The following is a 57,671-nucleotide window of genomic DNA, read 5'->3' as shown; positions in this document are numbered from 1 at the left end:
AGAGTGTCCGGCCCGTGCGCGCGGGGAGCGACCCCCTCCACCCTCCTCCTGGACGCTGGGAGTACCTCCCCGGCGAGCAGCACGTCACTGTCGGCGCCCCGGCCGGCTTCCTCACCGCTGTCGAGCAGTGTCGCCGCCGCCGGCCTGATGCTCGACCATGATCATCCCAGCTCGCTGACCCGGGGTACGGCGCACCATCGCCTCCCGTCGGCGTCCCGCCCCCGCCCCCGCCCCCGCCAGCGGGGGCGGGACGCCGGTCGGCATCCGAATAGGCGTACACACGCAGCCGCCTGCACCGCGCCGTGGTGATGATGGCCCTTGTGACGCCGCCGACGTGCGGCTCCCAGCGAGCCGCCCCGGTCGAATCGGCCGTACGGGCCCTTCCCCCTCATCCCACGGAGGTCATCATGACCATGCTGCTGATCCAGGGCTCCTTCCAGGTGGTCGGCGCCCAGCCCGACGGCGAATCCATCCACTTCACGCCGGACGACCCCAACGACTGGAACCTGCTGCACGGCACCAACACCGTCCACCACAACGGCCAGGGCCGCACCCAGCTCCGGCTGGACGCCATCGACGTCACCGAGACCCACTACGGGCCCAACCGCGACCACCAGCCCCTCGTCCCCGGCCAACGCCGCCGCCGACGAATTGCTCACCTTCCTCGGCTTCAGCCAGTTCCAGCGCGACGCGAGCGAGACCATCACCACCGCCACGCCGGCCGTGACCCCGGCTTCATCCTGACCCGCGACGCCGACCAGTTCGGCCGCTGCATCGCCCTGGTCGGCAAGGGCCAGGGGCCGGCGGACAGCGGCACCGACGTGAACGTGGACGTCCCGCTGCTGCGCACCACCGCCAACCACCGCCTGGTGGCGACCGGCCTCGCCTACCCCACCTTCTACCGCAACCTGTTCCCCGACCTGCGCGACGAGCTCACCGCGGTCGCGGTCGCCGCCCGCGCCGCCGGGCTCGGCCTGTGGCCGCAGGACGCCACCATCACGGGCGTCAAGATCACCGGGCTGACCTCCGTCACCCAGGACGCCGGGATCCTGCCCAAGCTGTTCCGCCGTCTGATCGACTACTTCCAGCTCGGCAGCTTCAACCTCGACGGCTTCCCCGCCTACCTCGCCCAGCGGGCGGACAAGTACACCATCTTCTCCACCGGCCACTTCACCACCGGGCTGGACTTCGTCGTCAAGGTCACCAACGGCAACACCCTCGCGATGACCAATCCGCCCGAGGACCTCGTCTTCGACGAGGCGTGAGGGAGCCCGCCATGAGCGACGCCACCGACTTCCTGGCGCTGTCCGAGCTGCTGACCGGCGAGGCCTCCTTGGACGCCACGCGCTCCGACGAGTACCTCCAACGGCTCACCGCCGCCTTCCCGGCGGACGTGCCGCGCCTGCTCGACGCCTACCGCACCGCCGCCGGCCAGCCCGACCCGGCCACCGCCCTGGTCGACGCGGTCAACGCCGACCCCGCCCTCGCCCGGATCACCCGGGAGACCGTCACCGTCTGGTACCTCGCCCAGTTCAGCCGGCCGGACGGCAAGCCCGACGCCCCCACCACGGCCGCGCAGTACCAGGACGGCTTGCTCTGGCGGGTGATCAAGGCCAAGGCGCCGGGCACCACGCCCCAGCCGCCCAGCCCGGACGGCTACGGCTATTGGACCAAGCAACCGTGAGGCGAGGAGACCGTCCGTCATGAACCCCCAGTACGACGTCGTGATCGTCGGCGGCGGAGTGGCCGGAGCCCTCGCCGCCTGCCGGATCAAGACCACTAAGCCGAACACCCGGATCCTGATCATCGACGCCGGGAAGAACGGCGTGGCCGGGCCCGACCGGGACGCCTTCGTCGACGCCTACCGGACCGCCGGGAACAAGAACGTCCCTTCCCCCTACGCCAAGCTCGACAACAACCGGCTCGCCTACGCCCCCTCCTGTGACGGCGCCCCGGACCCGGTGGCGATGAACCGCTACTACGTCGAGACCGGCCCGGACCTGTACGAGAGCGGCTTCCAGCGGATGCTCGGCGGCAGCACCTGGGCCTGGCGCGGCAACACGCCCCGCTTCCTGCAGAACGACTTCAAACTCAATACCCTGTACAAGGTCGGCGTCGACTGGCCGATCACCTACGAGGACATCGAGCCGTACTACATCCAGGCCGAGCGGGAGCTCGGGGTCTCCGGGAACGATGCCGAGTGGACGGACCTCACCCCGCGCAGCGCCCCCTACCCGATGCCCGGCATGGCGCCCAGCTACGGCGACGAGCTGGTCCGTGCCGCCCTGTCGACCATCAGGCCGATCGACGACGTCCCGGTCACCGTGCTCACCACCCCGCAGGCCCGGCTCTCCCAGGACTACGACGGCCGTCCGGCCTGCCAGGGCAACAGCAGTTGCCTGCCCATCTGCCCCTCCGGGGCCAAGTACGACGGCGGGGTCCACATCGCCAAGGCCCTCGGCCTCGGGGTCGAGATCCGCACCGCCTGCGTCGTCACCCGGCTCGCCAAGCGGCCCGGCGACCTCGCACCGACAGTGGTCTTCAAGGACTGGAGCACCGCCGACAAGGCCGAGCAGCAGGTTGACGGCCAGCACGTCGTGCTGGCCGTCAACGGCATCGAGACGCCGAAGCTGTGGCTGCTGTCCAACCTCGACAACACGAGCGACCAGGTCGGCCGCAATCTGATGGACCACCTGGCCAATGAAGTCGTCGGTCTGTTCGGCCAGCCCCTCTACCCCTTCCGCGGCCCGCAGTCCGCCCTCGGCATCGACACCTTCCGCGACGGCAAGTTCCGCGGCAACAACGGCGCCTTCCGGATGACCATCGGCAACGACGGCTGGGGCCGCAGCGAGCCGGTGGGCCTCGCCCTCGACCACGCGCTGTGGGACTCCGACAACAAGAAGATCAAGAAGATCGGCCAGCCCCTTCAGCAGGCCGTCCAGGACCGCATCACCCACCAGTTGCGGTTCAGCTACTCCACCGAGCAGCTGCCGGACCCGGACAACCGCGTCACCCTCTCCGACGAGCGCGACGCGCTGGACGTCCCCCGCCCCAGGATCACCTACCGGATCGACGAGTACTCCAAGCGGGCCCTCGCCTATGGCCACAGCGTCGCCCGTCGGATGTGGCAGCACCTGCAGGACACCGCCCGTGCCACCGCGGTCGAGCCCCTGCAGGCCGACCTGCGCTTCCTCGGCGCCGGCCACCTCATGGGCACCATGCGCATGGGCACCGACAAGAGCACCTCGGTGGTGGACGCCAACGGCCGGTCCCACGACCACCCGGGCGTCTGGGTCGTCGGCTCCTCCGTCTTCCCGACGGCCGGGACCGCCAACCCCACCCTCACCCTCGCCGCCCTGACCCTCCGCACCGCGGACGCCCTCGCCAACACCCTGTGACCGGGAGGTACACATGTCCATGCTGCTCATCACCGGCACCTACCGGATCACCGGTGACTCCCCTGACGGCGACACCGTCCGCTTCTACCCGGACGACGCGGCGTTCTGGTGCGACGTCCCCGGCATGCACAAGGTCAAGCGGAACGAGCACGGAGGGGTCTCGATCCGGCTGGACGGGATCGACGCCCTCGAAACCCACTACCCGGGCGTCGGCGACTTCGTGCACCAGCCGCTCGGGCTCGGTGCGCACGCCGCCCGGAACGAACTGCTGACGTGGCTGGGCTTCACCGAGGTCGTGCGCGACGACAAGAAGGAGGAGGAACGAGTCGGCTCCTCGAAGCCCGGGGCCGTGCCGGGCTACATCCTCACCAGCGGCGCCGACGTCTACAACCGCTGCATCGCACTGGTCGGCCGGGGCGACGCGCCCAAGATCGGCACCGACCCGGATCCCGCGCGCAGCGGCACCCACCTCAACGTCACGGTCGACATGCTGCGCGCCACCGCCAACCACCACCTGCTCTCCCTCGGGCTGGTCTACCCGACCTTCTACAAGAACCTCCCCGCCGACCTGCGGATGGACATGACCGCCACCGCGCAGCAGGCCCGGAAGGACAAGGCCCCCGACAGCGTCTGGCTGAACGACAAGACCACCAGCGGCGAGAAGATCGAGAACCTCGAATCGCTCACCGACGACCTGGTCATGCTGCCCAAGCTCTTCCGCCACCTCGTCGACTACGTCCGTGTCTTCGGCCCGGACCTGGGCGGCGTACCCGCCTTCCTGGCGGGCAAAGCCGACGAGTACACCCTCCCCGAGGACCGCAACAAGAGGATCTTCGGCCTCCAGCACGTGGTCCAAGTGACCGACGGCACCCTCCGCATGACCCGCCCGATCGAGGACCTCATCTTCGCCGAGAAGTAGCACCAGCAAACACCCGGCGTCCGCGAGCCACCCTGGCCCGCGGACGCGCCGGCCGCCTCCGTGGCGGCGGTAGGGGGCACGGCGCGGGCTCGCGACTGCCGCCCCGCCGCCGCCCGCACGCGTCGGCCAGCGCGGCCCCGCTGCCGCGGCTGCTCCTGCCATCGGGGGAGCAGCGCGCTGACCACCGTGCGTCCGGTCACTTGATCCGCTGCCGGGTGCCCTCTCCGATGATCTTCCGGGCGATGCCCAGGAGCATCGCACGCACTCCGTTGACCAGGTTGCTCCCGAACCTCTTCAGCCCCGTGTACGACTGCTTCGGAAGATGATGTGGGGCGGCAGCCTGATCGGCCATCTCCGGGACGACGTGTCGGACGCGTGGCAGCCTCGCATCCCACCCACTCGACGCCACAGCGGACCTGAGAACCTGAACACTGGCTAGCGGACTACTTCAACGGCGGCGCCGGCTACGGCGGGTTCACCGCCGGCGACTTCGACTTCTACCCCAACGACTTCGACCTGAACTGATCACCACGGCAGCAGCGGACCTGAGGAGAGCTCGGGCAGGGGGCCTGCGAACAGGTTGCCGACCATCTGCCAGGTGAACTGGCGAAGGCCTCGCCGAGCCGGGACAAGGGCCCGCACGGCGCTTCCGCCTCCACTCCGCCTCCACTCCGCCTCCACTCCGCCACCCCGACCGCCTACAGAACTGATTCCGCAGGCCGGCGGTCAGACGGCCGTCGCGGAGGGCGCGGCGGGCTCCGTCTTCCACAAGTTGCGTGGTTGCGGCGCAGGGTCAGACGAGCTGGTGCTCGTATGCGTAGGCCGTTGCCGCGGCACGGGAGGTTACGGAGATCTTGAGGAAGATGTTGTTCAGGTGGCGGCCCACGGTTTTGTCACTCAGGAACAGGTCCGCCGCGATCTGCCGATTGCTCTTGCCCGCGGCCACCAGCCGCAGCACTTCGGCTTCCCGGCATGTCAGCCCGCCGGGGAGCTCCGTGCGCTTGGCTCTGCCGAGCAGCCGCTCGGCGTGCCGGCGGTCGGGCGTGGCGCCGATCCGGGCGAAGGTGTAGCGCGCGGCGTCGATCTCCAGGCGCGCGGTGTCCTCGTCGCCGAGGGCACGGCACGCCAAACCGATCCGCAGGCGTGTGCGCGCCGCCTCGTACGGCACGTCCAGCTCCTGCCACAGCTGCCACGCCCGGCGCAGGGAGGCAAGCGCACCGTTCGCGTTCGTCTCGGCCAACTGCACCAGCCCCTGCGAGTACTCCGCTGCCGCCCGTAGGGCCGGGCTGTAGTCGGATGCGATGGTCTGAAGCTCGTCGACCGCGGCGCGTGCCTCCTCAATCCGGTCGGCCGTTACAGCGATCTCGACCTGGGCGGGAAGGAGTGCCGCCCGGGCCGCACGGTCGCGGTGGGGTTCGGCCAGGGCCCGGCGGATCGCCGCCCCGGCCTCGTCCACCCGGCCTTGGGCCATCCGCAGGAGCGCCATACCCGCTTGCGGTTCCCGCCCCAGCCGGCTGGCCTGGACGTAGGCCTCCTCGGCCGCGTGGAGATCTCCGACCAGTCGGCGGATCTCGCCGACGTCGTACAGTGCCTCAGCAGCATCGATGGCGTCCAAACCATCCAGCTGTTCGGAGGCCAGCCGCGCCTCGCGCTCCGCCTCCGTCCACGCTCCCCGGAGCTGCATGATCTCGGCCCGGTGCAGGCGGCACGTGCCGGAGAACATCAGGGCATCCTCGCGGGCGCCCACCCATTGCCCATAGGCCGCGGTCCACTCCGTAGCACGGCGGAACTCCGACACGAGCCGGCACAGGGAAATCGAGCTGCAGTAGACCCAGCACACGTAGTAGGCGTCGAGGTCCCCGGCGAGCACGGCGATCATGGCCTCGTCCAGCAGCCTCATCCCCTCGGCCACCCCGCCGAGCCGGCACCGCGCGCGGCCCACCTGGTGCAGACCCAAGGTCGCCAAGTCGATATCCGAGAACCGGCTGCCGATCTCCGCCGCCCGGGACGCCCGAAGAAGCGACCCCTCCAGATCACCACCCCAGTAGAGCGCCTCCGCCTCTACCGCGAGGGCATAGCCCTGCTCAGCGCACTCCGGCTCCTCCGCCAGCAACCGCTGCGCGCGGGCCAACCAACCGCCACCAAGTGCCACCTCGCCTCTGAGCATGAAAACGACGCTCAGTTGGCAAGCGCACATCGCCGCGCCGCGCGGAGCGCCGGCGCGCAGGCGCTCCGTGTAGGAACGGTGGCCGACCTCCACACACACCTCGCCCCGACCGGTGAAATACGCGCACTTTGCGAGCAGGTCCAAGTCCTCCGCGCCGAGCGGCGAGGCCGTGTCAACGCTGCTGAGCAGCGTGAACGCCTCCTCCCAGAAGTGCCGCTCATACGCGGTGCGCCCCTGTTCGAGATCTTGGGACACCACACTCATGGCCGCTCCCTGTGCGCGAGATACCGGCGCGAGTCCCCATGCAGAGCTCCTTGTCTCAATCTAGTGGAGAGCCCCGGAACCCGGCAGGTCCGGCGGTCGCCCGTGGGCCGTTCGACCCATGCCGCCGCGCCGGGCGTCTTGAGCCATTCACCCGACGCAGCGTGCACACGCGCCCGGATAGGTTCGACAGCGTGATCCGGCAGAGGCGTAGGGCGATCCGCAAAGGATCCCGCCGCGTAGGACGCCGGTACCGCTAACCGCCCACAGCGACATGGGAGTCAATCATGTCCAGATCAGTCCTTCGCCCGCGGAGGCACAAGGGATCCAGAACCGGCCAGGGCAGGCCCTGCGGGCGCATGGGGCCGACATGCCTGGGGTGTGCTCGGACGGGATGGAGCGGGAAGTGGCGTGACGGGCTGGACCCTGAGGTGTGCACCCGATGTACCCCAGGCCCCCACCGGCGCACGCTGAACGGTCGAAGAGTTCCAGATGCGGAGCCTCGGAGTTCTTCACGAGGTTCACCGCACCAGAGAGCAGCTCATGAAGCGCAACGCTTGTCGACTTCTTGCACCACCTGTACTGGCTACCGTTCAGTAGTCACCAGCCCGGTTCGGTTCATTTCCATCCCTGCCGGATCCCCACGCGGGCGCGGCCTCGATGCGCCTACACGCCGACGGCCCCCTCTGCCCGGTCATTCTGATCTATAGCGAGGCAGATGATGAACATCACCATTGATGACTTCCTTCAGGGGCTCGCCAACGACGGCTACCCATTTGCCAGGAACGCGAGCAATCCCGAGTTTTGCATTCAGCACGGCTGGCACCACAGAGAGCATCGCTGCCCTGCGTGTCGCCGACGATTTCTCGCCCGACTCCGCGACACGAACAAGGCTTTAGACCGGCGGTGATCGCCCCGCGCGGGCGCGCTCGCCTACGTCAGGTCCACCTCCGCCCGAATGTCCAGAATTGGCTTTCGGGACTAACATCAGGAGTGCGCAATGGCTCATTCACTCCGCATCTTCTATAGCGGCGTTGAAGGTACTGTTAGGAGGAATCACAACTGGCCCTTCATCAGTCAAAAGTCCGCTGTGATCATCACTGCGGCAGAGTTCTTCTGGCCCGGCGGGTTCGGCGGCCTGGAGGATATTCGACCGAGCCTCGGGGCAGCGCCCATCTGGGTGTCGAACGTTGGCGCTCATGGCAACGGTTCCGAAGCCGGCGGCGTGGAGTTCCTGCTTCACGTCGACTGGGGAAGCCCGCTGAACGTCATGGTGACGATCACTGTCCTCGACGACATCCAGCAGTACGACAGGGTTGGTTAGATCTCGTTGCCATCCATCGCTATCGGCGTCGGCTGCCGGGCCGGCTCGGTGCCCGACCTGGACCTGGACGTCGTCTGGGCCGGCCGGGACGTCCTTGCAGCCCCGGCCGGCCCAGACGACGGCGAAACCCGGCCCGACACCCTGACCGTCACCAGCCCCTCGGGCGGAGCGCACCTGTACCTCCGCGTCCCGCCCGGCTGCGCCTTCGCGTCGGTCTCCGGCGGCCGGACCGGGCTCGGGCCGGGCACCGACGTCCGAGGCCCGGGCGGGGGCAACGGCGGCTACCCCGCCGACCCGGGCTTCGGACGTCAGTGGCATTCGTACGTTGTCGAACGGGACGGCCCGGTGGCCCCGCTGCCGGGATGGATCGAGGAGCGCCCAGGTGGCGATAGCCAGTTTGAGCCGCCGGAACGGAGCAGCCGTCTCAGATCGACATCTCCCGTCCGCCGCTGCCCGCCAGCAGCGAACCGCACGGGCCGCCGTCCCCTCCACCCGGTTGCGGGGCCGGGCAGGGGCCCGTGTCGTACCTCCGTGATACCCATTCCCTATGAACCAGTTCAGCGACTTCAACCTCAAGCTGCTCGTTATCGAGGAACTCATGTACGGCCCCGAGCCGCTCCTCCCGGTTTACGACGTGTCCGTGCGGCTGGCCGAGCGGGGGGTCGGCGACCCCGCGTCCTACGTCCTGGAAAACGGCCTGCACACGGAGGTGCTGGCGGAGTCCCGGGCCCATTTCGAGTCCCTGGAGATCCCGGCCGAACTGCTCGCCCGCGTTGAGGAGTTGTGCTTTGACGCGGGGGCGGACGTCTTTCGTCACTGTGCCCCTGCCTGGGACGGCGAGGACGACCTGTTCGATGTCCGCTCGCTCGACGATCTCGCCCTGCTGCCCAACCTGCGGGAGGTCACCTTTGTCGAGGACGGTGTCCTCGCAGTGCCGGACGCGGCGGAGATCTTTGCCGCGCGCGGCATCGAGACCGACTGAGCCTCGGCAGGGAACAGAGCCGGGGCCGTGGCAAGCGAGACAGCAGCCAATCGATCGGATGATCCGAAGGAAACCCTCTAACCGTGTGCGGCGGTCGGTGGCTCTGACCGAGACAGCCATCAGGTCATGTCTCGGTTCCCCAGAGCGCCGGCCCGCATCCTCGACCCCTGGCGCACCGGAGTCGACGGCGTTTCAGGAGCGTAGGACGACCGCGTCGGCGGACCGCCGCGCCGTTGGCCGCCGCGACCTACCGGCGGCGCTGAACGCACCCCGGCCCCGCCGGATACCGCAGCGCTCGCGACAGGACGGGGCTTTCGCCGGAACCGCCTGCCGGTGACCGTGGAACCGGGATACTCGCTCCTGTGGCGGCGAAGAGCCCGGCGGGCCTGGAGCTGCCCCGGATCCTGGAGACGGCGGGCGAGGTCATCGGCGAGATCGCCGCCGACCTCACCGCCGCCGTACAGGACACCGCGCCCCCGTCGTCCTCTACGCCCTCCCCGCCTGGGTCCTGCGGGCCCTGCTGGACGTCCTCGAGGCGCTGCGCGCCGCGGCCGGGGACGGGACGGAGTCGTCCCGGCTGCGGTCGACGCTGATGCTCCTGGGGGAGGGCCTGGACTACCCGAGGGGGCCGGACACCGGCCGAGATGGCGGCGGATCTGAAGCCGGTGGTGGCGGTCCTGGCCCTCGACAGCACGGCGGTACGGGCCGCGGCCACCGACCTTGTCCTGAACCGCCGGCAGGCCGGCACCGAGACGGCGCTCACCGAGGTCTTCGGACAGTGGGTCCACCTCGGGATCCAACTGTAGACGCAGCGGCGCCCGGCGCCGCGCCGGACGGTAGACCGCCCGACGGCTGAGCGGGCGGCAGGCGGCTCAGCCTCAGGTCGGCCACTCCTCGGCCACGAACCACAGGCCAGTCACCGCCGCCCCCACCGAGGCGGCTACGCGGCCGCGCCCTGCGCCGACTCGCCGATGTTCTTGAGGCGGCTGCGGGTGTGCGCCGACGAGGGCTTGGCCGCGTTCATAGCCCCGTCGGTGCGCGCAGAGAATAATTCGAGTTCGCGGTCGGTAGATTAAAATTTCGGAGGACCTGTAACTTCTACCCGAAAGGTTCCGGTCTGCAACCGGCAGTACCGTTTGCTGTATTGAAGGAGTGGTTTGTGAGTTCTCAGGTGAAGGAATTCGGGTTCGGCATGCCGTGGGAATCGCTGTACGGTTACAGCCAGGCCGTTCAGGTGGGTGAAACCGTATACGTGTCAGGTCAGTTGTCCCATGACCGGCATGGAGACTTCGTGGGTGCCGGCGACTTTGAACTGCAGGTTCGCACCACGCTGGAGAACCTTGACCTGGTACTGAGGCAGTTCGGGGCTGAACGGAGCCAGATCGTGGAAACCACGGTACTAGTGAGGAATCTGCGGGAGAACTTCGAAGCGGCAGCACGCCTCCACGCCGACTACTTCGGGGAGCACCGGCCGACCAGCACGGTCATGGGCATATCGGACTTGGCGCTGCCGGACCAGCTCGTGGAAATCGGTGCCCTTGTGCGTCTTGATGTGAAGCCCTAGGTGTACTGACCACGGAGGTTGGTGACAGGGTTCACGGCGTAGTGATCTTGAGATGAGTGAGGGCCTTCTGGCCAGGTGTGGATTGCGACATCTGCACCTACAGCCAGAAAGGCCCTCATGCCACACCGTAACGCACCGCTGACCGAGACCGGACGCCTGCGCCTGGCCCGCTGCGTGGTCGAGGAAGGCTGGCCGCTGCGGCGGGCCGCCGAACGCTTCCGGGTCTCACCGACCACGGCCAAGCGCTGGGCCGACCGCTACCGCGCCCTCGGCGAGGCCGGTATGAGCGACCGCTCCTCCTGACCCCACCGCAGCCCCCGGCGGACCCCGACCCGCACCGAGCGTCGGATCATCAAGGTCCGCGTGCTCCGCCGCTGGGGCCCGGCCCGCATCGCCTACCTCCTGCGGCTCAACCCAGCCACCGTCCACCGCGTCCTGACCCGCCACCGACTCGCCCGACTGGCCCATCTCGACCGCGCCACCGGCCGCTGCATACGACGCTACGAGCGTTCCGCCCCGGGCGAGTTGGTCCACGTCGACATCAAGAAGGTCGGCAACATCCCCGACGGCGGAGGCCACCAGGTCCTCGGCCGCCAGGCCGGCCGCAAGAACCGCTCCGGGGCCGGCTACAGCTACCTGCACAACGCCGTGGACGACCACTCCCGCCTGGCCTACAGCGAGATCCTTGCCGACGAGCGCAAGGAGACCGCCACCGCCTTCTGGGCCCGGGCGAACGAGTTCTTCGCCCGGGCCGGGATCACCGCCCAGTGCGTGCCGACCGACAACGGCTCCTGCTATCGCTCGCGGGTCTGGCGCGATGCCCTCGCAACCGAGGGCATCGCGCACAAGCGAACCCGGCCCTACCGGCCGCAGACCAATGGCAAGGTCGAACGCTTCAACCGCACCCTGCTCGACGAGTGGGCCTACGCCCGGCCCTACCGCACCGAACAGGAACGACGCGACGCCTACCCCGACTGGCTCCACACCTACAATCACCACCGCGGACACACCGCACTCGCAGGCAAGCCACCCGCCAGCCGCGTCCCCAACCTCACGAGTCAGAACACCTGGGCGACACCGAGCTGGCCGCCTGGCGCGGCGGCGGCCGCACCGTGTGGGCGCAACCGGAGTGGGGGACACCCCGTCCTGAGGCCGGGCGCGCACCGCTTCCCACCGATACGCCACGGTAAACCCGCACTATCGCCACGGGTGCCCCACATTCCACTTGAATAACAGCTTCGAGGTTTCTGGGAACTTCTTGAGCGTCCTTGTCCTGACAGAGCGTCATATTACCTATTTCTCCCCCGCATACGATCCGTGCGGTCCCATCGCACGGGCGGGATCATGACAAGGGAGATGATGTGCGCGATCGCATGTCAGGGCGCCGCGGGCGGTCGATGCCGCCGGGTGTCCGGGGGATGGGCGTCGCCGTGGCGATGGCCGTGTCGGTGTCGGTGCTGGCCGGGACGGAGACCGCGCTGGCCGCGCCCAGTCCGGGCACGTCCGGTGGACCGCAGGGCGGTCAAAGTGCGCAGTGGGCCACCACGGCGGCCGATGTGCCGTCGGCGCGGGTCGCGGCGCGGCTGTCCGGGCAGCGCGTGGAGGCGCTGTCCGAGCGCACCGAGACGTCGACGACGTGGGTCAACAAGGACGGTTCGCTGACCACCGAGCTGTTCGCCGGTCCGGTGCGTTTCCGGCGCGGTGGGGAGTGGACGGACGTCGATCTGACGCTCCAGCCGCAGACGGACGGTTCGGTGGCGCCGAAGGCGCACCCGGGCGGGCTGAAGCTGGCCGCGCCGGGCGGTTCGTGGGCGAAGTCGTTCGCGGATTCGCAGGCGGGCAAGGACGAGGACCGCACCTTGGTGACGCTCGGCGAGGGCGAGCAGCAGGTCGAGCTCCAGTGGAAGGGCGGTCTGCCCAAGCCGGAGCTCGACGGCACGAAGGCGACGTACAGGGACGCGATCGCGGACGGCGCGGCGGACCTGGTGGTGGAGGCCACCCGGACCGGTTTCGAACAGTTCACGGTGCTCAAGCAGCGCCCCGCGACGGCCGGTTATTCGTACACGATGCCGTTGAAGGCCAAGGGCCTGAAGGCGGAGGCGCAGGGGGACGGCAGTGTGCTGTTCACCGACCGGAAGACCGGTGAGAAGCGGGCCGTGCTTCCCGCGCCAGTGATGTGGGACGCCACCTCGATCGCCGGATCGCACGAGCACCCGAACCGCGCGAACGTCGACCTGAAGGTCGTTCAGCGCGGCGAGGACATCGACCTGGTGTTCACGCCGGATGCGGCGTTCCTCGCCGATGAGAGGACGCAGTACCCGGTGACCGTCGACCCGTCGACGATCGCGCTGGGCAACGTCTTCGACACGCGGGTGCAGAAGGGCGAGACCGTCGACTGGTCGGCGGACACCGAGCTGTACTGGGGCAACCCGGGCACCAAGAACGCCGACGGCTCCTCCCGCGAGGCCCGCGCCTTCATCAACTGGAACACCGGGCCGATCGCCGACGCGCTGGTGATGAACGCGACGCTGTCGCTGTGGAACTTCCACTCCGGCAACAGCGACTGCGCCGCCTATGCCTGGGACGTCTACGACACCGGGCTCGCGTCCAGCGCGTCCCGCTGGACGGCGCAGCCGGCCTGGAACTCCAAGCTCGCCTCGTCGAACGAGACCGCGGGCCGCACCGGCTGCCAGAACGACGGCTGGATCAACGCCGACGTCACCAATCTGGTGCAAACCTGGACGTCAGCGAAGAAGTCGACGTCCGGCATGGGCCTGCGGGCACCGGACGAGACCAACACGAAGTACTGGAAGGAGGTCAACTCCTCCGAGGCCGGCTCGAACGTGCCGAAGCTGACGGTCACCTACAACTACCGCCCGCGCACCGGCACCGACCAGCAGGCCGGCTCGCCGTTCTACAAGGACGCGAACGGCACCTGGTGGGTCAACTCGACCACGCCGACGTTGCGGGACACCTTCGTCGACCCGAACAACGACAAGGTCGACGGCACCTTCCAGATCTTCGACAACGACACCAACGCGCAGGTCGGCAACGTCCTGGTCTCGCCGTACGCCGCCTCGGGCCAGCCCTCCTCGGTGACCGTCCCGGCCGGCCTGCTGGCCAACGGCAAGACGTACCGGTTCCGGACCTCGCCGTACGACGGCATGCACTACAACCTCGGTTGGTCGCCGTGGGCGTACTTCACGGTCGACACCTCCAAGCCGTCCGCGCCGACCGCGATCACCTCGACGGACTACCCGTCGGGGCAGTGGGTCAAGGGCGCCGGCCAGGCCGGCGTGTTCACCGTGACCCCGTCGTCCAGCGGTCAGAGCGCCCTGGAGTGGACGCTCGACGGCACCAACTGGACGAAGGTGCCGACCAACGGTTCCGCCGCCCCGGTCAACCTGACGGTCACCCCGGACAGGGCTGGCACCCAGACCCTCCAGGTGCGGGCCACCAGCCGGGCCGAGAACAAGTCCGAGGCGCTGTCGTACACCTTCCAAGTCGGCGCAGGCGGCGTGATCTCGCCCAACGACGGCACCCGCACCGCAGCGCGCCTCCCGCTGATCGCCGAGGCCGACGCCGCGAAGTACAACGCCGTCAGCTTCTCCTGGCGCCGCTCCGACGCCGACCCGTGGACCACCGTCCCGGCCACCGACGTCACCAACGGCGGCAACACGGTGAACTGGCCCGTCGCACTGAACGCCGGAAAGAGCCCGTCGCTCACCTGGAACGCCACCAGCACCGTCATCCCCGACGGCGCGGCGCAGCTCCGCGCCGACTTCACGGGCCCGAACGGCGCCGCCGTCTCCTCCGAGGGCGTCAAGGTGGTCGTCGACCGTAAGGCGTCCGGCGCCGCCTCCACGCAGGTCGGGCCGGGCACGCTCAACCTGCTGACCGGTGACTACAGCGTCTCCGCCACCGACGCCTCGTTCTTCAACCTGTCGGTCGGCCGCACGCACTCCTCGCGCGACCCGAAGGCCGCGGCGAATCAGGACGGCCAGGCCGCGATCTTCGGGCCGAACTGGACCTCCGGCGTGGGCGCGGAGATCTCCCAGTCCGCCTACACCGAGATCCGCAAGACCTCGAACACCTCGCTGGACGTGGTCCTCACCGAGGGCGACACCGTCGCTTTCACGGCCAACGCGGCCGGCAGCGGCTGGGTCCCGGAGCCCGGCAGCGAGGAGCTGACCCTGCGCGGCTCCTTCGCCTCGGGCGACTTCACCCTGTCCGACACCGACGGCTCGACCACGACCTTCGCCAAGGTCGACCCGGCCGCCGCGACCTGGACGGTGACGTCCAGCCTGCACGACGGCCTCGACAACTCGACCTCCTCGGTCATCTCCGAGAAGACCGTGGTGAACGGCAAGACGCTGGCCCGGCCGAAGTACATGATCGCGCCGACCTCCGCCGTCACCGCCGCCGCCTGTGCGGCCAACCCGGCCACCAAGGGCTGCCGCGTCCTGCAGTTCGTCTACGCCACCGCCACCACGGCCACCGGCTACACCAACGGCACCGACTTCGGTGACTTCGCCGGCCAGGTGTCGACCATCAAGCTGTGGGCCACCGCCCCCGGCGCGGCCAACGCCACCGCCACCGACGTCGCCACCTACCGCTACGACCTGGGCGGCTCGCTGCGCCAGACCTGGGACCCGCGCCTCGGCGCCGGAACCAAGACTCAGTACTCGTACGTCGCCGCCGCCACCTCCAACGGTGCGTTGTCCGCCATCCTGCCGCCCGGCATCAACGGCGGCTACCACATGGCCTACGGCAACATCGCGGCCAACCCGTCCGCCAGCGACGGCATGCTCACCAAGGTGTGGACCAACACCCTTACCCCGGGCACCAATACCGTCGACGGCACGGCCAACACCACCATCGTCTACGGCGTCCCGACCAGCGGCGGCAAGGCCCCCGAGGACCTGTCGGTCACCGCCGGCCTGACCTGGGGCCAGACCGACCTGCCGACCGACGCCACCGCCGTGTTCCCCGCCGACCAGGTTCCCGCCTCCAACAGCGGCACCGACCTGAACACGGGCGACTACACCCGGGCCACCGTCAACTACCTGAACGCCTCCGGCCGCCAGGTCAACACGGCCACCCCCGGACACCGGATCACCACCACCGAGTACGACAAGTCGGGCAACAGCGTCCGCACGCTCTCCGCCGCCAACCGCGAACTCGCCCTCGGTACCACCGACGCCGCCAAGGCCCAGCTGGCCGACCTCGGCATCAACACCCTGCCCAGCAGCGAGCGCGCCCAGCTGCTCTCCAGCACCAGCGTGATCAGCGTCGACGGGCTGCGTGAGACGGAGAGCTACGGCCCGCTGCACCGCGTCACCCTCGGCGCCGACGTGGTGTCCGGCGGCGCGACGGTCGCCAAGGCCGGCACCCAGGCGGTCTCCCGCACCCGCGTCGTGAAGCTCTACGACGAGGGCCGCCCGACCGACGGCACCGCCAAGGTCAAGGACCTGGTCACGTCCACCGTCACGGGTGGCGCGCTGCGGGCCTGGCCGGACGTGTTCGTCGAGACCCGCAGCGAGAAGCGGGTCTACGACTGGGTCCTCGACGTCGCCACCCAGCGCATTCAGGATGTCGGCGGCCTGAACCTCACCACCGTCACCGGCTACGACAGCCAGGGCCGGGAGATCTCCAAGTCGCTTCCCCTGTCGAACGGGTCGGACGCGGGCACCACCCGCACCACCTACTGGTCCGCGACCGGCACCGGCACCTGCGCCGGCCGCCCCGAGTGGGCGGACCTGGTCTGCCGGACCGGCCCGGCCGGTGACATCACCGGCGGCGGCTCCAACCCGACCCAGCTGCCCTCCAAGACCGTCCAGTACGGCCTGTTCGGGCAGATCACCCAGACCGACGAGACCGCCAACGGCGTCACCCGCACCACCACGATCACGCCCGACGCCGCCGGCCGCCCGGTGACCGCCACCATCACCGGCGGCACCGGTACGGCGGTTCCGCCGATCACCACCACCTACGACCCGACCACCGGCGCGGTCACCAAGCAGACGTCCGGCACCGGCGGGACCATCACCAAGGCGTACGACGCGATCGGCCGCCTGACCTCCTACACCGACGCCGACGGTTCGACCACCACGACCCAGTACGACGCGCTGGACCGACCCGTCACGGTCACCGACAGCGTCCCGTCCACCACCACCTACACCTACGACACCGCCGTCGACCCGCGCGGCCTGGCCACCTCGGCCATCGACTCGATCGCCGGCACCTTCACCGCCCGCTACGACGCCGACGGCTCCGTGGTGACCCAGGGCCTGCCCGGCGGGTACACCATGACCGAGCGCCACGCCCCGACCGGCACCGCCACCGGCCGCGTCTACACCCGCGACAGCGACGGCACGGTCGTGCTCTCCGACGGCATCACCGAGACCGTCCAGGGCCAGCGGGCCACCCACGCCGGCACCCCCGGCGTCACCGCGGCCCAGACCTACACGTACGACAAGGCCGGGCGTCTGACGACCGTCCAGGACACCTCCCCCGACGCCGTCTGCACCACCCGCAGCTACGGCTTCGACAACAACACCAACCGCACCTCGCTCGCCACGGCCGTCGCGGCCCGCGGCACGGACTGCACCACCACCGGAGCGACCACCCAGACCAACACCTACGACACCGCCGACCGCCTGGTGAACCCCGGTTACACCTACGACGCGTTCGGCCGCACCACCGCCCTGCCCGGATCCACCGTCGCCTACTACAACAGCGACCTGGTCCAGCAGCAGACCACCGGTGCCAACCGCCAGACCTGGACCCTCGACCCCGCCCAGCGCTTCCGCGGCTGGACCACCGAGACCAACAACGCCGGCACCTGGACCCAGAGCGGCACCAAGACCAACCACTACTCCAGCGACAGCGACAGCCCCAGCTGGATCGCCGAGGACGGCGCGGGCAACCTCACCCGCAACGTCGGCGGCCTGGTCGGCGGCCTCGGCGCCACCACCACCAAGACCGGGGGCACCGTCCTCCAGCTCGCCAACCTGCACGGCGACATCGTCCTCCAGCTCCCGCTGGACACCTCCCAGGCCCCGGTCGCGCTCGACAGCGACGAGTACGGCAACGCCCGGGCCGGCCAGGCGGCCGCCCGCTACGGCTGGCTGGGGGCACAGGAGCGGTCCGCGGAGACCGTGGGCTCGGTCACGCTGATGGGCGTCCGGCTGTACAACCCGACCTCCGGCCGCTTCCTGTCCATCGACCCGGTGGCCAACGGCAGCTGCAACCGGTACGAGTACACCTGTGCCGATCCGCTGAACAAGTACGACCTGGACGGCAATGCGCTCATGGAGCGCGTCCAGACCGACTGCAACTACTACAACTGCGTCCGCATCCGGCGCATCTGCGACAAGTCGACCCGCAAGTGCTCGCTCCAGTGGGACATGTGGTTCCGCCAGGGCTGGGCCGGCGCCTACATCTACGCGGGTTGGCGCTACCAGCTCTCCGTCAACGGCAGCCAGGTGACCGCCGGCAGCTACAGCCACGGCGAGCTCGGCTGGTACAACTTCCACGGGTACTGGTACGGAAACGGCGCCCGCGGGAAGCACAGCTGCTACGGGTTCTACACCTGCTGGCTCGACCCGGGCGACTCCGTCCAGTTCAACGCCACCGGCCGGGCCGCGATCGGCGTCGCCCAGTTCTACTGGCAGCGGTTCCAGAACTTCGGCGGCGGTGGTCGCTACTCGGGATAAGGCCTGGGAGTCTTCAGGACACGTCCCACCGCACGACCCGTTCCGCACCGCACCGACCCGGCCGGTTCCTCCGGCCGGGTCGGCCTTTCTTCGTCGCCAGGAGACACCACCCGATGAACGACCGCGAGTTCGAGGCCCGTTACGAGGACCGCTTCGCGAAGTGGCTGGAACGCATGGACAGCGCGCCGGCCGTCCTGCCGGCGGACGGGTCGACCGACTGGATCCGGCGGGTCTACCGCGAGCACGGCGAGCTGCCCGCGGAACGCTTCGGGTGGCTCGCCTTCGACCACAAGTGCCGGACCGTCACGCAGGCGCTCCGCCAGGTGGTGGCCGACGTGCGGGAGTCCACGCACCACGACCTGGACATCCTGCCGGAGTTCACCAACCCGTCCCCCGGGTTCCCGGCGGGCGACGTGGCGGTTGCCGGAATGGCGATCCAGTCGTTCGACGGGCCGCGGGTGTGGGCGGAGGTCGCCGACGCCGTCCAGTCGTACCTGGCCGACCGGTACCGCACGGTGTGGCCGCTCTGTCCGCGCCACCGTGTGGGCCTGCACGCCGTCACGCACGACGGTGGAGCCATCTGGTGGTGCAACGTCGGGGAGCACCCGGGCGACCGGATCCCGGCCGGCGGGCCGGCGGCGGCCTGACCAGCGGCACGCGTCGCGCCCGGTGGTCAGACCGCCCTGCGGTAGAGCCGGACGCCGAGCGGGGCGAACGCCGCGTCGCGCGACTGGCGCGCAGCATCATGGTGTGAGAGGGCGTTCGATACCGGTCTAGGCTGCCGCAAGCGGTTTCGGGCGGAGGTATTGCCCGGTTCTGTCCGGGCCGGTTGTCAGCCGGGTGGTCATCGAGTTGACCATGGCCCAGTGGATCATCGAGCGTGACCGGTCCGGCAGTTCCTCGTAGTCGCGGTGGAGCCGCCGGTACCGGGACGTGATCCCGAACGTCTGCTCCACCCGCCAGCGGATCGGCTGGACCACGAAGCCCTTCTGTTCCTTGTCCCGGGCGACGCCCTCGACGTCGATGTCGAGGGCGTCGCCGTGCTTGACGACTGCGTTCCTGCACGCCGTGACCTTCACCGACCAGCACATGCAGGACGAGGATGACACCGTGTACGCCCGGCGGATCGCCGCCGACTACCCGGCCATCACCCACCAACTCGTCCACGGCGACATCGAGCGCGTCCGGCAGTTCGACGGCCGGACCGGACCACTACCGGTCACCGACAGCCCGTCCCTGACACTGGGTCTGCTGGCTGTCAAGCGCGCCCAGCTCGCACCGGCCCGGGCCTGGGGGTCCGCCCCGCACCTGACCGGCCGCGGCGGCGACGATGTCCTCGACGCCGTGCCCACCATGATGCTCGACCAGTACCAGTCCGGCCGCCGCGTCGAGGCAGGCCGCCACCTGGCCGCCTACGCCCGGGAGCGCCGCTGCTCGGTTGCCGCCGTGGTGCGCCAGGCCCGAACCACCCTGCGCACCCCGCACGGGCGGGCGCTCGACGCACTGGCCAACGCACTGACCGCCCGGGTGCCGCTGGAGCGCAGCCAGCTCATCTCGCCCTGGGAGTCGCTGACCTGGTGCGGGCACCCTGCCGGCCGCGGACCAGAGCGCCGTCATCGACCTGGCGGGCGCCGGTGGCGAGGTCGCGGAGTTGTGGCGCGGCGACCCGGCGCGGGCCGCTGTCCTGGTGCGCGAGCTGGCGGCGTGCGGGGAGTTCATGGCGGCCGAGGTCCTGAACGCGGCGGTCGACGCGGCCATCGGTGCCGCTCTGCTGGCGCTGAACGACGCCGGCACCGTGTCCGATCCGAGCATGATGGCCGAGCAGTGCCTGCAAGCCGTACCGTACTTGGCGCTCGCCGTGGCCCTGGCATCCGCTGACCTCGCTTGAGCGACCGGCCCCGTGGAACCGGGATACTCGTCCCCGTGGCGGCGAAGAGCCCGGCGGGCCTGGAGCTGCCCCGGATCCTGCCCGGCAACCCGGCCTGGATCCAGCAGGCCGCTGGATGGAGGCGTTCTGGGTCGACATCTGATCCGGCCCGCTCCGGCGCCCGGCCGATGAGGCCGGGGGTGGGAGCGTGATGAACACCGTCGGGGCCGGCGTCGTGTGCGACGCCGGCCCCGACGGCTCGCGCCTACACCGCGTGGACTTCGTAGTCGCCCCAGCTCGGGGGCAGGGCTATCGGCTTCTCCAGGTGGGCCGGGTCTCCTTGGTCCGCTGGCGGACGAAAGATCAACCCCGCCTGCGCGGCGAAGACGGGCCCACGAGCAGTATGGCGGCGCCGGCCGGCGGCTGCCCCCTCCCCGCTTGCGGGGAGATCAACACCACCCCCAGCCAGCGCCGGGCCGCCGTCGGCTGACCCCTGCGGGTGCGGGGAAGCCGGTTCCAACACCCTGGTCTACAACCCCGACGACGGCTGACCCCCGCGGGCGCGGGGAGAACTCAGTGTCGAATCGTGGAGTGTCGTGACAGCATCGATGGATGATCAACGCTGAGGACCTGATCGGCAGGTACCTCCTGAAGGTGACGACGTCCTGGCACCACTACCGGGAGACCGAGCCCTCTCTCCTGCACATGTGGTTGCATATGGATGGCCTCGGCCCCGTCCGGTTCCACACACCGGGCGACGGGCTGTCTCTGGAGATCGACCAGCCCCACGGCCCTTACGACATGGACGAGTACGGCCACACCACAGTCGAGGAAGATCTACCCGGCTTCCTCATGACCCAGTTCATCGGCCAGCGGATCCTCTCCGTCCGGCGGATCCGCTACCAGCACCATGCCTACGACTTCGCCATCGGCCTCGCCGCCCGGTTCCCCTGTGACACCGTCCGCATCCTCAACCTCGCGGACGAGATCGTCCTGGCCCGAGACCAGCACCTGGGCCCGGTCGAGGAGCATCTCCAGGAGGCGGCTCCCAGAAGCCACAACACCTCTCCGTGAGTCGCCATGAAACTCCAGGATCAACTCCCGCAAACCGCCTCTACCTCGGCTGTCAGCTGCCCCGCCCGCTCAGGGAGGGCCCAGGGAAACTCGAACGCTGCCCCGAGCGACTCGGCTGACCCCCGCGCCTGCGGGCGAAGACACGAGGTCGGTGAACTTCTCAATCGCCGAGCTCGGCTTGATGAGGCTCTTTGAAACCGGTTCTGACCGGAGTTCCGTGAACAACTGGGAAGGGATGCCTGCGGATCCGTCGGTGGCCAGCCGGATCGAGATCGTCTACTGGTTGACTGTGCGTCGTGACTGAGATGATCGAGATACCGGATGCAGACGGCAACTGGGGGCCCGCGACGGAGCACCAGCCAGGTGGGCGCAATCCGGTGCGGCAGGCGTCTATGTTCCAGAGCGCAACCTGGCCGTTGAGCTCGCTGGCCCTGCTCTCAGTGGACGTGGAGGCGGTGGCGCGGCGGCTGGGGCTGACCCTTGAGACCTCGTGGGACGGGCACGGCAGTGTGCGGGCGGCGTTCTTCGTGCTGGACGGGACGGACTTCGTCGTCACCCACCACGAGGGGGACGCTCCGGGAACCCATGTGTGGACTCGGAAGGGCGGGCCTGTCGATCCGGCCGCTCGGGTGGGCAGCCTCCTCGCGGCTCTCGGCGTGGGGCCGGAGGCGGTCTCGTACTCCCTCTGGGGAGTCGGCACCGACCTGTCACATGTGCCCGCCGCCTGGTGGCGCGGCCGGGACAAGCCGACGTGGTCGCACCAGGACACCTGGGCCAACTTCAAGAGGCGCCCGGGGATGTTCGTCGGCCGTGTCACTTTCGGGGCAGTGGTCGGCTTCCTCAACGGCTATGACACCGCCTCCGACAAAGCCCTGCTGGACGGGTTCAGGGAGTGGCTCGCAGCCAAGCTGGGATACGGCTGGAACCTGGTGTACTGGGCCTTGGCCGAGAAGCTGATCTTTCCCGACGGCCGCCCCGAGGAGCCCTGGTCGCCCGAGATCGAGCAGCACGCCGTGGCCGGCCTGACCGGCTTGATCGACGAGTACTTCGATCACCTCGCCGGTGATCCGGAGGAACGTCCCGGAACGGTCTGATCGAGGGCCCTGGACTCATCCCCGGGTGAGGATCCTGATTCGCAGAAGTCGGAACGAGGCTCGGCCGTACATCGCCCCTTTGAGCGTTTTAAAAGTTACGTGGAATCTGGCCGGGGTGATCATGTCTCCTCGGTGCAACCACGGACTTGGGAGATGGCTTGAGCGGCACGACGGTGCTGATGGAGAAGTGGCCGGTGCTGGGCCGGCACGAGCAGGCGGCGGTTTGTCTGCAGATCTGGACTGATCTCGGTCGGGCGCCGAGGACGATCGACGCCTACGCCCGCGGACTGGCCGAGTACCTGGTGATGTGCGAGCAGGAGGACGTCGATCCGGTCATCGCGAACCGCACCCATATCGCGGTCTACGTGCGGGAGTTGATGTCACGGCCGCACCGTCGTGGTGCGAACGTGGTGGCGATCGACTCGGGGTCGGCCGCTACACCCCGGGGCGCCACAGGGGCGGGCAGCAGCGCGGACTGGTGCCGCGGCTCACGAAGCTGCCGTGGATCCCCAGCGAACAGCAGTGGCTGGGGATCCTGCAGGTCGCGCGGGAGGAGCCGGTCCGCAACCGGGTGATGCTGGCCCTGGCCTACGATGCCGGGCTGAGGCGAGAGGAGCTGTGCTCGCTGCGGACCGACGACCTCGATCCGGCCCACCGGACACTGAGGGTGCGGGCGGAGACGACGAAGAACCGGCTGGAGCGGGTGGTGCCGTACTCGGCGTCGACCGGCGTGCTGATGTCGGCCTACCTCGCCCACCGGGCCACGGTCAGCCGGGCCAGGGGGCCACTGTTCCTGTCGGAGTCCCGGCGCAACCACGGACAGCCGCTGACCCTGTGGACCTGGTCGAAGGTGGTCCGTCGGATCGCCCTGGAGGCCGGTGTCCCGAGGTTCTCGGCGAAGTTGGACCAGAACCGCGAGTCGCGAACAAAGCCAGACAGGGTGGCCGCGACAACCCATCCGTCGGCCCCAGCCCGGGCCGCACCGCAGCAGCAGCTAGCCTATGTGGGCTCTGTTCTGGGCTTGAGTCGCTTCGGTCGTTGATTCTCCTTCAAGGGGTCTCTGACCTGGGCATATGGCGCAGCGACTCACTCAGCGACCCAACAGACAGCAGCTACTGACCACGGGGAGGGACCAGCGTGACGGCGCCGAAGGCCGTGGGGGGCGACCGAACGGGCCACCAGCCCCAGTCGCTGACCGTCGCCCCCTGCCGAGAGAACGGCCACGTCCCGGCGACCTGCCCGTGCCTGTCCGCCGGCCGCTGGTGCCACGGCTTCCACGCCGCGACCCTGGACCAGGACCTCCTCACCGCCTGGTGGCAGGTCAACCCCGGCTTCGGCGCCGCGGTGTCGTGCGGCCCGGCCCGCCTGGTCGTCATCGATGTCGACACCACACCGATGCCGTCCCCGCCCGGGACCGGATCCTGCCTGGCATCCCGATCCACGAGCAGGTCCCCCTCGAGGGACTGTCCTCGGGCTACCACAGCCTCGCCCTGCTGGTGGCTGTTCATGGCCTGCGCATCATTGTGTGCTCCGAGCTCAAGCCCGGCGACCGCTTGGACGAAGCCCGCGTCAAGCTCCTGACCGGCGGCGACAAGATCAAGGCCCGCCGCATGCGCCAGGACTTCTTCAGCTTCACCCCCGCCCACAAGCTGTGGCTGCTCGGCAACCATCGGCCCGAGGTCGGCACCGGCGGCTTTGCTTTCTGGCGCCGCATGCGTCTGATCCCCTTCGAACGTGTCGTCCCCGAGGAACGCGAGATCGACAACCTGGCGTATGTCCTCGTTGCCGAAGGGGCCCCGGCTCCTCGCCTGGCTCATCGACGGCGCCCGACGCTACTTCGACGGCGAGAAGGACCTCACCGGCCCCCAGGCCGTGCAGACCGCCACTACCGCCTACGCCGAGACCGAGGACCACGTCGGCCGCTTCCTCACCGAGGCCTGCCGCACAGGCGAAGGCATGCGCGCCGAGCAGGCCCAGCTCTACAGCGCCTACACCCGCTGGTGCGGCTTCGAAGGAGCCAACCCGGTCTCAGCCCGTGCCTTCGCCGCACGAGTACGCGAGACACTGGGTATGACCTCCCCCAAGCAGATGGTCCTGTCCAACTCGAGGAAGTTCTACCCGGGCATCGGCCTCACCACCGACGACACAGAGGAGCACACCACGTGAGCGCGCTGATCGACCCAGCCGAGCTCGCCCACGAAACCGACCTCGTCTGGATCGAGGACACCACACGGCTCGACTACGTCCGCCAGTCCCTCGACCGGCTCACCACCCGCCGCGGCCGACCCGCCTACCACCGCGACGGCCGCATGGTCGGCTACGCGATTCTCGGCCCCGACGCCAAGTCCTCCCGAGCCTCCGGCACCTTCCGGCGCCGAGTCTTCTGGCTCCTACCCCACGACCGCGACCAGGACCCCGACGGCCTCTACTGCACCGGCGCCCCCTCCGAAGCCGTAGACCCCCACACCGTCGCCCCCCGCATCAAGGGCTACAAGACTGAACGCTCCGAAGGCGGCCCCGCCTCGCCCGCCATGCTCGAACTGGGGATAACGCTCCCGAAGGCGTGACGCGGAGCCCGGCCAGAGCCCACCAGCACGTCGACAAGCCGCTGACCGCGGGCTACCGCTACCGCCTCCACCCCAACATCGCTCGGCTACAGCTCCGAACTCGAGATGCAGGCCGCCCTGGCCCGCGAAGGTGTCCCGCTCACCCTGATCCCCGAAGGTACGGATTCGCAGCGTGTTCAAGAGCCGCCGCGCACCAGCCGCAGCGCAGGCCGGGTGTTCTCCCGAGAACAGCCGCGCCTTGCGCTCGTCGTCGGCTTCTTCGTCACCCCCGTAGGCGATCTGAAGGTCCACGACCGCACCGCTCATGCCGATTCCGGCGTCGGGTTCAGGCCAAACCAGGCGCTGATCGGAACCCGGCGCGGCGGCTCCGCAGCCAGGTGTGTGGTGTCGCCACAGCCGCCTTCCGCGATTGGTTTGACATCGATGCGGGACCATTTCGACCGCTTCATGCGTATCCCTAGTGACTAACTGTAATGACTTGAAGGCTTCCTGTAGTTTCCTTTCGAGGTGCCTAGCGTGTGTACGCACCCATGAACCACATGGGCGACTCTCGGAGGGGTGTTCATGAAGGGCTCGAAGTAGACCGGCCGCTGGATACGGCGCGGCGCCGTCGGAGTGGCCGCACTGGCCCTGGGGCTGGGGATGATGCCCGGTCAGGCACTCGCCGCCGACAGCGGCGTCATCAAACGCCTCCAACGGCCAGTGCCAGGCTCAGTGGCTCGATGCCAACAACTGGTTCGGCATCCGAGACGCGGACAACAACGACAGCGACTACTGCTACGTCGACTACTCGTTCAACGCGAACCACTCGGCCAGCAGCCGGATCTCCCGCCAGCAGGACATCAACACCAACTGGGGCTATTCCGGTGTCACCGTAACCAGCCCGTACATCTACTTCCACGTCTGCAAGGAGCGCCAGAACGACCCGGACATCTGCTCCGGGTGGGTCACCGCCACCAACACCTGACCAACCAACCACCAAGTCCTCGTAAGGAGTGAACGCGTGCCACCAGTGCTGCAAGCCCGGGCCCTGCACCTGAGTTACGGCCCGGCGGCCGCGGTGGCCGGCGTTGACCTGAGCGTCGACCCCGGAGAGGTGGTGGGTGTGGTGGGGTCCTCCGGATCGGGGAAGACCACCCTGCTGCACTGTCTCTCCGGGCTCCTGCTCGCCGACACCGGCAGCGTCCTGTTCCGCGATCGGCCAGTCGAGGCCATGACGGTCCGACAGCGCGACGAGCTGCGTCGCTCGCACTTCGGCTTCGTCTTCCAGTTCGGCGACCTCGTACCGGAGTTGACTCTGCTGGAGAAGGTCTCCCTGCCGCTGCGCCTGCAAGGGATGAGGGCCAAGGAGGCCCGGCGGCGGGCCGCCGGGCAGTTGGAGGCGCTGGGGATCGGAGGGCTGGGGCGCCGGACGGTCGGCGAGGTATCGGGGGGAGAGCTGCAACGGGCGGCGATCGCGCGGGCGCTGGTGCACCGCCCGGACGTGGTGTTCGCGGACGAGCCGACGGGAGCCCTGGACGACCGCAACTCCGAGGTGGTGTTCGGCCTGCTGCTGGAACAGGCCCGGGAGCACGGAGCGGCGGTGGTGCTGGTTACCCACGACCGGCACCTGGCGGCGCGCACCGACCGCACCGTGGTGCTGGCCGCAGGACGGATGGTGGAGCCGGCATGAGGCCGACAGCCACAGTACCGGCGGCGGTGGCGGTCGCTTGGCGGGCGGTGCTGTCGCGCCAGGCGCGACGCAGGATCGTCCTGCTCGCCCTGGTCGGAGCGGTCGCCGCGCTGGGGGTGCTGGCCGCGGCTGGTGCGGCGTCGTTGAAGGGCCGCGAGAGCGCCCGCACCGCTGCGGCGGTGCCGGTCTTCGGTCCGCAGACCGGCTACGGCGGGGTACCGGTACTCAGCCGCCCGGGCGTGGCCGAGACCGGCTGGAGCGAGGTGGAACACGACTACCGCGGCCACCGGATAAAGATCGTGCGGGTCGCCGACCCGTACGCCCGCGGCCCTCTCCCGCCCGGCGTCACCGCCTGGCCGAGCCCCGGGCGGGCCCTGGTCTCGCCCGCGCTCGACCGGCTGATCCGCCAGGCCCCCACCTCCCTCGGACAGTGGTTCGTCGGCACCGACACCGAGGTCCTCCCGCCCCGTGCCGTCGGCAGCGCGGGCCAACTCATCGCCTACATCGGCGTCGCTCCCGGGGAACTGGGAACCCTGCAGGGCCCGCTGACGGGCTTCGGCGGCGAGAGTGGCGGCGGACTCGGCTGGTACCCGGCGCTCGGCTGCATGCTCTTCCTGGTCATGCCCGCCGTCGCGCTCGTTCTGACCGCCAGCCGATTCGGCCGCCATGTCCGCACCACCCGTTACCAGGCACTGCGCCTGCTCGGCCTGCCCGCAGCGCAGGCCCGGCTGGCCGGGGCGCTGGAGACGGCCGCGCCGGTCGCGGCCGGCGCGTTCGCCGCCGCGCTCGCCTGGCCGTTCCTGCTGCCGGACATGTTTGCCCTTCCCGTGACCGGCCGCTGGCTGTTCGGCACTGATCTGCGCGTCCCCGCATGGCAGTCGGTTCTCACCGTCCTGGGTGTGGCCGCGCTCGCCGGATCGCTCGGCGCGGCCACCGCCTCAGGCTCCGACCGCGCCTCGCGCGAGGTCCGGTTCCTGCGGCCGGTGCGGCTCACCAGCCCGTGGGTGGCGCTGCTGTTCGGCGCCGGACTGCTCCTTCTGGCAGTCGCCTACTCCCGCCACAAGCCGCGCGACCCGCTGCTGTGGGCGGCAATCGTGCTGCTCGGCGCCGGCCTTCCCAGCGCCGCCGCCTGGGCGGGCCAGCGGCTGGCCCGGCTCCTCGGACGGGTCGAGGCTGGCGTGGTGTGGCTGCTGGCGATGCGGCGGATGGCAGCGGACCCGCAGTCCCGCTTCCGCGTCGCCGGAATGGTCGGGATCGCCGTCTTCGCGGTCGGCGCAGCCCAACCTGTCTCCCAGGTCATGGCCCAGCCCAACCTGCCCTGGGTCGAACAGGCGCTCGCCGCCGGCCACACCGACCTGCTGGCCAGAGCCGAGACCCTGGAAGTTGTTCCCCTGCGTACACCCGATCCTCCGGCGGCCGTGCACGGCCTGGTGCCCGCCGTCGCCCTGTGGTCTCCCGCTCAGGACCCGGCCATCCGTCCCGCGCACACCGCGCTCGTCGCCGGCTGCCGTCAGCTGGAGGAACTCTTCGCCCGGGCGCTTCCCGACTGCGTCGGCGGCCGGATGATGCTGCGGGCCGGCGGCCCGCTCGCAGTGGACGGGGAACCCGTGGCGCCAAGCCCGCCGGACCTCAATGGGAACCTGCTCCTACGATCCACCGACCGGACCCGGCAGGCGAGTGTTCCGCCCGCCGCGACAACGCTCGATCTCCCCGCCGACCTGGACACGCCGGTCGTGGCCGTCATGGTGCTGCCGCCCGACGACCCCGCCCTGGCTGAACTCGGCGACCCGTTCCAGATTGCCGCCTACCTGCGGGTCGCCGTGGACGTGCGGGCCTGGGAGGAGGCCAGGACCTGGGTGGTGTCCTCCTCACCCGCCTTCCGGCTCGAGAACGCCTACCAGTGGTCGGAAGTCACCGACAGCACCGGCAACTGGGTCCTGCTCGGACTGACCGTCGCCGCCGCGATCACCGTCATCGGCGCCCTGCTGGCCGTCACCGAGGACGGCGGACGCCGCCGCGAGTGGTTCGCCCTACGGGCCCTCGGTATGGCGTGCGGCCGGCTGACAGCCGTCCAATACACCGAAGCCCTCCTTGCTGCGGCCATCTCCGCAGCACTGGCCACCCTCGCCTCCACGATGGTCGGCATCACCTACCTGCGGATCAACGAGGACCACCTCGACAGCCGTCTTCCCTACCTTCTCGCGGCCGGAGCCGGCATCGCCGTCGTCGTCCTCGCCGCCACTGCGAGCAGTTGGGTCACCCTGCGCACACCTCGCCGTTAGGCCTCGGCCCCACGGCGATGATGTCCTCGCAGGTGACCTCGCGCAGTTGGTCCTAGCGGCCGGACGGCTCCAGCAGCACCGGCTGGATCCCGGCGCGAGATCGGCGCCAGCCGTCCATCGCCCGCACGTCCCCGGAGAGGGCGTAGCGGCGGCAGGGGAGGGGTTCCTCGGTGGTGATGCCGTGTCGTTCGCGAGGCGGGCGAGGCCGGCGTCCGCGGCCTGGCGGTCGGAGGCACAGGCCGGTACAGCGAGGGCGAGCACATTGATCCCGAGCTGAGCGACGCGCTGCTGGGTGATCGCGTCGCGGCCGGCGCTCACGTGTCGGCGCCAGGCTTCGGCGGTGATGCCGTCCGGGGTGGGGCCGGTCTGCGGCTCGATGGCCGGGGTGTCGGGCGGCGCCCCGGTAGCCCTGGCCGGAGCCGCTGGCCGAGCCGGACCGCCTGCTGCCGACCCGCGCCAGCTGCATCGGGTTCGCCAGGCACGGGAGCAGCTGGCCTCCGACCCGCACCACCTCGGGCCTGCGCAGCCACCGCGGCACGGCGGCGTGGACGTTTTACATCGACCAGGGGCCGCCTGGCGGATCCACTGTGCGTGGGCGTGCGGCGGCCGGGACGGCGGCGTCGGCACGGTGTTGCGGGTGGGCCCGCACCTGTAGGCGGGGCGTCGGTGGGCGGGCCGACCCGGCCGTGGACGGTCCGTCCAAGCCTCGTCCCGTGGTGGCGGTGCCCGGGTGAGGCGGGCGGAGCGGTGGATTCTCGGGAAGTCCCGGGTGCGTGTCGGGCGTGGCCGTAGCATCTGACTATCTGTACGGATGCGGAGCGCACACTGCCTGCCTAGCATTCCGTGGGGAGCGGGGCTGGGCATTCATCTTCGGGGAGGGGAACCCACGTGGCTGACAACGCCACTGCGAACGTCGTGGTGAAGGCGGCGGATCTGCGGGCGTCCGCAGGTATCGCGAAGGGACTGGGAGAGGAGCTGGACGCGCCGGTCCGGAGCGCGGTGACCACCAGCGAGACCGTCGCTGGCCAGCTCACCGGCTGGTCGATCGCCGGCGGGCTGGGGCAGCTGGGGAGCGGCTGGTCGAAGCCGCTCGCCGACCTGCGTCGGCGTCTTGCGGACACCGCGACCAACCTGGACGCCAACGCCGCGGCCCACGAGGCCACCGAGCGCGCGGTCGCCGGTACGTTGGCTGCACCGCAGGCGGGCAAGTGAGCCTCTACGCGCTCCTGATGAAGTTCGACCCCCACGGCCTGCACGACGCAGCGAAGGCCTGGACGGCGCTGGGGCACGCGGTGGAGAGCGCCGGCCAGCGGCACCGCAGCCAGGTCAACGGGCCGCTGGCCGGCAACTGGGAAGGCGACGACGCCAAGGCCGCAGTCTCGTTCATGGGGAAGACCGAGCAGCAGCTGAACATCGTCAAGATGGAAGCGGGCACCGCCGCTCTGGTCCTCAACACCGTCGCCGACCGGATGCACCAGGCGCAGACCAACCTCACCAACGCCGTGAACCGGGCCGTGGACGCCGGCCTGAGCGTGTCCGCCGACGGAGTCGTCAACCTCCCGCCCGAGGGGGAGGGCGAGCACAACGACCCGGACGCGCAGAAGGCGCGCCAGCAGCTCGGCTGGGACATGAAGGGCTTCCAGAGCCGGATCGACGCCGCGCTGAAGGACGCCCAGACCGCCAGCGACCAAGGCAATACGGCCCTGGGACGGCTCAGCTCGGGCGCCCTCGACCCGGCCAAGGTGAACGGGGCGCTCGCCGGGGCGAAGAACGCGGCCGCCGCCGCGATGCAGGACCTCGGACTGGTCGATCCCTACATTCCGGACGGCAAGGACCCGGAGCAGTCCGCGGCGTGGTGGAAGGGACTGACCCCCGAGCAGCAGGACGCCTATCTGGCCCTGCACCCCGACCGGATCGGCACGCTGGACGGGCTGCCCGCGACCGTCCGCGACGAGGCAAACCGCCTGGTCCTCGACGAGAAGCTGGACGCCTACCGCACCGGAAAGCCCGGCGACTTCGGTGTCGACGAGGACGAGTACAACGCGCGGATCAGGGCGATGGAGGAGATCAGGAGGAAGCTGACGGCGTCCGACGGGAACCCCGAGAAGCACCAGATGTTCCTCCTGGGAATCGATCCCGACGCGCACAACGGCCGGGCCGTCGTCTCGACGGGAAACCCCGACAAATCGCAGCACACGGCGATCTTCGTGCCGGGCACCGGGACCGTGCTCGCCGGAGTGCCGGGGCAGATGGACCACATCCGGCGTCTGCAGAAGGCGGCCGAGGACGAACGCAACGGGGACGTGGCCGTCGTGTCGTGGCTGGGCTACGAGACACCGAACTGGCTGAACGGCACCGTGGCCCAGACCGACCGGGGGGACGCGGGGGCGCCGCTCCTGCGCAACTTCACCAAGGGCCTGCGGGTGGCCGAGGGCGACAACGGCGTCTGTTCGCACCTGACCCTGATGGGACACAGCTACGGGACCTATGTCGTGGGCGCGGCCGCGCGGGACGGTGGCGTGAACGCCGACGACATCATCGCGCTGGGCAGCCCCGGCATGGGGGTCGACAGGGCCTCGGAGCTCAACATCGACCCGAAGCACGTCTGGGTCGGCACGGCCAAGGACGACTTCATCCAGACGGCCACTGGCACTGTGTTCGGCGAGGGCCCCCAGTACGGGATATTCGGGGCCCAGCACATCAAGGTCGACACCGCCGGACACGGCGGCTACTGGAACATGGGCCCCGGCGGGGCAAGCGAAACCCTCCTCAACCAGGGACGGATCATCGCCGGCCGCCCGCCGACCCTCGCCCCCACCATCCCGCACTGACCCCGCAGCCAGTCCAGTCGACCGCCGACCCTGGAGCACCATGACTGCCAGCGCATCCCGCACCTCCGCGCGGATCACCGCCGCCGCGCTCCTGATCGCGCTGCTCGGCGGGTGCTCGTCCGCCCATCCCGACAGGAGTGACCCGCCACCCGTGAAGTCCAAGGCCGACGCCCAGACCTGGGCCCAGCAGATCACCGAGCACATGGCCCGCACCGCCGGGATCGAGCCCGACCCGGCGACCGTCGACGCGCTCTTCACCCCGTGCACCGGGAAGAACGGCGAGAGCGCCTCCGACGACCGGTACATCCTGATGTACAGCGTCGACAGCCACGTGCCGCGCGCCCAGCACCCGGAAGCGGTCCGGAGGATCCGCGACATGCTGATCGGCGAGGGCCTGACAGAGGAGGGCTATCGCGAAACCGTGGACGGCAAGCCGGACGCCCTCGTCGACGCCTTCCACCCCAGCAGTCGGTACACCGCGACCGCGTCCACCGCGGGCACCGGCGACCTCATGTACCTGCGGGTCATCACACCGTGCCTGCTTCCCCCGTCTGAAGGCTCCACCCCCTGAACCTCTGGAAGCTCGAGCCGGTGGATCCAGGGTGGGACAGTCCTAGTACTGCAACGGTGTTTACCGTGACGTCCGTTGGGTTCACTCGTTGGGCTGTTCATGGGTGGGGAGATATCAGAGGTCGATGCTCGTTTCTGGTCGGATGGGTTGGCTGGGCTGCACGAGCGGTTTGCGAAGCGGTTCGCGCGGAGTGAGTCACGGGAGTCCGCGCTGGCGTATATGCGGGGTCTGCTGGCGCCGTTGGAACGCAAGAACGGCTGGACGGTGGCCGAGGAGGCCGGTCACGGCGGGCCGGACCGGATCCAACGGCTGCTGAACCGGATCGACTGGGACGCGGACGGGGTGCTCGACGACGTGCGCGAGTACGTCGTCGAGCACCTGGCCGACCCCGGCGGCGTGCTGATCGTGGACGACACCGGGTTCCTGAAGAAGGGCGTGCGGTCGGCCGGTGTCCAGCGGCAGTACTCGGGCACCGCCGGCCGCACCGAGAACTGCCAGGTAGGCGTCTTCCTCGCCTACTCCGGACGGCTTGGCCGGACCCTGATCGACCGGGCGCTCTACCTGCCGAAGTCCTGGACCGACGACCGCGAGCGCTGCCGGGCCGCCGGGATCGGCGACGAGGTCGAGTTCGCGACCAAGCACCAGCTCGCCCGGGCAATGGTCCGCCGGGCGATCGACGACGGGATCCCGTTCCGGTGGGTGACCGCGGACGCCGGCTACGGCAACAGCAAGGGCTGGCGCACCGAGCTCGAACAGGCCGACGTCTTCCACGTCGTGGCCACCACCCGCCACGACACGGTCGTCACCCGGTGGGCGATGGACCACCGGCTTCACGACTTGGTGGCGGGCCTGTCCCGGCAGAAGTGGAAGCGCCGCTCGTGCGGTGAAGGCGCCCACGGCCCGCGGATCTACGACTGGGCCCGCGTGGAGGTCCGTCCCTGGCATCGCCCGGACCGGCGGCACTGGGTGCTCGCCCGCCGCAGCATCACCGATCCGACGAAGGTCGCCTACTACATCGCCTACGCGCCCGCCGACACCACCCTGAACGAGCTGGTCGCCGTCGCGGGTGCCCGCTGGGCGATCGAGGAGTGCTTCCAGAGCGCCAAGGGCCAGTGCGGCCTGGACGACTACCAGGTCCGTCGCCACCAGGGCTGGTACCGGCACATCACACTCGCCATGGCCGTCCACGCCTACCTCACCGTCCTGCGCGCCCAGCAGCTCGAAAAGGGGCTGGACCCGCTCGAACGCCAGACCTTATACCGCTGACCGTCCCCGAAATCCGCCGCCTGGTCACCCGCCTCGCCCAGCCAGTCCGCCGCAGCATCGCCCACGTCCTGCACTGGTCCCGCTGGCGCCGCCGACGGCAGCACCAGGCCCGGATCAGCCACTACAAGAGACGAGGCCACAGCCCGACGGCTGAAGCCTCGTCACGGTAAGCACCGTTGCAGTACTAGGACAGTCCCCCCTGTTCTGCCTAGTCAGAGCATGCAGCGGTGAGCTGGGACAGGGGCGGGACATCGGGCCGGCTACCGTCCCGGGGCGGCGCCGTCGATCGCGGCGATCAGCCGGACGTGGACGGCGGTGGCCGCTTCCCGGGTCGCCGGGTCCTCGCTCTTCAGCTGGGGGGCGATCAGTTCCGCGGCCGCGGCGAGGACCGGCACCGGCACGGTGGCGTCGCGCAGGTGGAGGAGCTGGGAGGCGGCGCGCTCGGCGGGGGTGGCCTGGGCGCGGGCGTCGGGGATCAGGGAGGTGAGGCCCCGCGGGAGGTGCTGGCTGCTGGTCACCCGGCCCATTCTTCCGTGCCCCGGGCATCGGTGATCACCATGGCCGGTCGCCGGGTTCCTCGTCGGGCAGGGGGCCGTGGCGGTGGCGGGCTACGGCCTCCAGCAGCGCCGGGCGGGCCCGGCGCTGGCGGACGTCCTCGGTGCGGCCGGCGTCGGCGGCCCAGTCGGGCAGCGGCCGGTCCTGCGCGGCCGAGGTGAGCGCGCGGCCCACCTCGCCGACGCCGCCGATGGCATCCCCCTGCTGTCCGCCACCCCCACCGACGCCCTCACCCTCCTGCGCCTGGCGCTCGATCAGGGCCTCGCCGCCGCCGGGAAGGTCCGGCGGCTCCTTCCCGTCCACGGGTGATCCCGGTCCCGGGAAGACCAGGCTCTTGACCAGGTCAAACCGGGCAGGATCCACGCGCCCGGTACGACGTCACACACGCGCTGAAGATCAACGACACGCCCTGCGGCGCCCGAACGGGCAGAACGGGCAGGATGCGCGAGCGGCTGCTCCGGCGGTGCTCGCGGCGCCTGTTGTGCTCGACGGTCGGGCACCAGGTCCGTCGGTGAACGGCTCGCCCGACTGGCGGTCGTACCGGGACCGACCCGCACCGCGCACCTGGCCAGCAGGTTTCTCCAGAGCCGCTGTGCCGCACATGCCTCAGGTAGCGATCTGGCCGTCGTCCGCCCGCTGCTCGCACGGTCGCCGCCCGGCCGTCCGCCGACCGGGCGGCGGGCCGCAGGAAAGGTCGCGGTCACGGCGGAGACCGACGTCCTGGATAACCCCGACACCCGCTCCGCCCACCGCCACCGGCGGCAGGGTGGCGGGCGGGAGGCGACAGGACGCCATCCGCTTCCGGACGGAAGCCCGAGGGTGTTACGCCGCGGTCGGGCAGACCAGGGTGACGATGGTGGGCGGGGTCAGGCTCTGGGCGGACTGGTAGGTGTCCGCGCCGTACTCGTAGTAGAAGTACTGCACCCAGAAGCCGAACTGAGCGCCGGTGGTGCAGTCCGAACCTGCGGTGAAGCGGTAGCCGAAGGCCACGGTGCGACTCTCGCCCGGCAGGATCGGCACCTGCGGGTGCATCAGGTTGAAGCTCGCGCTGTCGGGCACGGCACTGCACCAACTGGCGCCGCCCGCGCAGCTCACGAACTCGTGCCGGACCCCGGGCCACGAAGCGTTCACAGCGATGGAGTTCACCGTCGCGTAGAGGAAGGTCACCGGCTGGTCCTGGCGGTTGGTGAACGTCACACTCAGTGTGCCGATCTGGCCTGCTGTCAGAGTGGTGTCGTCAACGGTCGCCGTGAAGTGCGGCTGCGCGGTGTCGGCGGCGAAGGCCTGCCCGCCGAGACCCATCAGGGTGAGGAGGAGCGTCAGGACCGCGAGGAGGCGCGCACGCCCCATCGCCGAGGCGGTGATCGACATGGACGCCCAGCGTAGGGATCCACCTCCCCGCCGTCTGCCCCGCGGCCGGAAAACCGGCCAAGGTCGTTCCCGTGCGGACGCAGTCCCGAGTGAAAGGTGATCACGGATGATGCTTCGCGATGTCGGGTACAGCGACGTCGAGACCCACGCCGGGAACGGTGTGACCAGCGGATGATGGCCGAGTCGGACGGTTCCGCCGGGCGATGCAACGAGCTGTCGCCACCACCCCGGATCCTGGCCGGCCACGGCCGGTCACCCCGGCGGGTGGCGCTACGGCCGCAGGTCGGCACGCTTCGACCTCGGGCCCCGGGCCCCGGGACGGTCCGCTGTCCGCCAACAACGGGGAGTATCTCGGTCCGCGCCCCTGGACGCGCTCACCCGGCATGCCGAGACCGTCACCGGCTGACCCGCCCCCGCGAGACCCTGCCGTCCCAGCCCATAGAAACCGCACACACCTCGGCCCTGCCGAGCGCTGCTCCGGCTATGCGGTCGCGCCCTCCGCCGGCTCGCCGACGTGCTTGAGCCGGCGGGCGGCGACCCGGTCCTCGCCCGACAGCCCGGCCCAGAACTCGTCCGCGGGCGGCTCGTGCTGCTCCCGGCGATGACCGCCACGTCTTACCAGTGGCGCTGACCCTTCTCGCAAGAGTCCCCGTGCGACTTTGCACTGTAGGCGACCAGAGTTGTCGCTACTTGGCCGCCCAGAAGGCAGATCATGATCGGCGGGGCCGGTGTTCCTGGGAACGGAAGGCGCCGGCGGGTGCGGCGCGCCATAGTGCGGGAGTGACCGCGATTCCCTCCCGCCTGGACCTGCCCGCCCGCCGCCGCCGCCATTGAGCTGCTCTGGCTTTCGTGGAGTCCCTGATGTCTGGGTTTGTTACGATCCAGGCGTAAGGAGAACCACGAGCAGTGCCAGCACCACGTAAGTACCCGAATGAGCTCCGTGAGCGCGCCGTGCGCGAGGTCCGGTCCACCGGCCGGCCTGTCGCTCACGTGGCCCGTGACCTGGGCATCCACAAGGAGGCCCTGCGGTCCTGGGTCCGCCAGGCCGAGGCCGACGCCGGAGAGCGTGACGACCGCCTCGCCACCGCCGAGCGCGACGAGCTGAAGGAACTCCGTAAAGAAGTCGCCGAGTTGAGGCGAGCGAACGAGATCCTCAAGGCCGCCAGCGTGTTTTTTGCCCAGGAGATCGACCGTCCCCGGACGAGGCCGAGCAGGTGATCGACCACCTGCGCGACGGCTTCGGGGTCGATCCCGTGTGCCGGGTGCTGGGCCTGTCGCCGTCGACGTACTTCGCGCGCAAGCAGCGGCCGAAGTCGGCCCGCCGGCTCCGCGACGAAGAGCTGATCCCGCTGGTCACGGCCGTGTGGGAGGACTCCGGTCGCACCTACGGTGCCCGCCGCGTCACCCGCGCCCTGATCTGTGCCGGCCACGCGGTCGCGCGGTGCACCGTCGAGCGCCTCATGCGCGAGCTCGGCATCGAGGGCTTCATCCGCGGGCAGCGCCGCCGCACCACGGTCGTGGAACCGGCCGCCCCGCGTCCGCCGGACCTGGTCAACCGGCGGTTCACCGCCGAGCGCCCGAACCAGCTGTGGCTGGCCGACCTGACCTACATCCGGACCTGGTCGGGCTGGGTCTACGTGGCGTTCGTCCTGGACGCGTACTCGCGCCGGGTCGTGGGCTGGCAGGCCGCCACCCACATGCGCACGGACCTGCCGCTGGACGCGCTGGAGATGGCCCTGTGGCGGCAGAAGATCAAGAAGGACGCGGGCCTCATTCATCACAGCGACCGCGGGTCGCAATACGTGTCCATTCGCTACACAGAGCGATTGGCCGATGCCGGCGCCTCAGCGTCGGTCGGGTCCGTCGCGGACAGCTACGACAACGCGATGGCCGAGGCCCTGAACGGCACGTTCAAGGCCGAACTGATCGAACACCAGGGGCCATGGCGGGACTTCGACGAGGTCCAGCGGGCCGTCTTCCAGTGGGTCGCGTGGTACAACGGTGAACGACTCCACTCGGCCCTCGGCTACATCCCGCCCGACGAATACGAACAGACCTACTGGGTGCAACTGGAACAAGTCCCGCAAACCGCTTGATCACACAATCGCGGACTCCACGAAAACCGGGGCAGCTCACTTTCGATGCGGTCGCCGAGACGGTCACGGCGGTGCCGAATACGGCGCCGCCGAGGTCGAGAGTGCCAGCGCACAGGACGGGGCCGAACATCGAGGCTGTTCGGAACGTTGCCCGGTTGAACCGTGCGTGGTCGGCGAAGGCGGTGCCGCTGAAGCGGGCCTCTCCGGCGAACACTGCCTCCGTGAAACGGGCCTCGGGCCCGAACGCTGCTTTGGTGAAGTCGATGTCTGCCGAGAAGTCGGCCTCGCGGAAGTCTGCCCGGTCCTCGAACCGGGCCGTGCGGAAGCGGGAGCTGCCGCCGAACGAGGCGCGGGTGAAACGTGCTCCCCGCCCGAAACGGGCAAGGTCGAACCACACACCGGCAGTGAAGGCCGCTCTGGTGAAGTCAGTGTCCTTGCCGAAGACGGCTCCGCGGAAGTCGGTGGCACTGTCCTCGAAACGGGCACCGGAGAAGTGGGCCGCGTCACCGAAGACCGTGTTGTTGAACTGCGCACCTGCCCGGAAGCGGGCGTTGTCGAACCACGCCGCCTGGAAAGTCGCGTTGGTGAGGTTCGCCGCCGCCTCGAACGTCGCTTCGCTGAAGCGTGCCGGCCCGAACCTGGGCCCGCGTTCCGAAGGATCCGTCACTGCGTGGAGGAGGCTCTCGAGCAGTTCCCGGGTGAAGACGGTGCCGCGGTGGTCGACAGCGCTACCTGCGGCAAGGCCAGCGAGGTAATCAGCCCGGGGGCCGTCCTGCATGTGTGCCAGGCACCCACCGGACTTCGCGACTTCGCGCCCGCGGCAGCCGACAGAGTCGCTTGCGTCTGCTCCCCGGCCGCAGAAGGGCCAGAGCGGGCGCTCGGCGGGTGCGGGGTCCTGGGATGCCATGTCGGTCGAAACCTTATCCCGCTGCCCGCGGACCGGAAAGCCCGACCTCTTGGCGTCCGAGGGCCGTAGGACCGGATACCGGAGCGTGGCGTCCCGCTGTGTCTTTCAGCGTGCCTGACCGCGGCCGTGCGCCCCCGGTCGGCACACCGCGGCCGCCGCCGGTGGCCGTACCGGTCTCGCCGACACAGGCGGGAGGGCGCACACACGCACCGGAAGAACGCGGACCCGCAACGGGGACCTCCAGCAGGACCGATCCGGTCGCTTGCGCGGCGGCCCGGACGGTTGTCGCCCCGGAAACGACCGGCGGATGCCAGGACTACACTCAGCCACATGGCATTCGAGGACACTCGTGCGTCCCTCGTCGCGGCACTGGACACCGCGAGCAGCCCGAAGGACATCTTTGACCTTCAGAGACGGATCGCCGAGGAGATCCGGGCTGCGGAGCCGCAGGACAGCGAAGAGGCAGACGACCACAGGCACCTTCTGCGGCTCATGGGTGACTCGCTCGCATGGAAGATGCTGAACCGCCACGCGATCCGCGAGTTGGCACGTGACCGCCGGGACCCGCCCCACCTCTCCTCACAGGGAGAGGACTTCGAGTTCGTCATGTCGGTGGCCGGCCGGGACCTTGATGCAGGCAGAGTTCCCATCGTCTGCGACCTCACGCACCTCCTCGCGGTGGGTGACATCGTCTCCACCGCCGGCTCCGGGATCACGATCCTCGAGTGCAAGAACAAGAGGCTTCCATTCCGTGAGCCGGGTGGGAGGCACGCCCGCCAGGAGACCCGTGCAAGGAAGGCGGCGGAGTATCTCAAGAACGGTCATGTGACCGATTCCAGTGGCTTCACGACCGTCTCCGTCGACCTGGACGAACCCGAAAGCGCGTACGAAATCCTGCGTGACTGCGTCGACCGGGCCTGCGCTCACGACGGTGGCGGCGGCTCCGTCGGAGTCATCGGCGACAGAGACTTCATCCTCGCCCTCCACCACGGATCCAAGTCGATAGCCGAACTGATGGAGCAGGTCTCGCAGACCATCCGGATGGACGGCTGGCGCATCCCGATCGCCCAAGGATTCTCCGACGCTGTCTGGGGGCCCTCGCCGTTCCGCAGTAATCCTTACATGCTGCCGCTCTCCGCCGGTCAGCGCGCAGACCTGGTGGACGGCAACCTGACGCTCATGAGGATCGTGGACATCGGCATGCTGGACTACTCGGGCGACCTGCACGGATTGGACGTTCGAATCGCAACCCGCATGCGCGAACGGATCCCGCGCTTCGACACCCTGGTGGACGGCCGGCCTGTCGAGATCTCGACCCGGTTCATCGAGCAGGTTCTGTGGGACTTCAAGCCACTCGCAGCCACACGGGCCATGGTGGCAGAGATCGCGGCACGGTTCGGCCGCACGGCGGGCGAACCTGGAGCCGCACCGCTCGCGGACGCTTCTCCGACGGTGAGCACCACGAGCGGCTTTGTCTTCAGGGCTCGCGGTGACGACCGAGAGCCGGTCGTGATGACCCGCATCGGACAACTGAGAGACCTCGGCGTGGACATCTCGGCCCTCGAAGCCCTCGCCGAGGACCCGGGCGGCTCCGCTGCGGAAACGACGGTCTTTCCCGCAGTCCTCGACTGCAGGGGCAGCCGACCGGTCATGAGACCGACGGCGTCCGACGAGACCGCCCCGTCGGCAATCTCCACAATCCTCGGCCATGAGCCGCAGGCACCCGCAAAGCCTTCCAAGGACACCCTCCGAGGGCTACAGGACATTGGTCCGCCACGTGTTGACGCTCCGCCGTCCAGGGGAACGACCCCATCGGCAGAGCTGTCCCAGAGCGTGACCTCGCTTGCGCCGGCACACACTGCGCTTCGCAGCCCGGCACCGACCCTTCAAAGCCGCCCGCCGTCACCGTGATGGCAGCACCTGTCGCCGACCAGAGGCCGACCGCCTTTCAACGAGACACCACGGCCGCCGCAGTGACCGGAGCGGACCGACCCACCGCCGCACCCTTCACCCAGGTCGCCCGCACGCGGTCGTCCGCCGCCGGGAGGGCACCGGGTCCGCCTACGCGCGTGGACCGGTCGGCAGCCGCTGCGCTCACCACCCTCCCCACAGCTGTGGGCATCGGACAGGTGGAGCCGCAGTACGGGCCACAGGCATGCAGCACCGGCCTTCGAGCGGATGCCGGGCACATTGGGACGCAGAAGATCTATACCTCAACTTCGGGCACAGTAGCAGCACTTACGTGCAAGCAAGGGTGCTTTGAAGGCTTTGGGCGAACGTGCGAAACCCTTCGGTCGAGTACGTTGCGGGCCCGGACAGGAGGGCCCGGAGGCGGGCAGCACCAGCACGCACGTTGGCTCCAGGGAGGATGCCGTCTCGACAGCACCATCCGCGGACGAAGGCAAGTGACAAGCAGGAGGGGGCCGCCGACCGGTCAGGTCATCGCACGGTCTGCCGGCCGGGGGCCGAAGGAGCACACACCGGCCGGGTGGCGGGGCTTGTGTCAGGGGATGTACTCCTCCATGAGCTTGCCCAGGTGCAGGATCATCGGCAGCCGGGTCGCCTTGCCGGTGTGCGTGTGGAAACGGCGCAGTGTCTGGACGTACAGCGCCACCTCGTCCGGGTCGTCGCCGTCCTGGAGGAAGGAGACGTGGACGTGCAGCGAGGTGGGGTTCTGCCCATTCTTGTGGTCGTTGCCCGGCCCGGACAGCTTGCTCACGCCCTTGGGAAGCTGACTGGTGTCGGGGCGGGGGTTGATGGCCAGGTACCCGCGATCGGTCCACCGCGCGACACCGGAGAACCTCCCCCAGCCGTAAGGAAGTTCGGGCAGCACCGTGACCGGTTCCGCCTGCACGCCATCACTGTCGGTGGCACCGCTCACGCCGTTGCCCGCTGCGCCTTGGCGGTGGACGACTGGCAGGTGAGACCCCGCCTGGTTCTGCCTGGCGCCGGCATCCTCGATGTCGGCGCCAGGCTCGGCCGCTTCCGGGGCCGGACCGATACCGAAGCCGTGGGGCAACTCGTCGTTGTCGTCGTTGATCCGCACAATGCGCAGGCCCGGCAGGCTTGCCGGCGTGCGGGGGACGGGCACCATGTCGGGGTCGGTGAGCGAGACTCCTGGCCACACGAGTGTGTCGGGGGTGATGTGCTGGTTGGACAGCCAGGGCCAAAACCCTTTGTTGCGCAACGTTGCGGCGCGGGCGATGAAGAGCCGGTCGTGGGTGTCGTCCTCGGCGAGTGCGCCGCGAAGGAAGCGGGCGAGCGCTTCCTGGTCGATCCGCTTCACCTTCCCACGGCCCTCGGCCAGCGCCGCGGGAAGCAGTTCGATGGGGATCTCCGGTTCGACGGGGTGGCTCTGGCTTGGGATCAGCTGACCGGTCGCAGTGCCGTCGGTACGCATCCGGAGCAGCATCGGAACGAAGTGAAAACCCGCGTGGGCCAGCCATAGCGCGGACACTTCCAGCGGCGCGGTGCCGAACAGCGGCGGCAGCGTGGGGAGGCGGCCCAGCTGCCGCAGCAGGTCCAGCACCGCGGCGGTGATGCGCTCGATGTCCTGCTTGCGTACCTCGGTGTCCTCGAACGGGTGCAGGCCAGTGCTCCTCGCGTCCGGGTTCGGGTCGCGGTTGACGGGCTTGATGATCTGGACCAACCGGTTGCACCGGGGCGGCAGGGCGATCTTCAGCGGCTTCTTCGGGTCCTCCAGCCGGGCGGCCTTGTAGTAGCCCGGACCCTCCAACTCGATGAGGCAGCCGACCGGGCGGTCCTCGGGCGGGAACGCGTCCTGCCACAGCCGGGCGCGTTCCTCGAGGGCGGCCTGGCGCGTTCGGCGCCGCTTGTCCGGGTCGCTGTCGGTGGCTCTGGGCCAGCCGGCCAGCAGCAGCCCGGGCTTGACCAGGCGCAGCCGGACACCGAACTCCTCGCCGCGGTAGCAGCGCACGACCGCGTCGCCGTCGTGGACGGAGGTGGTGGGCTCCAGTCCCAGGATCATGGTGAGCACGAGGTGGACGGCGTCGGCGGTGCGCGGGGTGGCGTGCCACAGCTCGATCGGGTACTCGACGCCCACCTTGGTGTGCTTCTTCGGCAGCCGCCGCGAGCGCGGCTTCACCTCCGCCGCCGGGGCGACCGGCACGAAGTGGTGCTCTTCAAGGACCGGGGCCAGGGCTTCGAAGACGGTGAGGTGGTCGATCGGCTGGAAGCCCGTGCCGGTGGGATGCCCACCGGTCTCCCGCGCCCCGTCGTCGCTGTTGTCCTCATCGTCGTTGAAGTAGTTGTAGCCGGTGCTGTGCAGCAGGAACGCCCGGGGCTTGGGCGCTTGGTCGCTCTCGGCCCCGCTCGGGGCGGCGTAGTGGGCAGGGTTCTTGCGGACCTGGTCGGGCAGCGGGAACAGGTCGGGGCTGGGGAGCCGGGAAAGGATCTGGGGCAGGCCGGGCTTCCACGTCCACCGCATCTCGTCTTTGACACCGGTCACGGTGACCGGGGCGCGCAGCAGCGTGTCCCGCTCGGTGCCGCGCAGCACCCCGCTCGGTGCGTACAGCAGCATGGTGGCAGTGGCAGGCTCGTACTGGCTGTGCCGCGGGATGTAGGCGGGCTGGGTGGCGGCCATGCGCGCGACGTGCGGGACCACCCGCAGCAGCAGCCGCCCGTCGTGGGGGAGCGTCACCACGTTGAAGCGCAGGTAGTGGGTGCTGTAGCCCTGCTCGCCGCCTCGCGACATCCGGGTCGGCGGCCACAGGAAAACTGACCGGTCACCGTCGGGTGAGGCCGGGCCCATGATCCAGGAAGATCCCTGATCGGTGTCGCGGCCGCCCAGCCGACGGCCTTGGTCGACCCAGCCGGCGGCAAGGAACGTCGCCAACATTTTGTAGGCGGCCTCGCTGGGCTCGGCGGTGCCGTTCGGTCGCACGCCGCGCTCGAGTAGGTTGGGCCGGACCGGCTTCCACTGCAGCTTCAGCGCCTCGCTGATGACCTCGCCCCACGGGACGTCGGTCTGGTGGGGGGCGACGTGCCCGCAGACCCAGGCCTCCAGTGCGAGTGCCACCACGGTGGTGTCGGCAAGCGGGCGCACCGCGCGCAGCCAGGTGCTGGCGTGCAGGTCGGTGGAGACGGCCAGCAGTTGCGGCTCCAGCTCCAGCAGCAGTTCCGTGAGCGCCCATGTCGGCAGACGGTCCTTGTGGCGCGCTTTCGGATTGGAGGCCCAGGCCCGCTCCAGGCGGGGGAGCAGGTCGGCGGGGAATGCCGCGCCGTGCAGCTCGCACGGCCACCACTCGTCCGGTTTCGCGGCGAACAGCGGGAACTGGATCCCGCTGAAGGAGATCCTGGGCGGCTTCGGTCGCTCGGTCATCGGCCCCAGTCCATGGTCTCGAAGAGGTTGTCCAACAGGCCCCAGGTCGCGCTCGCGATCTCGTGTTCGAGTCGCCGCTCGGGGAGCGCGCCAGGCTCCGGGGGAGCGAGGAGGCGGTTGATCAGTTGCCGGCCGGCGACCAGCACGCTGGTGCGGTCGGTGTCCTCGGCGGTCTCGCGCAGGTTGGCGGCCCGGGGCGCGAACGCGGCGTCGATGAGGTAGATCCTCGTTGGCACGTTGCCGCGGATCGTGCGTCCGAGCGTCTGGTACAGCTGCACCATCAGGTCGCTGACGAACGCCTGCCGGAGGTCGGTGCGGGCAAGGCGGGAGAAGAATAGCGGCTGCCCCATCAAGGTCAGCCACAGGCCGCGGGCATCGGCGCGCAGCAGGCGGGCGTGCTCGCTCAGGTCCACACCCGGAGCCGTGCCGTCCACCGGGGCCAGCAGTCGCTGCATCGCGTACTGGTTGAGTACGGCGAGTGGGAACGACAGGTCGTCGGCGGGCGGGTGCAGCCTGGCGAGGTAGAACAGGGCGCCGAACGCCGCCACCCCTCGCTCGTTGAGGACGTTGTGGCCGCGCTGCAGCGACCCTTCCGGGGCGAGCATGACGTCGGCGTCCGTCGCGGCGAAGCGCCCGATCCGCCGGTAGGCCAGCCCGTATCGGCCAGGGGCCTGGGAATCGGGGGTGACGTGGCGGGCCGTCAGACGGGTCTTGAGGTTCATGTGCAGTGCGCACGCGGCCGCGTCCTTGCCGCTGAGTGTGACGAATGCGAGCTGTTGCCGGTCGGGGTCCAGCCGATCGCGCACCTGGTCGACCAGGGACCTGGAGGCGCCGGGCGCGGGGTTGCAGATCGCGTCCAGGACGGCGCGCAGCGCGTCCTCGCGCTGCTGGCGGCCACCGGCGCCGGACACGAAGATGCCCTTGTGGTCGCCGGTCCGGTACTGCGGCCGGAACAGCATCCGGCTCTCGCGCAGCGCCTGCGCGCACGGCTCGGGTTCGCGCAGGATCAGCTGCGGAGTGATGGCCACGTGGTAGCGCGCAGAGCCGGGCATCCAGCTTGTCGCAGAGGTGAGCACCACGTTGGGGCCCTCGACGCCCTCGCATGCCAGCAGGTCGTGCAGGTGGTAGAGCAGCCAGCGGCCCACCCCTCGAAGCCAAAGGATCTCCAGCGAGCCGCTGGTGTCGTCCCGGTTCGGCTTCCATTGCAGGGCCAGCATGTTGCCCATGGCCTGCTCGGGCACGAGCATCTGCAGGTCGGGCGGTGGTTGGTGCTTGAAGAAGCTGTCGGCCGCCTCCATTGGCATCTGCTTTTGGACCGCGGGCAGCAGTGAGTTGGCGCCGAAGAAGCTCGTGGTGATCCTCGCCGACCAGATGCCGGCCATGAGCAGCCGTACCAGCTGCGGCAGCATTTGCTCGACCCAGCCGCTGACGTTCCCGTCCTTGTCCTTCGGCGCGTGGTCGAGCAACCATCCCTCGGCCGCTTCTTTCGCGGACCAGGTGGTGTCGTAGCCGGCCGTCATCGCGGTTAGCAGGCGGTCCAGGTGGCTGGGAGGTGCCTTGAACGGGTCCCGGGCCAACGGCGCGAGGAACTCGTCGAAGAACCGGTCCGCGGCCTCTTCCTCCTTGGCCTGGTCGGGGTGCTCCTGCAAGGTGGTGATCCCGTGCAAGGACCGGGCCAGCCGGTTCAGCAGCGAGAAGCCGCTGAACGGGCCCTCCTCGACGATCTCCGACAGCAGATCCCCGCCGCCCTGGCCGTTCCTGCCGCCCCCGCCCTTGTCCCGGCTCTTGTCCCTCTTGTCCGGCGGGGTCACCAGCAACGGGTACAGGCCAGCCAGCGCCTGGTAGTGCCGCAGCATGTAGCCCTGATAGCGGCGCACATCAGGGTGGGTGAGCGGCTGGTGCCAGGCGGCGTCGAGACTGTCATGGCAGGCGATCGCCGTGCGGGCGCTCCAGCCGCCAGGGAAGGTGAGCGGCTCCTGCAGCATGAACCGCTGGTCGAAGTCGCCCATCACCTTGTCGGCCTCGTCGACCAGCAACAGGCCCAGCTCGTGCTGGATCGCCTCGATCTGCCGCGCCCGGTAGGAGGACCCCTCCATCCGGCTGCTCACCAGGCCGGAGGAGGTCATCACCCACACCTGAGCGTCCGGGATCGCGCGTGCCGCGGCCTGCTGCGGGCACACATGCGTCAACGGGCAGTCGTGCAGCTCGCGTTTCTTCGGCAGCTTCAGCCGCCCGCGGCAGGGGAAGTCCTCCTCCCGCAACGGCGCGTCACCGCGCCCGGCACCGGTACGCAGAGGCTCGAGCAGGCACATCGACGTGGTGAACTCCGCCGCCGGATCCAACTCCGGGCCGGGCAGCGCGTGCCCGGCGTCCACGTCGTACAGCTCGTCGCGCCAGTAGCTCTCCACGTGGCGTTCGCGGGTGGTGCGGCCGATCAGTGGGACCGCACGGATCCCCAGCGCGCGCAGGAACCGCACCTTGGCCAGCGCGGCGCTGATTGAGGGCATCACGTAGCCCACCCGCAGTCCGCGCTGGACACCGATGAACGCCAGCCCGTCCAGCAGGGTGCTCTTGCCCGCGTTCATCAGCCCGACCGTGTGGGCGATCCCGTCGACGGTGAAGACGCCCAGGCCGTCGACGAGCCGCCCGGCCGCCTGGTCGACGCGCGAGAACGTCATGTTCCCAAAGCGCCGCTCGAAGTCGCGGTCACTGATCTGCGGGTGTGACTCCAGGGCGCGGTCCATCTCCTTGAAGGCCTGCGCCAGATCGTCGCGGGTGACCGGGAACGGCTCCCGGACACGGCTCGCGCGCGCAGCGAGCCGCGCGGTCGGCTGGGCGACCTGGATCCAGGACGGGATCCGCAGGCTCTCAATGGCGCCGTCGCGCCGTTTGAAGAAGCACTCGGCGCCCGGCGGAACCGGTTCGTGGGCTGGCTCGATGTCGTAGGGAACCGCGTCGGCGAGCGCCGCCCGGTAGAGGCTTTCTCGCTGCGGAAGGTGCGGCGAGGGGTACCGCTCGAACAGGGTGTCGTTGAGGACCCGATGTCCGGGCGGGCCCGCGGTGGTGAACATCCGCAGCTCGACCGGGACTTTGCGGTACTCGTTCAGTCGCTCGCGCCACTGGCCACCGCGCGCCGCGTTGCCCATCCGAAGCCGCACCCGCCGGGCGACCTCCAAACCGGCCGGCCCCAGGTCCGCGTAGTGGTTGAGCGCCGTCCACAGCGCGCCGACCGACTGTCCGGGCAGGTGCTGCTCCAGATAGAACAGGCCGAGTTCGAGTTGGCAGAACTCCGCTGGCGACAGGTCACCCAACCGCGCGTCCAGGCCGGTCTGCTGGATGTCGGTGGCCAGGCCCTCGTACCACTGCGAGCCCATCCTCACCACGGTGTGCCCCCAAGAGCCCGGGCGCGGGCTGTCGCGACGAAGTCGCCCTCGGAGATGACCCGGACACCGTCGCTTCGGCCCTGCATCTCCCGCTTGAGGTCGTCGACGTAGTGCTTCTGCTCGAACCGGTGCTGGGGAAGGATCAAGAACCGATGCCGTGCCCTCATGCGCTGGTTCCACTTGAACGAGCGCCCCAGCATTGTCGCGCTCGTGCAGTCCTTGGCGTCCCCGGCCCACCACTCCGAGCGGACCGGGTCGTCCGGCGCGGCGGGATCGGGGAACTCCACGGCGACGTCGCAGGCGTCCATCCCTGGCCACTCGTGGAGCCGAGCCCGGCCTGCCGGCTGATGCCGGAGCGCATCGAACAGGCGCTTTTCCACCAGGCCCGGGTCGTGCATGCAGACCCGCACGCCGCGGTGCTGCACGTAGTAGCCCTCCAGCACCTTGAGCTGCCTGAAGACCGGAACCCCGGTACAGCCAGGCGTCCCGCACACCTCAACGCCCTCGTGCATGGGGTTGCCGCAGTCGCTGCAGACCCGGCAGGGCGCCGGCCCGCCGGTCTTGCGGTACTGGTAGGCGGCGTCGAAGAAGTCCCGTACGTACAGGCGACCGTGACGGTCCGCCTCCTTGAACCGCCCCGTGAGCTTGTTCAGGTCGAGGTCGGACACCACCGGGTTTGCGATCAGGAACAGCCGCAGCGCCACATAGGCATGCTGGACCTCCTTCTCCGTGCGTCCGTGCATCTCCGCCGCGGTCTGCAGCTTGGCGAACGTCAGGTTCTCCGTGAGCTCCGCCTCGGCATCCGACCTGGGCGCGAGCCGGGCCGCCTCATCCGCGAACGCCGACAGCTCCTCGCCATCGATCAACAGGCTCTCTGCGTCGCTGTCAGAGACATCCAGTCGCACAGGCCAGCACCTCAGCGGCAGCCGGCACCAGGCGAACACCCCCATGTCACTGACCGGCAGAGTGCTGCCCTGCTCCAGCGCACGCCACCACAACCGTGTCACACCCGTGCGCCACGCTTGCGGGAGCAGGCCGGTTGTGGGCTCCGCCCCCTCACGGACGCGCTGGCGCTCCCACAAGATCCGTGCCAGGCCAGCGGCCAGCAGTTTCAACGTCATGTAGTCGTCGGCGATGTTGCTGCCGACTTCGGCCAGCCGATCGCGGGCTGCCTGGTGCACCGTCACCCGCGCACCGTACACACGCACTTACGAACAGCAACGTTTCTGTTGGTCGCGGTTCACCCTAGGGAGTGTCGAGACAGGAAGGTGCGGACACAAGCAGTGACGAGCGTGATAAAGCGACGATGTCCAGGCGGATCAGTTGGTGAGACGAGATGGGCCACCTGGACCGGGTCACTGAGAAGCACCTGCCGTATGGTCTCGGCGGAGCATGATCGAAGACGAGGGAGCGGTCGGTGGGGCAGGTGGCGCCGCCACGACAGCCAACATGGAGGGAGACCTGGCTGCGGCCTGACGAAATGGCAACTCCTCCCGGCCCGACTATGTCCGGCCAGACCTGTCCACTGCCCGTGGGAGCTCGCCGGTTGTCCATGGTGGTCCGGTTCCATCCCGTCCCACGGTGTCCCGGAGCCGAAGGCCGAGCATGGCGGAATCCCGATCCCTGCCGATGCCAGCTTCCCGGCGACCGGCGCTATCGCGCCCGCGCGAGCGCAGGCGTTCACACCTCGGGTCCCGACAGCGGGTCCCTTGAGAACCCATGAGGTGCCGATGGACGGTGGGGGAGCACCTGAGCAGACCGCTCGGTAGCATCTGCCAACCATCGAGAGGCCGGCGACGCCGATCTCGCCCAGAGCCTTGCGGGAGGCATACTCGCCCGCCCACGGGAGTAGGCGACCCTGGAACAACGACGACACCCCGCCGACCGACGGTCGGCACAGCGTCTGTGCCCCGGTGCTACGCCCACCGGGGCGCCCCGTACGGTGCGGATCGTGCGCCACGACTGGCTCCCTGAGGTTGCACCGTGTTCGAGGGGCAATTGCAAGCCGCCGAGGACGTACTCCACCACGTAGCCATTACATACATGACCCATAGACAGGATCCTTTTGCCAAAGCTGACTTGCTAGATTCATGCAGCTCACCGCATACGAGATTTATGTATCGCGCATGCTAGAGTATCCATTACATTACTGATTGCTGTTCCTGCCCGCTGCCGTGCTCCCGTCCCCTGGAGGCCCTGGTGCCCGCCGCATCCGCCCCGCCGCCCGACCCCGCTGCCCCTGGCCCCGGCCCGGGTGCGCTCGCCGTGTCGCTGGGCGTGCACAAGGCAAGGCCGCTGCTGACCCAGCTCATCCGGGACGCCGAGCAGGGCACCATCACCGAGCTCACCCGCGGCGAGGGGGAGCGGGCCCTGCTCGTCTCCGCTCACCTGGCCACCACAGCCGGCGTCCCGACGGCCGATGCGCCCACCTTCGGCATCGCCGAGGCCCGCCCCGTCCTCGGCGACCTGGTCGCCCACGCCGCCGCCGGCACCCCGCAGGTGCTGCTGCGCCACAAGCGGCCGGTAGCCGTCCTGGCCCGCGCCGCCGCTCTCTTCCCGACCACCGCGGCAGTGCCGTCAGCCGCCGCTGTGCCGAGCACCGCCACCGAGACCCCCGCCGTCCCACCGGCGGCTGTGACCGCGCAGGACCCGGCGGCCGAGCCCACCCCGACCGCTCCAGTCGCCGGGCCGTCAGCTGCCGCTGCTGTCCCCGCCGCTGTGTCGAGTACCTCCAACGAGACCCCCTTCGCCTCACCGCAGGCTGCGGCCGCTGCGCCCCGCACCGCCGCCGGGCCGTCAGCTGCCGCTGCTGCGCCCGCACTCGAGCACGCTGCCGTGCCTGCCGCCGCCACCGCGGCGCGGCCGGTCCCGCGCCGTCGGCTTGCCCCGCTCGGGGAGGCCCTGGACACCCTGCTGCCCGCCACCGCCGCGGCGGTCGGGGACGGCGAGCAGACTCAGCCGGTGGGCCTGCCGACCGGCATCCCCACCCTCGACCAGGCCCTCGGATGCCTGCAGCCGGGCCGGTTCTACCTCGTCGCCGGCGCCCCAGGCACCGGGGCGAGCCTGCTGGCGATCAGCGCCGCCCGCGCCACCGCACTCACCCAGCACCGCACCGTCCTGTACGCGGCCTCCGGGCTGACCCGGGCCGACATCGCCGCCCGCGTGATCGCCGCGCACACCCCGGTCGACTACCGCCGCCTGCGCGCCCAGACCCTCGACGACACCGAGCGCCAGGCCGTCGCCCGCACCGCCGAACTCCTCGCCGCGGCCCCGCTGCTGATCGACGACGGTACCGGCCTGGACGCGGAGGCGATCACCACCACCGCCGCCGACGTCCCCGACCTGGCCCTCGTCGTGGTCGACCGCCTCCAGACCGCCCCCGACCCCCGCCTGCCGCTGTCCGGTACGCCCGCCCTCGCCGACGCGGGCCAGGCCCTGGCCCACCTCGCCCGCACCCACGACCTCCCGGTGCTCGCCGCCCTCGACACCGACAACCCCGACCTGATCCACGCCCTGGCCGCTGACGTCACCCTCACCCTCACCCCCGACAGGGCCCCCACCACCTTCGGCACCGGCGGCGGCCGTGTCCGCCTCGTTGTTGCCGAACGCGACCTCGGCCGCCTCGCCACCCTCACCCTGGCCGCCGACCCGGCCCACGCCCGCCTCACCGACCCCACCCCCGACCACGAGGCCGCGCCCGGCGCGTCCTCCGCGACCCCGGCCGCTGCATCTGGCGCTCCCGCCGCGCCCTCTGCCGGCCCCGCCGCGTCCTCCCAGCAGGCCCATCCGGACCCTGCCGCGCCCGCTGTGCCCGCCACCGGACCCGCCCAGGCACCGGAGGCGCCCCAGACACCCAACACGACCACCGAAGGCCCCCCGGAGCCCGCTACGCCGCTTCCCGACACCACCCTGGCCGCCGAGGCAGCCAAGGCCGCCCACAGCCCGTCCCACGCGCCCGCCGTGCAGAGCCCTGCCGCGGATGTTCCTGCCACCTTCGAGACCGGCAACCAGCCGCTGCGCCCCGCCCGTTCCGGCAGCGCCCGGGCGGCCGCCGCCCGCGGCGCCGGGTATGCGGACCGGGACTACAGCTACTACCTCGACATGATCAGCTCGGCGGTTGACCAGGCCCTGGAGGAGCACGGCGGCGACACCGAGGCCGCGATCGCCGCGCTGGAGAACAAGGCCATCCCGAACGGGATGGAACTCTTCGACGCGACCCGCGTCGGCGCCACCTACGAACACACCGTCTATCCCGAGACCCTGGACCTCCTGCGCAAGAAGTCCCGCAACGGCGCCGACGACATCTGGGAGGGCCGCCACAAGTGGGAGAACGTCGTCCTGCTCGACGACCTGCGCAAGGGCAAGCTGCCCCTCATAACGGTCGACGTTCTGGACACCAACGCCGCCTACTGCACCGCCCTGAAGACCCACCTTCCGATCGGCGCCCTGCAGCACCAGCCCGACGGTGGTTTCGACCCGAAGCGCTCCGGTATCTACCTGCTGCCCAAACGCCCCATCTGGCAGCACCCCCACCTGCCCGACCCGATCGGAAACCGCCGCGAGAGTGGCCCGGTGCTTCTCGACGACGCCACCGTTCGCCTACTGATCCGCTGCCACAAGCTCGGCCTCGCCGACGCCCCCCACATCACCGAAGCCTGGACCTCCGGCGCCAGCGAAAGCCTGCTGGAGAAGTACCGCCGCGTCCTGACCCTCGCCCGCGAGAACGCCATCACCACCGCCGACACCGTCACCGAGGCATACGTGAAGGCGATCTACGCCAAGTTCGTCTCCACCATCGGCGAATCCACCCACAACCGCGACCTGCGCCGACCGGACTGGATGCACATCATCCGCTCCCAGGCATTCGCCAACCTCTGGTACAAGGCCCACCGCGCCCACACCCACGGCCTGACCATCGTCGCCCTGCGCGGCACCGACGAACTCCACACCACCAGCGACAGCACCGACTGGCGCACAGTGTTCACCGAGGGCCGCCTCACCACCCAGATGAAACTCAAGGACCAGTACACCCTCCCGCGCACCCGAAAGGCCGCCTGAACGTGTCGACCGACGGATGGAAGAACTTCGGCAAGTACGGCGCCCATCTGGACCCCGGCAACGTCCACGGCAAGATCGCACTCGGCCGCGCCCTCGAAGACGCCCTCGAGCGCATGATCATCGAAGGCGGCATCAAATCCCCGCCCACCACCCGCCGTGGCCTGCTCGCCCGGATGCGCTATCTCACCACCACCACCGGCGGCACCCAGGCCCTCAGCGACGCCGGCATCACCGCCACCCCCCGCACCATCCGAGCCTGGACCCACGGCACCCAGCGCCCCCGCCCCCACAATCTCGAAGCCATCGACACCGCCTACTGGAACCTGCGCGCCCACAACGTCCTCACCAACCCCGGCGGCTTCAAGCAGCACCTCAACAACGCCGGCCGCGGCACCCGAGTCGAGATCCACCCCGTCAACCAGGACCTCGTCGACCAGCCCCGCCGCCGCGACAACCTCCGCCTACGCACCATCCAGGTCCGCTACGTCTGGGACGAAGCCGTCGACGCCATGGCCGACGGCGACGAGGCGAAGCTGGAGGAGATCTGGGACGACGTCATCGCCGACCTTGACTCCGACTGGGGCGCCTACACCTACGTCGCCCACGTCGGCCTCGGCGCCTGACCTCCAGCCCGCTCGCCCTCAGTTAGCCGGATTCAGGAAGAGGTGCCCGTCGACCGCCGGCCGACGTAAGCCTGTGCCGACCTACTCGAAGAGGACTGGGCTGGCCCGGTCCAGGAATGCCGCAGCACTTGGACGTCGCGGAGGGCTTCGGAAGCCTCGCCGCCGATCCCGAGGCTCTGCAGGCACTCGTCGATGGTGTGCGACGGTTCTTGGAGCATGATGAGTGGCAGCAGCGCTCCGAGAAGGTCGCGGTTCTGCCCGCCAGCGGGCCCTGGCGGCACTGAGGCCACAGCCGGGGGGCCGGGCCTGTGCGATGACCGGAAGCTGCCGGCCGACGCTGGCGGGCGGTAGGGGTTGCGAAGTCGCCAGCAGCTTGTACCCCAGCCCTGCCCACCGGTTGTCAGAGGTGGCGTGTAGCGTCCGGCCGTGACATACGGACTGACGCGCCTGCTGCGAACCGAGGACGACTGGTCGAACCTGCTGTGCTTCCTCGCCGAGCTCGACCCTGAGCCGCTCCGGTCTGCTTTGCTCTTGGCACCAGGCAGGGTCACCGTCTGGCGGGAGGCCTCGGTGAACGCAGGCAGAGGGGCCCCAGCAGGCCGGGCCGACTTCATCGTCCTGCTCGACGACATCGAGAGCAGGGTGATGGAGGTGAAGCTCGGTGCTGGTGCTCACGGCGATCAGTTCGCGGCATACGACGCCTGGGCAGAGGTTAAGGGCATACCGATATCAGCCCGCTACCTGGTGGGCCCGAACGCCGATCCCATCCCCAACGAGCCGAGCCATTGGTCTCGCCAGCTCACCCTCCCTGGTCTCCTCGCCAGCTGGAATCGCTCGACGGATGACCTCGCCCGGCTCCTGTCCGTCCGCGCACTCCAGCAGTTCACGCAACTGGAGGCCGAGGCAACCGGACCGGCACACCAGGCCTCCATTGCGCTGAGCGACGCACTGCGTCTGCGGCGATTGGCGAGCATCACGCAGACTGCCGTTCCACCCGGCACGATCTTCGAGCCGAAGCAGCGGTCTCAGAGCGGAGCCGCGAACATCTGTGCCTGGCGAGAGACATCGGACGGCTACGTCGTCGCCGAGATCCAACGCCTCAACCCGAGAGGTCCGAGAGGCGGTACGGACACTCCCTTCGAGATCCGCATCATGGTTGGGATCCCAGGGGCGACGCCCGAGGCCGACGGAGAACTGGCGGACCAACATCGAGACTGGCTCGCCCGCCGCAGCTTCGTGCAGCATGCGGGCTCGACCGTCCAGACAATGGTGGCGGCACCAGAAGACGACGGGTTCAAGCCCACGAAGTCGAACGGCAGGGGCCACCCTCGGTACTACGGATACAGCGGCGGCGGGCAGGGAAGCTCCGTGGTCCTCCGGAGCACAGTAGACTTGAACGACATGGTGACCGTGTTCTCCGCCGTGCTGGAGTACCTCACCACCTACCCGGAGCAGTAGACGAGGCCGGAGCACGTTCTCCGCTGGCAGGGCCCCGCCCGCCGTCGACCAAGACCACGTCAGCCCCGGAAGGAAATCTGCCGTGCCCCCTTCGATTCCCGCCGACGTCGCGGCAGCTGACATGCGCCGACTGGGCAAAGCCGAGCCCCTGGAACCCTACCCAGGCCGGGCTCGCGAACCTTGGATGTGCCGTCACATCCCGTGCCAGCAGGTCATCTATCCGAACCGAAACAACGTGATGAACGGCCAAGGGGCCTGCATCTGGTGTGCTCCTAACGCCCCAAAGAACCCGGCCGAGGCCAGGGCGGCAATGCTGGAGCACGGCTTCATAGTGCTGATGGACTTCCTTGGGACCGGCAAACCGTGGCTGTCGCAGTGCGTTGCAGCGGGGCACATCGTTGCCCCACGGTACGACAACGTGACCGGCCGAAACGGTGGCTGCCGGTTCTGCAAGCGCTACGGGCCGGGCGACCCGCTGGAGGCCGTCGCAGACATGCGGGCCGTCGGCTTCCGCCCGCTGGAGCCGTTCAAGAACGTCGCCTCACCCTGGCTCTCGTTGTGCGAGCGGTGCGAGAAGACCTCCTCCCCCAGGTTGAACAACGTCCGCAACAGGGGTGAGTGCTGCCGGCACTGCGCCCGCTACGGTCTGGACCCGGGCGCCCCGGCACGGCTGTACATCCTCTCTCATGCTGCTTATGGCGCGGTGAAGATCGGGATCACTGGGCTGCGGACTCGCGAGGACCGCATTGCACGCTTCAGGGGCCGCGGGTGGACGCTATTCTCCCAACTTGAGTTCCTGACAGGCGCGGACGCCTACCACGTTGAGCAGAGCGTGATCCGCCGGCTCAGAGCTGAGGGACACCCCGTGTTCCTCAGCGACGCGCAGATGCCGATCGGCGGCTACAAGGAGACGTTCGACGCAACGTTTGTGCCAGTTGAGCGGCTACTCGCGCTGGCGGAGGCCGAGCGGTAGCGGCGCGCGACGTTAGGCTGCGGACCGAGGCGCTCCGGCCGATGCGAGACAGTGTGTCACCACTACGAGATGGCCACCCGGCGCCTGAACCCGCCGCCGGCCCCTGACAGCCAGGACCCAGCCAACACCTCCCGCCAACCCGCCGCCCATCGCTGCTGCGCCGCCCCCCGAGCTTGCCGGGACGGCGGCTGCGCCGCTTCTGGGACAGCTGTCCGAGCGGTCTGCCACACTCGGCCCGTGGCGGTGGATCCGACGAAGCTGCGAGAAGCGGTCAGCACTGTCGTGTGGGGGCTCCATTCCTGTACCCACCGGGAGTTGACCGAGCTGGGGCCCGAGCTCAGGCTACCGATACCCGCGGCAGACACAGGCTCGAAGAGCCAGCGCCTGGAAGCCTGCCTCAAGGCACTCCCGGACGACGGCGGCCTCCTCCAGACCGCGCAGCGCCTCCTCGACTCCCCGCAGGTGTCCGTCCGCGGGAAGGAACGGTTCGCCCTCGAGGACGCCGTCTGGGACGCCGGAACGGTCATCGAGATCCCGGGCCGGGTGCGGCGCGAGCTGGCCGCCGCGATCAACCTCGACGAGCTGCTCTACCGCCAGGACAGGTTCGAGCGCGCACTGGAACGGTTCTGGCACCTGGACGACGACCCGATGGCGCTGTGGACGGGATCGTCGACGACGAGCCTGCGGGCCCGGATCCACCAGCACGTGTTCCGCAACCGAGAGGACTGGTCGGCGGAGGAACTGTTCGAGCAGCTCGGGGTCTTCGAGGCCGGCTCCGCCAGGTTCACCCGCTTCCTCGAAGCCCTGGTCGACCCGGCAACCCTCCCAGACGCTGGCGCCCAAGGCCGCCTCGTCGAGACGGTCAACACGGCGCTGGCACCGACCGCAATCCGCCTCGAGCAGACCGGCGAGCGCGACGGCTACCCACACTTCCAGCTCCTGCGCACCGGCCCCGGCACCGCCCGCAGGCCGAAGACCCTGATCTTCGCCACCACCGCCAAGCCCGACATCCGCTTCCTGAGCGTCGTCGACAATGACCTCGAAGTCCTGCAGGGGACAGACCACGTCCTCGTCTACGACCGACCCATCGGCCCGGACGGCATCCGCTGGTGCGACCTGCAGCAGTGGTGGCAGGAGAAAACCGGCACCGACGACACCGAGCAGGCCAAGAAGGACCTCTACAACCGCCTGCTGGCCTCCATGCCCAGCGAGGACGTCTCTCCCCAGCGCAACCTCTACCGGCTCTACCACCGCATCTACGGCGCCCGCGCCTCGACCCTGCCCGCCCTGCTCCCCGAGATCTGGCTGCACTGGGACCACAAGACCGTCCAAAAGCGCGGCGTCGAAGCCCTGCTGAACCACCGTATGGACTTCCTCATGCTCCTACCGGGCGGCCACCGCGCCGTCCTGGAAGTCGACGGCCGCCACCACTACGCGACCGCCAAGGCGTACGAGGACACCGTCCGCGGCGACCGCGACCTCAAGCTCCGCGGCTACGAGGTCTACCGATTCAGCTCCACCGAACTCAGCAACCGACACCACGCCAGCCCCCTCCTCGAGCAGTTCTTCACCACCCTCTTCACCCACCACAACCTCACCATCCCGCCGACGGAGCCCCACCACACGACCCCCAACACCTGACGCCCGAACCCGGCCGGGAACCTGGGCCAGGCGCACCCACTGGCTGAGCCCGCGTCAGCCCTCAACACCAAGCAACTGCCCACGAGTTCATCACGTCCCTGCTGCGCCCCGTTGCCGCCAACCGGCTGCGGTGAAGGGCAGCCGTGTGCGATACAGAACCCGCCCGGTCGATCAGTTCTGTATCGCCGACACCTTGCCTCTGCGGCATTACATATGTGTACCTGCAAGCCGCCGACACCTCGTTACATAACATCGCCGGCCAACTCTCGTCCTCTAGTTGCCAAGTAAGGTGGTCTAAACCAAATGGAAAGGTTTAGACCTGACTTGATCCTAACTGAGGGTCACGAAAACCTCTGCAGCAGAGGAAATGGCATCGCCTGGCTGCCCCTCACAGACCGCTCGTTCCGCCGGAGGCGGAACGAGCCCGGAGGGCGCCGAGAACGCTAGAATAGGGCCGCACAGCAGCCAGGGAACACCCGGCGCAAGCCGGTCTCCATGAAACTGGCAGGTCAGAGCCAGATATGAGCGAACCATCCGCCGAGGAACTCGGTTCGCATTACAGAGATCAGAACCGGGCCGGCGGTGACCGCCACCACCCACCGTGTTGAGCCGTCCGACCCCACACCGCCCCAGCCAGCTGGCGTCGCGGAGCGACGCCGCAGCATTCCGTCACGGTAGTGACGGCGCGTCATGTCTCCGGAGGAGACG

40 protein-coding genes and 4 pseudogenes are annotated in these 57,671 nt (G+C 69.7%); 34 read left to right on the top strand and 10 right to left on the bottom strand.

What is annotated here, in order from left to right:
* The first annotated feature begins 407 nt into the window (after positions 1-407).
* Genes ACFU9E_RS17160 through ACFU9E_RS17145 form a run of 4 tightly spaced genes read left to right on the top strand, consistent with a single transcriptional unit; the run spans position 408 to position 4,317 of the window.
* The gene (locus ACFU9E_RS17160; RefSeq protein WP_380686904.1) at positions 408-1,265 is read left to right on the top strand and encodes a nuclease; all 858 of its coding nucleotides are present in this window, start codon (positions 408-410) and stop codon (positions 1,263-1,265) included.
* An 11-nt stretch (positions 1,266-1,276) separates the two neighbouring features.
* Complete coding sequence (locus ACFU9E_RS17155; RefSeq protein ID WP_380686906.1) at positions 1,277-1,684, top strand: sugar dehydrogenase complex small subunit; 408 nt, start codon at positions 1,277-1,279, stop codon at positions 1,682-1,684.
* A 19-nt stretch (positions 1,685-1,703) separates the two neighbouring features.
* Positions 1,704-3,398, top strand: coding sequence for a GMC family oxidoreductase (locus tag ACFU9E_RS17150; protein ID WP_380715104.1), 1,695 nt, complete (start codon positions 1,704-1,706; stop codon positions 3,396-3,398).
* Between the two features lie 13 nt (positions 3,399-3,411).
* The gene (locus tag ACFU9E_RS17145; protein ID WP_380688248.1) at positions 3,412-4,317 is read left to right on the top strand and encodes a nuclease; all 906 of its coding nucleotides are present in this window, start codon (positions 3,412-3,414) and stop codon (positions 4,315-4,317) included.
* 793 nt (positions 4,318-5,110) lie between these two features.
* Here ACFU9E_RS17145 and ACFU9E_RS17140 read toward each other — a convergent pair.
* On the bottom strand, positions 5,111-6,748 hold the full coding sequence (locus ACFU9E_RS17140; protein ID WP_380688246.1) for a LuxR C-terminal-related transcriptional regulator: 1,638 nt from the start codon (positions 6,746-6,748) through the stop codon (positions 5,111-5,113).
* Between the two features lie 997 nt (positions 6,749-7,745).
* Between ACFU9E_RS17140 and ACFU9E_RS17135 the strand changes: the two genes are divergently transcribed.
* The 8 genes and pseudogenes from ACFU9E_RS17135 (at position 7,746) to ACFU9E_RS17100 (ending at position 18,980) form a co-directional block, all read left to right on the top strand.
* Positions 7,746-8,069 (top strand): hypothetical protein, encoded by a 324-nt coding sequence (locus tag ACFU9E_RS17135; RefSeq protein ID WP_380688244.1) that lies wholly within the window; start codon positions 7,746-7,748, stop codon positions 8,067-8,069.
* A 6-nt stretch (positions 8,070-8,075) separates the two neighbouring features.
* Positions 8,076-8,423 (top strand): annotated as a pseudogene (locus ACFU9E_RS17130) (bifunctional DNA primase/polymerase); the annotation flags it as partial.
* 193 nt (positions 8,424-8,616) lie between these two features.
* The gene (locus tag ACFU9E_RS17125) at positions 8,617-9,051 is read left to right on the top strand and encodes a DUF6892 domain-containing protein (protein WP_380689670.1); all 435 of its coding nucleotides are present in this window, start codon (positions 8,617-8,619) and stop codon (positions 9,049-9,051) included.
* Positions 9,052-9,695: 644 nt separating this feature from the next.
* The gene (locus ACFU9E_RS17120) at positions 9,696-9,857 is read left to right on the top strand and encodes a hypothetical protein (protein WP_380689668.1); all 162 of its coding nucleotides are present in this window, start codon (positions 9,696-9,698) and stop codon (positions 9,855-9,857) included.
* 353 nt (positions 9,858-10,210) lie between these two features.
* Positions 10,211-10,615 carry a RidA family protein gene (locus tag ACFU9E_RS17115; protein ID WP_380689666.1) on the top strand — a complete coding sequence of 135 codons (405 nt, stop codon included), beginning with the start codon at positions 10,211-10,213 and terminating at the stop codon, positions 10,613-10,615.
* A gap of 117 nt (positions 10,616-10,732) precedes the next feature.
* Positions 10,733-11,683 (top strand): annotated as a pseudogene (locus ACFU9E_RS17110) (IS481 family transposase); the annotation flags it as partial.
* A gap of 350 nt (positions 11,684-12,033) precedes the next feature.
* Positions 12,034-18,333 carry a DNRLRE domain-containing protein gene (locus tag ACFU9E_RS17105; protein WP_380686687.1) on the top strand — a complete coding sequence of 2,100 codons (6,300 nt, stop codon included), beginning with the start codon at positions 12,034-12,036 and terminating at the stop codon, positions 18,331-18,333.
* A gap of 113 nt (positions 18,334-18,446) precedes the next feature.
* Positions 18,447-18,980, top strand: coding sequence for a hypothetical protein (locus tag ACFU9E_RS17100; protein WP_380686689.1), 534 nt, complete (start codon positions 18,447-18,449; stop codon positions 18,978-18,980).
* A gap of 126 nt (positions 18,981-19,106) precedes the next feature.
* Here the strand turns inward: ACFU9E_RS17100 and ACFU9E_RS17095 are convergent, their stop codons facing one another.
* Positions 19,107-19,424, bottom strand: coding sequence for a transposase (locus tag ACFU9E_RS17095; RefSeq protein ID WP_380715102.1), 318 nt, complete (start codon positions 19,422-19,424; stop codon positions 19,107-19,109).
* A gap of 596 nt (positions 19,425-20,020) precedes the next feature.
* Here ACFU9E_RS17095 and ACFU9E_RS17090 point away from each other — a divergent pair.
* The 15 genes and pseudogenes from ACFU9E_RS17090 (at position 20,021) to ACFU9E_RS17020 (ending at position 33,557) form a co-directional block, all read left to right on the top strand.
* Positions 20,021-20,221, top strand: coding sequence for a hypothetical protein (locus ACFU9E_RS17090; protein WP_380690418.1), 201 nt, complete (start codon positions 20,021-20,023; stop codon positions 20,219-20,221).
* A gap of 591 nt (positions 20,222-20,812) precedes the next feature.
* Positions 20,813-21,274, top strand: a complete 462-nt coding sequence (locus tag ACFU9E_RS17085) for a hypothetical protein (RefSeq protein ID WP_380684709.1) — start codon at positions 20,813-20,815, stop codon at positions 21,272-21,274.
* 151 nt (positions 21,275-21,425) lie between these two features.
* Complete coding sequence (locus ACFU9E_RS17080; RefSeq protein ID WP_380684708.1) at positions 21,426-21,578, top strand: hypothetical protein; 153 nt, start codon at positions 21,426-21,428, stop codon at positions 21,576-21,578.
* The gene (locus ACFU9E_RS17075) at positions 21,571-22,368 is read left to right on the top strand and encodes a hypothetical protein (protein ID WP_380684707.1); all 798 of its coding nucleotides are present in this window, start codon (positions 21,571-21,573) and stop codon (positions 22,366-22,368) included. The genes ACFU9E_RS17080 and ACFU9E_RS17075 overlap by 8 nt, the downstream gene beginning before the upstream one ends.
* Before the next feature lie 478 nt (positions 22,369-22,846).
* Positions 22,847-23,410, top strand: a complete 564-nt coding sequence (locus ACFU9E_RS17070) for a tyrosine-type recombinase/integrase (RefSeq protein WP_380684706.1) — start codon at positions 22,847-22,849, stop codon at positions 23,408-23,410.
* Positions 23,411-23,505: 95 nt separating this feature from the next.
* Entirely contained in the window at positions 23,506-23,949 is a 444-nt protein-coding gene (locus ACFU9E_RS17065) for a bifunctional DNA primase/polymerase (RefSeq protein ID WP_380684705.1), read from the top strand.
* Positions 23,862-24,534, top strand: a pseudogene (locus ACFU9E_RS17060) (phage/plasmid primase, P4 family); the annotation flags it as partial. The gene ACFU9E_RS17065 and the pseudogene ACFU9E_RS17060, both read left to right, overlap by 88 nt.
* Entirely contained in the window at positions 24,531-24,935 is a 405-nt protein-coding gene (locus ACFU9E_RS17055) for a DUF6009 family protein (protein WP_380684704.1), read from the top strand. The pseudogene ACFU9E_RS17060 and the gene ACFU9E_RS17055, both read left to right, overlap by 4 nt.
* A 105-nt stretch (positions 24,936-25,040) precedes the next feature.
* Positions 25,041-25,403, top strand: a complete 363-nt coding sequence (locus ACFU9E_RS17050) for a hypothetical protein (RefSeq protein WP_380684703.1) — start codon at positions 25,041-25,043, stop codon at positions 25,401-25,403.
* 535 nt (positions 25,404-25,938) lie between these two features.
* Positions 25,939-26,607, top strand: a complete 669-nt coding sequence (locus tag ACFU9E_RS17045; protein ID WP_380684702.1) for an ABC transporter ATP-binding protein — start codon at positions 25,939-25,941, stop codon at positions 26,605-26,607.
* Entirely contained in the window at positions 26,604-28,889 is a 2,286-nt protein-coding gene (locus ACFU9E_RS17040; RefSeq protein WP_380684701.1) for a hypothetical protein, read from the top strand. The genes ACFU9E_RS17045 and ACFU9E_RS17040 overlap by 4 nt, the downstream gene beginning before the upstream one ends.
* A gap of 888 nt (positions 28,890-29,777) precedes the next feature.
* Positions 29,778-30,101: a hypothetical protein gene (locus tag ACFU9E_RS17035; protein WP_380684699.1), complete on the top strand. Its 324-nt coding sequence runs from the start codon at positions 29,778-29,780 to the stop codon at positions 30,099-30,101.
* Between the two features lie 17 nt (positions 30,102-30,118).
* The gene (locus tag ACFU9E_RS17030) at positions 30,119-31,720 is read left to right on the top strand and encodes an alpha/beta hydrolase (protein WP_380684698.1); all 1,602 of its coding nucleotides are present in this window, start codon (positions 30,119-30,121) and stop codon (positions 31,718-31,720) included.
* A gap of 40 nt (positions 31,721-31,760) precedes the next feature.
* A complete protein-coding gene (locus ACFU9E_RS17025; protein ID WP_380684697.1) occupies positions 31,761-32,291 on the top strand; it encodes a hypothetical protein in 531 nt (176 codons plus the stop codon).
* A 99-nt stretch (positions 32,292-32,390) separates the two neighbouring features.
* Positions 32,391-33,557: an IS701 family transposase gene (locus ACFU9E_RS17020; RefSeq protein WP_380690319.1), complete on the top strand. Its 1,167-nt coding sequence runs from the start codon at positions 32,391-32,393 to the stop codon at positions 33,555-33,557.
* Between the two features lie 260 nt (positions 33,558-33,817).
* Here ACFU9E_RS17020 and ACFU9E_RS17015 read toward each other — a convergent pair whose 3' ends face one another.
* The 3 genes from ACFU9E_RS17015 to ACFU9E_RS17005 form a co-directional block, all read right to left on the bottom strand.
* On the bottom strand, positions 33,818-34,075 hold the full coding sequence (locus ACFU9E_RS17015; RefSeq protein ID WP_380682164.1) for a hypothetical protein: 258 nt from the start codon (positions 34,073-34,075) through the stop codon (positions 33,818-33,820).
* A 34-nt stretch (positions 34,076-34,109) separates the two neighbouring features.
* Positions 34,110-34,415 (bottom strand): hypothetical protein, encoded by a 306-nt coding sequence (locus ACFU9E_RS17010; RefSeq protein WP_380682163.1) that lies wholly within the window; start codon positions 34,413-34,415, stop codon positions 34,110-34,112.
* Positions 34,416-34,934: 519 nt separating this feature from the next.
* Entirely contained in the window at positions 34,935-35,483 is a 549-nt protein-coding gene (locus tag ACFU9E_RS17005) for a hypothetical protein (protein WP_380682162.1), read from the bottom strand.
* Positions 35,484-36,389: 906 nt separating this feature from the next.
* Between ACFU9E_RS17005 and ACFU9E_RS17000 the strand changes: the two genes are divergently transcribed.
* Positions 36,390-37,579 (top strand): IS3 family transposase gene (locus tag ACFU9E_RS17000; RefSeq protein ID WP_380682161.1). Its coding sequence is split into 2 segments (ribosomal slippage): positions 36,390-36,654 and positions 36,654-37,579, totalling 1,191 coding nucleotides; the frame shifts between segments, so codons are not numbered across the junction.
* A 226-nt stretch (positions 37,580-37,805) separates the two neighbouring features.
* Here ACFU9E_RS17000 and ACFU9E_RS16995 read toward each other — a convergent pair.
* Positions 37,806-38,357, bottom strand: a pseudogene (locus ACFU9E_RS16995) (pentapeptide repeat-containing protein); the annotation flags it as partial.
* Between the two features lie 459 nt (positions 38,358-38,816).
* On the opposite strand from ACFU9E_RS16995, the gene ACFU9E_RS16990 reads away from it, so the two are divergent.
* The gene (locus tag ACFU9E_RS16990) at positions 38,817-40,397 is read left to right on the top strand and encodes a hypothetical protein (protein WP_380682160.1); all 1,581 of its coding nucleotides are present in this window, start codon (positions 38,817-38,819) and stop codon (positions 40,395-40,397) included.
* A 592-nt stretch (positions 40,398-40,989) separates the two neighbouring features.
* On the opposite strand, the gene ACFU9E_RS16985 is transcribed toward ACFU9E_RS16990, so the two are convergent.
* The 3 genes from ACFU9E_RS16985 to ACFU9E_RS16975 are packed head-to-tail and all read right to left on the bottom strand — an operon-like array spanning position 40,990 to position 48,397.
* A complete protein-coding gene (locus ACFU9E_RS16985; RefSeq protein ID WP_380682159.1) occupies positions 40,990-43,827 on the bottom strand; it encodes an RNaseH domain-containing protein in 2,838 nt (945 codons plus the stop codon).
* Entirely contained in the window at positions 43,824-47,201 is a 3,378-nt protein-coding gene (locus ACFU9E_RS16980) for a hypothetical protein (protein WP_380682158.1), read from the bottom strand. Before ACFU9E_RS16980 ends, ACFU9E_RS16985 begins: the two co-directional genes overlap by 4 nt.
* 2 nt (positions 47,202-47,203) lie before the next feature.
* A complete protein-coding gene (locus tag ACFU9E_RS16975; RefSeq protein WP_380682157.1) occupies positions 47,204-48,397 on the bottom strand; it encodes a hypothetical protein in 1,194 nt (397 codons plus the stop codon).
* A gap of 1,012 nt (positions 48,398-49,409) precedes the next feature.
* Here ACFU9E_RS16975 and ACFU9E_RS16970 point away from each other — a divergent pair.
* From ACFU9E_RS16970 to ACFU9E_RS16950, 5 genes are all read left to right on the top strand, one after another.
* Positions 49,410-52,268, top strand: a complete 2,859-nt coding sequence (locus ACFU9E_RS16970) for a DnaB-like helicase C-terminal domain-containing protein (protein ID WP_380682156.1) — start codon at positions 49,410-49,412, stop codon at positions 52,266-52,268.
* A gap of 2 nt (positions 52,269-52,270) precedes the next feature.
* Positions 52,271-52,891: a hypothetical protein gene (locus ACFU9E_RS16965; RefSeq protein WP_380682155.1), complete on the top strand. Its 621-nt coding sequence runs from the start codon at positions 52,271-52,273 to the stop codon at positions 52,889-52,891.
* Positions 52,892-53,317: 426 nt separating this feature from the next.
* Entirely contained in the window at positions 53,318-54,349 is a 1,032-nt protein-coding gene (locus ACFU9E_RS16960) for a hypothetical protein (protein WP_380682154.1), read from the top strand.
* A gap of 310 nt (positions 54,350-54,659) precedes the next feature.
* Entirely contained in the window at positions 54,660-55,322 is a 663-nt protein-coding gene (locus ACFU9E_RS16955) for a hypothetical protein (RefSeq protein WP_380682153.1), read from the top strand.
* 315 nt (positions 55,323-55,637) lie between these two features.
* On the top strand, positions 55,638-56,963 hold the full coding sequence (locus tag ACFU9E_RS16950) for a hypothetical protein (RefSeq protein ID WP_380682152.1): 1,326 nt from the start codon (positions 55,638-55,640) through the stop codon (positions 56,961-56,963).
* Between the two features lie 509 nt (positions 56,964-57,472).
* Here ACFU9E_RS16950 and ACFU9E_RS16945 read toward each other — a convergent pair.
* Positions 57,473-57,671 (bottom strand): hypothetical protein (locus ACFU9E_RS16945; protein WP_380682151.1); only part of this gene is annotated, 199 nt, incomplete at its 5' end.

The sequence above is a fragment of the Kitasatospora sp. NPDC057595 genome (assembly GCF_042800875.1).
Classification (GTDB): Bacteria; Actinomycetota; Actinomycetes; order Streptomycetales; family Streptomycetaceae; genus Kitasatospora.
This window is presented reverse-complemented; position numbering and strand designations above follow the sequence as displayed.

Excerpts from the sequence above, each read along its gene's own strand:
- ACFU9E_RS17160 (WP_380686904.1), top strand. The coding sequence starts at position 408 with ATGACCATGCTGCTGATCCAGGGCTCCTTCCAGGTGGTCGGCGCCCAG.
- ACFU9E_RS17155 (WP_380686906.1), top strand. The coding sequence starts at position 1,277 with ATGAGCGACGCCACCGACTTCCTGGCGCTGTCCGAGCTGCTGACCGGC.
- ACFU9E_RS17150 (WP_380715104.1), top strand. The coding sequence starts at position 1,704 with ATGAACCCCCAGTACGACGTCGTGATCGTCGGCGGCGGAGTGGCCGGA.
- ACFU9E_RS17145 (WP_380688248.1), top strand. The coding sequence starts at position 3,412 with ATGTCCATGCTGCTCATCACCGGCACCTACCGGATCACCGGTGACTCC.
- ACFU9E_RS17140 (WP_380688246.1), bottom strand. The coding sequence starts at position 6,748 with ATGAGTGTGGTGTCCCAAGATCTCGAACAGGGGCGCACCGCGTATGAG.
- ACFU9E_RS17135 (WP_380688244.1), top strand. The coding sequence starts at position 7,746 with ATGGCTCATTCACTCCGCATCTTCTATAGCGGCGTTGAAGGTACTGTT.
- ACFU9E_RS17125 (WP_380689670.1), top strand. The coding sequence starts at position 8,617 with ATGAACCAGTTCAGCGACTTCAACCTCAAGCTGCTCGTTATCGAGGAA.
- ACFU9E_RS17120 (WP_380689668.1), top strand. The coding sequence starts at position 9,696 with ATGGCGGCGGATCTGAAGCCGGTGGTGGCGGTCCTGGCCCTCGACAGC.
- ACFU9E_RS17105 (WP_380686687.1), top strand. The coding sequence starts at position 12,034 with ATGGGCGTCGCCGTGGCGATGGCCGTGTCGGTGTCGGTGCTGGCCGGG.
- ACFU9E_RS17100 (WP_380686689.1), top strand. The coding sequence starts at position 18,447 with ATGAACGACCGCGAGTTCGAGGCCCGTTACGAGGACCGCTTCGCGAAG.
- ACFU9E_RS17095 (WP_380715102.1), bottom strand. The coding sequence starts at position 19,424 with ATGTGCTGGTCGGTGAAGGTCACGGCGTGCAGGAACGCAGTCGTCAAG.
- ACFU9E_RS17085 (WP_380684709.1), top strand. The coding sequence starts at position 20,813 with ATGATCAACGCTGAGGACCTGATCGGCAGGTACCTCCTGAAGGTGACG.
- ACFU9E_RS17050 (WP_380684703.1), top strand. The coding sequence starts at position 25,041 with ATGCAGGCCGCCCTGGCCCGCGAAGGTGTCCCGCTCACCCTGATCCCC.
- ACFU9E_RS17040 (WP_380684701.1), top strand. The coding sequence starts at position 26,604 with ATGAGGCCGACAGCCACAGTACCGGCGGCGGTGGCGGTCGCTTGGCGG.
- ACFU9E_RS17030 (WP_380684698.1), top strand. The coding sequence starts at position 30,119 with ATGAAGTTCGACCCCCACGGCCTGCACGACGCAGCGAAGGCCTGGACG.
- ACFU9E_RS17025 (WP_380684697.1), top strand. The coding sequence starts at position 31,761 with ATGACTGCCAGCGCATCCCGCACCTCCGCGCGGATCACCGCCGCCGCG.
- ACFU9E_RS17020 (WP_380690319.1), top strand. The coding sequence starts at position 32,391 with ATGGGTGGGGAGATATCAGAGGTCGATGCTCGTTTCTGGTCGGATGGG.
- ACFU9E_RS17005 (WP_380682162.1), bottom strand. The coding sequence starts at position 35,483 with ATGTCGATCACCGCCTCGGCGATGGGGCGTGCGCGCCTCCTCGCGGTC.
- ACFU9E_RS16990 (WP_380682160.1), top strand. The coding sequence starts at position 38,817 with ATGGCATTCGAGGACACTCGTGCGTCCCTCGTCGCGGCACTGGACACC.
- ACFU9E_RS16985 (WP_380682159.1), bottom strand. The coding sequence starts at position 43,827 with ATGACCGAGCGACCGAAGCCGCCCAGGATCTCCTTCAGCGGGATCCAG.
- ACFU9E_RS16980 (WP_380682158.1), bottom strand. The coding sequence starts at position 47,201 with ATGGGCTCGCAGTGGTACGAGGGCCTGGCCACCGACATCCAGCAGACC.
- ACFU9E_RS16955 (WP_380682153.1), top strand. The coding sequence starts at position 54,660 with ATGCTGGAGCACGGCTTCATAGTGCTGATGGACTTCCTTGGGACCGGC.